The organism is Variovorax paradoxus, from assembly GCF_024734665.1.
Lineage (GTDB): Bacteria > Pseudomonadota > Gammaproteobacteria > Burkholderiales > Burkholderiaceae_C > Variovorax.
On the sequence record NZ_CP102931.1, the window covers coordinates 2000688 to 2054532 of the forward strand.

The 53845-nt window shown below is 64.9% G+C and carries 59 protein-coding genes, 1 tRNA gene and 1 pseudogene (2 of these 61 only partly in view); 32 read left to right on the plus strand and 29 right to left on the minus strand.

Going from position 1 to position 53845, the window contains the following annotated elements; all coding sequences use genetic code 11:
* A protein-coding gene (locus NWF24_RS09310; RefSeq protein ID WP_258353937.1) for a histidine phosphatase family protein crosses the window boundary here: on the plus strand, positions 1-159 show its 3' portion. The gene continues 516 nt to the left of window position 1, outside the view; the window shows 159 of its 675 coding nt (coding positions 517-675); the start codon falls outside the window, past its left edge; it ends in the stop codon at positions 157-159.
* 24 nt (positions 160-183) lie between these two features.
* Here the strand turns inward: NWF24_RS09310 and NWF24_RS09315 are convergent, their stop codons facing one another.
* Positions 184-516: a hypothetical protein gene (locus NWF24_RS09315; RefSeq protein ID WP_258353938.1), complete on the minus strand. Its 333-nt coding sequence runs from the start codon at positions 514-516 to the stop codon at positions 184-186.
* A 43-nt stretch (positions 517-559) separates the two neighbouring features.
* The gene (locus NWF24_RS09320) at positions 560-808 is read right to left on the minus strand and encodes a GlsB/YeaQ/YmgE family stress response membrane protein (RefSeq protein WP_007830716.1); all 249 of its coding nucleotides are present in this window, start codon (positions 806-808) and stop codon (positions 560-562) included.
* A 208-nt stretch (positions 809-1016) separates the two neighbouring features.
* Between NWF24_RS09320 and NWF24_RS09325 the strand changes: the two genes are divergently transcribed.
* The 3 genes from NWF24_RS09325 (at position 1017) to NWF24_RS09335 (ending at position 2439) form a co-directional block, all read left to right on the plus strand.
* Positions 1017-1649 (plus strand): YbhB/YbcL family Raf kinase inhibitor-like protein, encoded by a 633-nt coding sequence (locus tag NWF24_RS09325; RefSeq protein ID WP_258353939.1) that lies wholly within the window; start codon positions 1017-1019, stop codon positions 1647-1649.
* Positions 1650-1727: 78 nt separating this feature from the next.
* Positions 1728-1803 (plus strand) — tRNA-His (locus NWF24_RS09330).
* A 291-nt stretch (positions 1804-2094) separates the two neighbouring features.
* Complete coding sequence (locus tag NWF24_RS09335; RefSeq protein ID WP_258353940.1) at positions 2095-2439, plus strand: H-NS histone family protein; 345 nt, start codon at positions 2095-2097, stop codon at positions 2437-2439.
* 84 nt (positions 2440-2523) lie between these two features.
* On the opposite strand, the gene NWF24_RS09340 is transcribed toward NWF24_RS09335, so the two are convergent.
* Positions 2524-3510, minus strand: a complete 987-nt coding sequence (locus NWF24_RS09340) for an NADPH:quinone oxidoreductase family protein (protein WP_258353941.1) — start codon at positions 3508-3510, stop codon at positions 2524-2526.
* A 128-nt stretch (positions 3511-3638) separates the two neighbouring features.
* On the opposite strand from NWF24_RS09340, the gene surE reads away from it, so the two are divergent.
* Genes surE through rlmD form a run of 5 tightly spaced genes read left to right on the plus strand, consistent with a single transcriptional unit; the run spans position 3639 to position 8614 of the window.
* A complete protein-coding gene (surE, locus tag NWF24_RS09345) occupies positions 3639-4397 on the plus strand; it encodes a 5'/3'-nucleotidase SurE (protein ID WP_258353942.1) in 759 nt (252 codons plus the stop codon).
* Between the two features lies 1 nt (position 4398).
* On the plus strand, positions 4399-5172 hold the full coding sequence (locus NWF24_RS09350) for a protein-L-isoaspartate(D-aspartate) O-methyltransferase (protein ID WP_093177060.1): 774 nt from the start codon (positions 4399-4401) through the stop codon (positions 5170-5172).
* A gap of 11 nt (positions 5173-5183) precedes the next feature.
* Complete coding sequence (locus NWF24_RS09355) at positions 5184-6098, plus strand: peptidoglycan DD-metalloendopeptidase family protein (RefSeq protein ID WP_258353943.1); 915 nt, start codon at positions 5184-5186, stop codon at positions 6096-6098.
* 4 nt (positions 6099-6102) lie between these two features.
* The gene (locus NWF24_RS09360; protein WP_258353944.1) at positions 6103-7149 is read left to right on the plus strand and encodes a sigma-70 family RNA polymerase sigma factor; all 1047 of its coding nucleotides are present in this window, start codon (positions 6103-6105) and stop codon (positions 7147-7149) included.
* 31 nt (positions 7150-7180) lie between these two features.
* Entirely contained in the window at positions 7181-8614 is a 1434-nt protein-coding gene (gene rlmD, locus NWF24_RS09365; protein ID WP_258353945.1) for a 23S rRNA (uracil(1939)-C(5))-methyltransferase RlmD, read from the plus strand.
* Between the two features lie 23 nt (positions 8615-8637).
* Here rlmD and NWF24_RS09370 read toward each other — a convergent pair.
* A pseudogene (locus NWF24_RS09370) lies at positions 8638-9904 on the minus strand (IS3 family transposase).
* 121 nt (positions 9905-10025) lie between these two features.
* Positions 10026-10727, minus strand: coding sequence for a Bax inhibitor-1/YccA family protein (locus NWF24_RS09375; RefSeq protein WP_093077694.1), 702 nt, complete (start codon positions 10725-10727; stop codon positions 10026-10028).
* Between the two features lie 164 nt (positions 10728-10891).
* On the opposite strand from NWF24_RS09375, the gene NWF24_RS09380 reads away from it, so the two are divergent.
* Positions 10892-11299: a GlcG/HbpS family heme-binding protein gene (locus NWF24_RS09380; RefSeq protein WP_019655898.1), complete on the plus strand. Its 408-nt coding sequence runs from the start codon at positions 10892-10894 to the stop codon at positions 11297-11299.
* Positions 11300-11480: 181 nt separating this feature from the next.
* On the opposite strand, the gene hemP is transcribed toward NWF24_RS09380, so the two are convergent.
* From hemP to bfr, 13 genes are all read right to left on the minus strand, one after another.
* Positions 11481-11693 carry a hemin uptake protein HemP gene (gene hemP, locus NWF24_RS09385; protein WP_258353946.1) on the minus strand — a complete coding sequence of 71 codons (213 nt, stop codon included), beginning with the start codon at positions 11691-11693 and terminating at the stop codon, positions 11481-11483.
* A 95-nt stretch (positions 11694-11788) separates the two neighbouring features.
* Positions 11789-12202, minus strand: coding sequence for an ExbD/TolR family protein (locus NWF24_RS09390; RefSeq protein ID WP_007830740.1), 414 nt, complete (start codon positions 12200-12202; stop codon positions 11789-11791).
* Positions 12203-12207: 5 nt separating this feature from the next.
* A complete protein-coding gene (locus tag NWF24_RS09395; RefSeq protein ID WP_093051148.1) occupies positions 12208-12924 on the minus strand; it encodes a MotA/TolQ/ExbB proton channel family protein in 717 nt (238 codons plus the stop codon).
* Between the two features lie 22 nt (positions 12925-12946).
* On the minus strand, positions 12947-13636 hold the full coding sequence (locus NWF24_RS09400; protein WP_426393189.1) for an energy transducer TonB: 690 nt from the start codon (positions 13634-13636) through the stop codon (positions 12947-12949).
* Positions 13637-13749: 113 nt separating this feature from the next.
* A complete protein-coding gene (locus NWF24_RS09405; protein WP_093051142.1) occupies positions 13750-14022 on the minus strand; it encodes a (2Fe-2S)-binding protein in 273 nt (90 codons plus the stop codon).
* A gap of 115 nt (positions 14023-14137) precedes the next feature.
* A complete protein-coding gene (locus NWF24_RS09410) occupies positions 14138-14818 on the minus strand; it encodes a Fe2+-dependent dioxygenase (RefSeq protein ID WP_258353947.1) in 681 nt (226 codons plus the stop codon).
* Between the two features lie 91 nt (positions 14819-14909).
* Positions 14910-17306, minus strand: coding sequence for a catecholate siderophore receptor Fiu (locus NWF24_RS09415; RefSeq protein WP_258353948.1), 2397 nt, complete (start codon positions 17304-17306; stop codon positions 14910-14912).
* Positions 17307-17538: 232 nt separating this feature from the next.
* Positions 17539-18900: a sulfite reductase subunit alpha gene (locus NWF24_RS09420; RefSeq protein WP_258353949.1), complete on the minus strand. Its 1362-nt coding sequence runs from the start codon at positions 18898-18900 to the stop codon at positions 17539-17541.
* A complete protein-coding gene (locus tag NWF24_RS09425; protein WP_258353950.1) occupies positions 18897-19901 on the minus strand; it encodes an FAD:protein FMN transferase in 1005 nt (334 codons plus the stop codon). Before NWF24_RS09425 ends, NWF24_RS09420 begins: the two co-directional genes overlap by 4 nt.
* Before the next feature lie 14 nt (positions 19902-19915).
* Entirely contained in the window at positions 19916-20725 is an 810-nt protein-coding gene (locus NWF24_RS09430) for a DUF4198 domain-containing protein (RefSeq protein WP_258353951.1), read from the minus strand.
* A 52-nt stretch (positions 20726-20777) separates the two neighbouring features.
* Positions 20778-21278 carry a DUF2271 domain-containing protein gene (locus tag NWF24_RS09435; protein WP_371127353.1) on the minus strand — a complete coding sequence of 167 codons (501 nt, stop codon included), beginning with the start codon at positions 21276-21278 and terminating at the stop codon, positions 20778-20780.
* A 72-nt stretch (positions 21279-21350) separates the two neighbouring features.
* On the minus strand, positions 21351-21995 hold the full coding sequence (locus tag NWF24_RS09440) for a PepSY-associated TM helix domain-containing protein (RefSeq protein WP_258353952.1): 645 nt from the start codon (positions 21993-21995) through the stop codon (positions 21351-21353).
* Between the two features lie 126 nt (positions 21996-22121).
* A complete protein-coding gene (gene bfr, locus NWF24_RS09445; RefSeq protein WP_007830763.1) occupies positions 22122-22598 on the minus strand; it encodes a bacterioferritin in 477 nt (158 codons plus the stop codon).
* A 261-nt stretch (positions 22599-22859) separates the two neighbouring features.
* Here bfr and ahpC point away from each other — a divergent pair, with 261 nt between their 5' ends.
* The 7 genes from ahpC (at position 22860) to NWF24_RS09480 (ending at position 31314) form a co-directional block, all read left to right on the plus strand.
* Positions 22860-23423, plus strand: coding sequence for an alkyl hydroperoxide reductase subunit C (gene ahpC / locus NWF24_RS09450; protein WP_258353953.1), 564 nt, complete (start codon positions 22860-22862; stop codon positions 23421-23423).
* 90 nt (positions 23424-23513) lie between these two features.
* Positions 23514-25070 carry an alkyl hydroperoxide reductase subunit F gene (ahpF, locus tag NWF24_RS09455; RefSeq protein ID WP_258353954.1) on the plus strand — a complete coding sequence of 519 codons (1557 nt, stop codon included), beginning with the start codon at positions 23514-23516 and terminating at the stop codon, positions 25068-25070.
* Between the two features lie 148 nt (positions 25071-25218).
* Complete coding sequence (locus tag NWF24_RS09460; RefSeq protein ID WP_258353955.1) at positions 25219-27432, plus strand: TonB-dependent hemoglobin/transferrin/lactoferrin family receptor; 2214 nt, start codon at positions 25219-25221, stop codon at positions 27430-27432.
* 42 nt (positions 27433-27474) lie between these two features.
* Positions 27475-28575, plus strand: a complete 1101-nt coding sequence (locus tag NWF24_RS09465; RefSeq protein WP_258353956.1) for a hemin-degrading factor — start codon at positions 27475-27477, stop codon at positions 28573-28575.
* A complete protein-coding gene (locus NWF24_RS09470; protein ID WP_375338445.1) occupies positions 28572-29474 on the plus strand; it encodes a heme/hemin ABC transporter substrate-binding protein in 903 nt (300 codons plus the stop codon). The genes NWF24_RS09465 and NWF24_RS09470 overlap by 4 nt, the downstream gene beginning before the upstream one ends.
* The gene (locus tag NWF24_RS09475; RefSeq protein WP_258353957.1) at positions 29471-30505 is read left to right on the plus strand and encodes a FecCD family ABC transporter permease; all 1035 of its coding nucleotides are present in this window, start codon (positions 29471-29473) and stop codon (positions 30503-30505) included. The genes NWF24_RS09470 and NWF24_RS09475 overlap by 4 nt, the downstream gene beginning before the upstream one ends.
* A gap of 26 nt (positions 30506-30531) precedes the next feature.
* Positions 30532-31314 carry a heme ABC transporter ATP-binding protein gene (locus NWF24_RS09480; protein ID WP_375338470.1) on the plus strand — a complete coding sequence of 261 codons (783 nt, stop codon included), beginning with the start codon at positions 30532-30534 and terminating at the stop codon, positions 31312-31314.
* A 49-nt stretch (positions 31315-31363) separates the two neighbouring features.
* Here NWF24_RS09480 and ppsR read toward each other — a convergent pair whose 3' ends face one another.
* Positions 31364-32191, minus strand: coding sequence for a posphoenolpyruvate synthetase regulatory kinase/phosphorylase PpsR (gene ppsR / locus NWF24_RS09485; RefSeq protein WP_093051109.1), 828 nt, complete (start codon positions 32189-32191; stop codon positions 31364-31366).
* 177 nt (positions 32192-32368) lie between these two features.
* Here ppsR and ppsA point away from each other — a divergent pair, with 177 nt between their 5' ends.
* From ppsA to dnaB, 7 genes are all read left to right on the plus strand, one after another.
* On the plus strand, positions 32369-34762 hold the full coding sequence (gene ppsA, locus NWF24_RS09490; RefSeq protein ID WP_258353959.1) for a phosphoenolpyruvate synthase: 2394 nt from the start codon (positions 32369-32371) through the stop codon (positions 34760-34762).
* A gap of 123 nt (positions 34763-34885) precedes the next feature.
* Positions 34886-35383: a hypothetical protein gene (locus NWF24_RS09495; protein WP_258353960.1), complete on the plus strand. Its 498-nt coding sequence runs from the start codon at positions 34886-34888 to the stop codon at positions 35381-35383.
* Positions 35384-35499: 116 nt separating this feature from the next.
* Positions 35500-35874, plus strand: a complete 375-nt coding sequence (gene rpsF, locus NWF24_RS09500) for a 30S ribosomal protein S6 (RefSeq protein WP_093051100.1) — start codon at positions 35500-35502, stop codon at positions 35872-35874.
* 4 nt (positions 35875-35878) lie between these two features.
* The gene (gene priB / locus NWF24_RS09505) at positions 35879-36193 is read left to right on the plus strand and encodes a primosomal replication protein N (RefSeq protein WP_258353961.1); all 315 of its coding nucleotides are present in this window, start codon (positions 35879-35881) and stop codon (positions 36191-36193) included.
* A 21-nt stretch (positions 36194-36214) separates the two neighbouring features.
* Positions 36215-36496 carry a 30S ribosomal protein S18 gene (gene rpsR, locus NWF24_RS09510; RefSeq protein ID WP_007830781.1) on the plus strand — a complete coding sequence of 94 codons (282 nt, stop codon included), beginning with the start codon at positions 36215-36217 and terminating at the stop codon, positions 36494-36496.
* Positions 36497-36508: 12 nt separating this feature from the next.
* On the plus strand, positions 36509-36961 hold the full coding sequence (gene rplI / locus NWF24_RS09515; RefSeq protein WP_258353962.1) for a 50S ribosomal protein L9: 453 nt from the start codon (positions 36509-36511) through the stop codon (positions 36959-36961).
* A gap of 169 nt (positions 36962-37130) precedes the next feature.
* Positions 37131-38537: a replicative DNA helicase gene (gene dnaB / locus NWF24_RS09520; RefSeq protein ID WP_093051090.1), complete on the plus strand. Its 1407-nt coding sequence runs from the start codon at positions 37131-37133 to the stop codon at positions 38535-38537.
* A 17-nt stretch (positions 38538-38554) separates the two neighbouring features.
* On the opposite strand, the gene NWF24_RS09525 is transcribed toward dnaB, so the two are convergent.
* The 8 genes from NWF24_RS09525 to NWF24_RS09560 form a co-directional block, all read right to left on the minus strand.
* Entirely contained in the window at positions 38555-39304 is a 750-nt protein-coding gene (locus NWF24_RS09525) for a helix-turn-helix transcriptional regulator (protein WP_258353963.1), read from the minus strand.
* Positions 39304-39771, minus strand: coding sequence for an MGMT family protein (locus tag NWF24_RS09530; RefSeq protein WP_258353964.1), 468 nt, complete (start codon positions 39769-39771; stop codon positions 39304-39306). The genes NWF24_RS09525 and NWF24_RS09530 overlap by 1 nt, the downstream gene beginning before the upstream one ends.
* Complete coding sequence (locus NWF24_RS09535) at positions 39768-40217, minus strand: GyrI-like domain-containing protein (protein WP_258353965.1); 450 nt, start codon at positions 40215-40217, stop codon at positions 39768-39770. Before NWF24_RS09535 ends, NWF24_RS09530 begins: the two co-directional genes overlap by 4 nt.
* Before the next feature lie 15 nt (positions 40218-40232).
* Complete coding sequence (locus NWF24_RS09540) at positions 40233-40682, minus strand: EVE domain-containing protein (RefSeq protein ID WP_258353966.1); 450 nt, start codon at positions 40680-40682, stop codon at positions 40233-40235.
* Between the two features lie 7 nt (positions 40683-40689).
* Complete coding sequence (locus tag NWF24_RS09545; RefSeq protein WP_258353967.1) at positions 40690-41067, minus strand: VOC family protein; 378 nt, start codon at positions 41065-41067, stop codon at positions 40690-40692.
* 153 nt (positions 41068-41220) lie between these two features.
* A complete protein-coding gene (locus NWF24_RS09550) occupies positions 41221-43002 on the minus strand; it encodes a PhoH family protein (RefSeq protein ID WP_258353968.1) in 1782 nt (593 codons plus the stop codon).
* Between the two features lie 211 nt (positions 43003-43213).
* Positions 43214-43690, minus strand: a complete 477-nt coding sequence (locus tag NWF24_RS09555) for a peroxiredoxin (protein ID WP_007830801.1) — start codon at positions 43688-43690, stop codon at positions 43214-43216.
* Between the two features lie 149 nt (positions 43691-43839).
* A complete protein-coding gene (locus tag NWF24_RS09560; protein ID WP_093203314.1) occupies positions 43840-44223 on the minus strand; it encodes an Mth938-like domain-containing protein in 384 nt (127 codons plus the stop codon).
* Positions 44224-44335: 112 nt separating this feature from the next.
* On the opposite strand from NWF24_RS09560, the gene NWF24_RS09565 reads away from it, so the two are divergent.
* Genes NWF24_RS09565 through moaD form a run of 7 tightly spaced genes read left to right on the plus strand, consistent with a single transcriptional unit; the run spans position 44336 to position 51448 of the window.
* On the plus strand, positions 44336-45568 hold the full coding sequence (locus NWF24_RS09565) for a pyridoxal phosphate-dependent aminotransferase (RefSeq protein WP_093051067.1): 1233 nt from the start codon (positions 44336-44338) through the stop codon (positions 45566-45568).
* Positions 45565-46599: a DUF1176 domain-containing protein gene (locus NWF24_RS09570; RefSeq protein ID WP_258353969.1), complete on the plus strand. Its 1035-nt coding sequence runs from the start codon at positions 45565-45567 to the stop codon at positions 46597-46599. Before NWF24_RS09565 ends, NWF24_RS09570 begins: the two co-directional genes overlap by 4 nt.
* Before the next feature lie 14 nt (positions 46600-46613).
* On the plus strand, positions 46614-47936 hold the full coding sequence (locus NWF24_RS09575; RefSeq protein ID WP_093077660.1) for a homoserine dehydrogenase: 1323 nt from the start codon (positions 46614-46616) through the stop codon (positions 47934-47936).
* Positions 47933-49348, plus strand: a complete 1416-nt coding sequence (gene thrC, locus NWF24_RS09580) for a threonine synthase (protein WP_258353970.1) — start codon at positions 47933-47935, stop codon at positions 49346-49348. The genes NWF24_RS09575 and thrC overlap by 4 nt, the downstream gene beginning before the upstream one ends.
* A gap of 18 nt (positions 49349-49366) precedes the next feature.
* A complete protein-coding gene (gene mobB, locus NWF24_RS09585) occupies positions 49367-49912 on the plus strand; it encodes a molybdopterin-guanine dinucleotide biosynthesis protein B (RefSeq protein WP_258353971.1) in 546 nt (181 codons plus the stop codon).
* Complete coding sequence (locus NWF24_RS09590) at positions 49905-51191, plus strand: molybdopterin molybdotransferase MoeA (protein ID WP_258353972.1); 1287 nt, start codon at positions 49905-49907, stop codon at positions 51189-51191. Before mobB ends, NWF24_RS09590 begins: the two co-directional genes overlap by 8 nt.
* 5 nt (positions 51192-51196) lie before the next feature.
* Entirely contained in the window at positions 51197-51448 is a 252-nt protein-coding gene (gene moaD, locus NWF24_RS09595; protein ID WP_258353973.1) for a molybdopterin converting factor subunit 1, read from the plus strand.
* Here the strand turns inward: moaD and dapA are convergent.
* Entirely contained in the window at positions 51435-52331 is an 897-nt protein-coding gene (gene dapA / locus NWF24_RS09600) for a 4-hydroxy-tetrahydrodipicolinate synthase (protein ID WP_258353974.1), read from the minus strand. The genes moaD and dapA overlap by 14 nt on opposite strands.
* A 255-nt stretch (positions 52332-52586) precedes the next feature.
* On the opposite strand from dapA, the gene NWF24_RS09605 reads away from it, so the two are divergent.
* Positions 52587-53147 (plus strand): molybdenum cofactor biosynthesis protein MoaE, encoded by a 561-nt coding sequence (locus tag NWF24_RS09605; protein WP_258353975.1) that lies wholly within the window; start codon positions 52587-52589, stop codon positions 53145-53147.
* Positions 53148-53153: 6 nt separating this feature from the next.
* On the opposite strand, the gene NWF24_RS09610 is transcribed toward NWF24_RS09605, so the two are convergent.
* Positions 53154-53845 carry the 3' portion of a Bug family tripartite tricarboxylate transporter substrate binding protein gene (locus NWF24_RS09610; RefSeq protein WP_093077650.1) on the minus strand. Its footprint extends 304 nt past the window's final position, so 692 of the gene's 996 nt are visible here — the last part of the coding sequence; its start codon lies off the right edge, out of view — the gene reads right to left on this strand; it ends in the stop codon at positions 53154-53156.

Genomic DNA, 53845 nt, shown 5'->3' on the forward strand with positions numbered 1-53845 from the left:
GGCACGAGCGCCGAGACGACGATTGAACTCAACCTGCGCATCCGCAACACGTCGGTGACCGAGTTCGCCTTCACGCCCAAGCGGCACATGCTTGTGACCTACAACACGCTGCCGCACCTGGATGGTCCGGCGTATGAAGACTGGATCACCTACTCCTGAAGGCCGCTCCTCAGGCCTGTCGCATCAGGCCTGCCAGACGCCGTAGCCGGCCTTGCGCAGCGCGATGCCGAGGTCGACCTCCATCAGGCGCGCGTCCTCGTAAGTCATCGGGTTGTAGCGCTCGTAGAGTGCGGGCAGCAAGCGAAGGCCGAACTCCTGCACGAAGCTGTTGGCCTGGATGCCGGCCTTGTGCTTGTCGAAACGGATGTCGGGGTCCAGGCCGGTCATGCCGACATAGACGAAGGGCTTGCCGAGTTGGTAGTCGGGATTGGCGCGCCTGAAGCGGCCGTTGTTCCATACGCGGTCGTCGAGTTCGACCACATAGACATGATGCTTGGCGCGTGGTTTGCGGGGCATCACAGTGGCCGTGCGCGCGGAGCGGCACGGCCCCTTTTTCGCATCAGCTCTTGCGCTTGATCAGGCCGTAGATGATGAGCAGCACGATAGCGCCCAGCACGGAGGCGATGAAGCCAGCGCCCTGGCCGGCGGTGTACCAGCCCAGCGACTGGCCGACGTACGTGACGATCAGCGAGCCTGCGACGCCAATGATGGTGGTGACGATGAAGCCCGCGGAGTCGTCGCCCGGCTTGACGGCCCGTGCCACAAGTCCCACGACGAACCCGATCAGAATAGTCCAGACGATGCTCATGAAGAAATTCCTTTGGTGGTGAAGTGGTGGAGGTGGCCGGAAGCCATGCCCGTCTGCGCGGGCCGCAATCATGATAGCGGAGCGATATGCGTGTCGGTGCCGGCGATGCACATCGAACAGGCGCGCGAGAATTTGTGCCGGACTTCGTGACGTGGAGGCTGCGCCGCGTCCTACAGGACCGCTGCCAGCGCCGCGATACACCGTTCGCATGCTCGAAAAACTGCCCGAAGTCATTGGCCAGGCGCTGCAGGGTGTGCGCGCCGGCTTGGACAACATCGTCTTCAACACTCTCGGTATGCGGGAAGGGATGGCCTCCATTGCGCTCACCAGTGTGGCCTTTGCGGACCATGCGCCGCTGCCGAGGCGTTATACCGCTGATGGCGAAGGCGTCTCGCCGCCGCTTCAGTGGACCGGCTTGCCGGCTGGCGCGGCGTCGTTGCTGCTGATCGTGGAGGACGCCGATTCACCCACGCCGAATCCGCTGGTGCATGCCATCGTGGTGAATCTTGCGGCGGACAGCGGGGCGCTGGCCGAGGCCGCCATTCCCAGTCAGGGCAATGAGGGCGCGGGATTGCACGTTGGGCGCAATTCGACACTGCAGGCAGCTTGGCTGCCGCCCGACCCGCCTCCTGGGCACGGGGTCCATCGGTACGCGTTCCAGTTGTTTGCGCTTGGAAGCGTTCCGGAGCTTTCAGAAACGCCCGGCCGTGACGAAATCGTCGATGCCTTGCGCGAACACGCTAATGCCAGTGGTCTGTTGATCGGCACCCATGAGCGATCCGATGGCTCGATCAGGATCCAGGAAGGCGTGACCCCGGGCGGGCCAATGGCGGCTGGGTGAAAATGTGGCTTTCAAGCCTCTCCGTTGATTGCTGCCGTCAAAACCGCGATTTTTAACGCTACAATCGTAGGCTCTGCGGTGGCTGTAGCTCAGCTGGTAGAGTCCCAGATTGTGATTCTGGTCGTCGTGGGTTCGAGTCCCATCAGCCACCCCAAAAAATATCTCATATCTCCTTTGTGCTATTGCGCAATAGCGCTCAAAGGATCACAGCGCCGGGCTTGCCCCGGCGTTGCCATTTCTGGCCGCCGCAACTTCTTCTTCTGCCTGCGCGCCGCGGACTCTTTTCCCCATCTCACTCGCATATAACGCGTCCAAAGTGGTGCGCTTTACGTTGCGAGTTGTTGCATTAATGCAATGCGCCGCCAATTTTTTCGCGCGGTAAGGTACTTGTGGCAAATGTAAACTGAATTAAAATCCACCCGTTTTCAATTTCAGGAGTCCAACAATGGCTTCGACCCTCGCCGATATCAATTCCCAGATCAAGAAGCATGACGAGCAGATTGCGCAATTGCGCAAGCAGGCCGAAGACCTGCGCAACCAGGAACGCGCAGGCGTGGTTGAAGAGTTGCGCAAGAAGATCGCCGAATACGGTTTGACTGCTTCCGATCTGAAACTTACCGGCCGTGTGGGCGCGGCCAAGCGCAGTGCGGGAACCGCTCCGGCCAAGGCTGCCGCCAAATACCGTGGCCCGACCGGCGAAACCTGGTCTGGTGGCCGTGGCCGCAAGCCGCGTTGGGTGACTGAGGCATTGGCTGCGGGCAAGTCGCTTTCCGATTACGAGATCAAGTAAGTGCCCCTGTTTTCACTGGGCAGGTGCCCAATAAAAAAGCCCGCATGCGCGGGCTTTTTTATTGGGCGTTGAGGGGTGACGCGCTCAGTTCACCATCACCAGTTTTCCTTTAACGCCGCGCGAACCCATGTGGGCGTATGCGGCCTTCAATTCCGCCATCGGCATCGTGCTGTCGATCACTGGCTTGATCTTTCCCTGGCCGTACCAGTGCGCCAATTCCGCCATCATCTGTGCATTGGCCTTGGGCTCGCGCCTGGCGAAATCGCCCCAGAACACGCCGACCAGCGAAGCGCCTTTCAGCAGCGTCAGATTCAATGGCAGCGACGGAATCGGGCCGGACGCAAAACCGACGACCAAATAACGGCCGCGCCAGCCGATGGAGCGAAAGACCGGCTCTGCAAAATCGCCGCCCACCGGGTCGTAAATGACATCCGGCCCTTTGCCGTCGGTGGCGGCCTTGATGGCGTCGCGAAAACCGTTGGGCAGTGCATGCGTCGTGTAGTTGATCGTCGCGTCGGCGCCGATGGAACGGCAAAGTTCGCATTTCTCATCGGTGGAGGCCGCTGCGATCACTTTGGCTCCTGCAGCCTTTGCGATCTGGATGGCCGCCGTGCCCACGCCGCCGGCGGCGCCGAGTACCAGCACGGTTTCGCCGGCCTTGAGTTGCGCGCGGTCCATCAGTGCATGCCACGATGTGGCATAGATCATGATGAAAGCCGCTGCATCGACGTGGCCGAAGCCTTCAGGCAGTGGCATGCACAGCGCGGCTGGCGCCAGCGTGTGAGTGCCGAAGCCGCCAGTGCCCGAAAGGCAGGCCACGTTCTGCCCGACCTTGAGGTGCGTGACACCATCGCCGACCGCCTGGATGACGCCCGCATATTCGGAGCCCGGCACGAAGGGCAGGGGCGGCTTCATCTGGTATTTGTTCTGCACGATCAGCAGATCGGGGAAGTTCAGGCTTGCCGCCTTGATTTCGATCAGCACCTGACCCGGGCCCGGTGTCGGTGTCGGCAGTTCTTTCCAGGTCAGCGCGTCGACGCCGGTGGGGTTTTCGCAAAGCCATGCGTGCATGCTCGAGTCTCCTTCGGGTAGGTAATGTTCGGCCAATGAATGCGGGCGATGATAGGTGGCGCGGTGGGGTGGGCTTGTCCCTGCTGCGACGCACCCGACGCCTACAATCTGAGCGCATCCAGGACACCATGAAGATACTAATTTCCAACGACGATGGCTTTCAGGCGCCGGGCATCGTCGCGCTGTACGACGCACTCAAGGACATCGCCGAGGTCGAGGTGGTTGCACCCGAGCACAACAACAGCGCCAAGTCGAACGCGCTGACCCTGGCGGCACCGCTGTACGTGCGCGAGGCACACAACGGTTTTCGCTATGTGACCGGCACTCCGGCCGACTGCGTGCACATCGCGCTCAAGGGCCTGCTCGACTATCGGCCCGACCTGGTGGTCTCCGGTATCAACAACGGCGCCAACATGGGCGACGACACCATCTATTCAGGCACGGTCGGCGCGGCGATGGAGGCTTATCTGTTCGGCATTCCGGCCATTGCCTTCTCGCAGATCGAAAAAGGCTGGGCGCACGTAGATGCAGCCGCCCAGGTGGCGCGCCGGCTGGTGCTGCAGATCGAGCGCGAACGCATGCTCGAAGGCGGTGCCTTCCTGCTCAACGTGAACGTGCCGAACCTGCCTTTCGACGAATTGAGGCCCGTCAAGGTCTGCCGGCTCGGCCGTCGCCATGCGGCAGAGAAGGTGATCACGCAGGACAGTCCGCGCGGCGAAACCATGTACTGGATCGCCGGCGCGGGCGGTGCCAAGGACAGCGGTGAAGGCACCGACTTCCATGCCACTGCAGCCGGCCACATCGCGCTGACACCACTGCAGATCGACCTGACCGACCACGCCAACCTCGGCCAATGGCGCGAGACGGTGGCCCGTCTCGGCAACTGACATGGCCACACAGCGGCCCAGTTTCCCCGTTCGCCTGACACCTACTGCTTCAGCCGCCACGCGTGGGCGCATGCCCGCCGTGCCGGCCAAGCCCTTGGTGCACTCCACGCCCTCGATGGCGTCCGATGCCGTGCGCGCGCGCATGGTGCAGAGGCTTGCGGCACAAGGTATTTCCGATCCGCGCGTTCTGCGCGCGATGGGCGCCGTGGAGCGGCATCGTTTCGTCGACAGCGCACTGGTCAACCAGGCCTACGAGGACACGAGCCTGCCGATCGGGTTGGGGCAGACCATATCAAAGCCCAACGTTGTGGCCCGCATGATCGAGCTGCTGATGGGCGCACCCGCACTGGCAGGAAAGCCGCAGGACAAGCTGGGCCGCGTGCTCGAGATCGGCACTGGTTGCGGTTACCAGGCGGCCGTGCTGAATCATGTGGCTACCGAGGTCTACAGCATCGAGCGCCTGCGTGGCCTGCACGAGCGAGCGCGCGCCAACCTGCGGCACTTCCGGCTGGCCACGGTGCACCTGATGCTGGGCGACGGGATGATCGGCTATGCCAAGGGCGCGCCCTATGCCGGCATCATTGCTGCGGCAGGCGGCGAGGCGGTGCCCGAGGCCTGGATTGCGCAGCTCGCGGTGGGCGGCCGCATCGTGGCGCCAACCCAATCAGCGAGTGGTGGTCAAGCCCTTGTCGTCATCGACAAGACCTCGCGGGGACTGGAGCGGCTCATTCTTGAGGCGGTTCACTTTGTCCCCCTAAAATCAGGTATCGCTTGAAGGAATAACAAATGCAGGGTTTTGGCAATCGGAGTTGGTTCGCTGGCGTCACGTTGGCCTTTGTGCTCGTGATCGCGGGCTGTTCCACACCGCGTGGGCCGGCACCGGTCGAAGACCGCGGCACCATGACGCGCGCGCCAGGCGCAACAGTGCCCGGCGGCCCGCCCATCACCACAGATGCCAACGGCAAGCCACTCGCCGGCATCGAAAACTATGGCAAGCCTGGCTACTACGCCGTGCGCCCGGGCGACACGATCCGCCGCATCGGCAATGAAACCGGCCAGCGTTGGCAGGACATCGTTCGCTGGAACAACATCGATAACCCGGACCTGATCGAAGTCGGCCAGGTGCTGCGCGTGATTCCGCCAGTTGGCTCGGGAACGGCTGTTGCGGCCGCGCCTGCGACACCGCCTGCCACCTCTTCCGAAGGTGCGGTCACGAAGCCTGTGACGCCGCAGCCTGCGGTGGTGCCTACGACGCCTGCCAGCGGTGCGAGCAAACCGCCGGCCCCGGTTACGGCTTCACCGGCCAGTCCTGGCAGTGGCAACTCGGGTGATGAAGACCTCGGCTGGATCTGGCCCGCCAGCGGTTCGCTGATCGCAGGTTTCGACGAAGCCAAGAACAAGGGCTACGACATCAGCGGCAAGGCGGGCGACCCCGTGCTGGCCGCCGCCGACGGTCGTGTGGTCTATGCAGGTGCGGGTCTGCGTGGCTACGGCAACCTGATCATCCTGAAGCACAACAACACCTACCTCACGGCGTATGCGCACAACCAGACGCTGCTCGTGAAGGAAGACCAGTCGGTTCAGAAGGGCCAGAAAATCGCCGAGATGGGCAACAGCGATGCTGATCGCGTGAAGCTGCATTTCGAGATCCGCCGTCAAGGCAAGCCCGTCGATCCCTCGCGCTACCTGCCCGGCCGGTGATGCCATGGCTGCCTCCCGCCCCCGCCGCACGCTGTTGCCAGTGCGCGGGTCGGCGGGCAGGGGCAGCAGCCCGTCTTCCAGCAACGGTCAGCGCGAGTTCGCGAGCGAGAGCGCTGGTCCGCCGGAAGAAGGCGTAGATCCGTCGTCGACAGACACCGCGCTGCCCAATGGCGTCGCGGGCGAACTGATTGGCGGGGAGGGCGCTGATGCGCTGACCATCTACCTGCGCCAGGTCCGGCGCACCGAGCTCTTCACGCCCGCACAGGAATACCAGACCGCATGCGCCGCGCGGGCCGGCGACTTCGCGGCACGGCAATCGATGATCGAGCACAACCTGCGGCTCGTGGTCAACATCGCCAAGAGCTACCTGGGTCGGGGCGTGCCGCTGTCCGACCTCATCGAGGAGGGCAATCTTGGCCTGATGCATGCCATCACCAAGTTCGAGCCCGAACGCGGCTTTCGCTTTTCCACGTATGCGACCTGGTGGATCCGCCAGTCCGTCGAGCGCGCCGTCATGACGCAGGCGCGTGCGATCCGGTTGCCGGTGCACGTGGTGCGCGAGCTGCAGCAGGTTCTGAGGGCTCGCCGCACGCTCGAAGGCGACGCCGAATTCCTTGCGCATCGGCCCGACGGTGTGCGCGTGGAAGACATTGCCGCGCTGCTGGGCCGCGAGGTGCAGGCGGTGGCTGACCTGCTGGCCCTGTCCGAAGCCCCGCGTTCGCTGGATGCGGGCGATTCCCGCGGAGACGAGGGCTTCACGCTGGCCGATACCGTGGCTTCTGAAGACGAGCAGAGTAGTCCGACTGGCGTGGCGCACACGCACGAGGTGGAACGCCTGCTCGACCAATGGGTGCACGCCCTCGATGCACGCGAACGCGAGGTGCTGGAAGGGCGCTATGGCCTGCACGACCGCGAGCCCGAAACACTGGAGGTGCTGAGCGTGCGCCTTGGCCTCACACGTGAGCGTGTGCGGCAGATCCAGAACGAGGCGCTCGCCAAGATGCGCCGCCAATTGGCCCGTTCGGGTGTGGGGCGCGACGCGCTGTTCTAGAGACCCCCGTCCACGCTGAGACAATCGGGGGATGACGGAATCCATCGAAGAAAAGAAAGTCCCCACGAATCCCGGCGAAGAATGGCTGCAGGTCGAGTCTCTCGACCTCGATGCGCAGGGCGTGGCGCACAAGGCCGACGGCATGGTCGTGTTCATCGAAGGCGCATTGCCTTTCGAGGAAGTGCAGTTCAATGTCCATCGCCGCAAGAACAACTGGGAGCAGGGCACGGTCACAACCATCCGCCGCGAATCGTCGCAGCGGGTGCGCCCGGGCTGCCCGCATTTCGGCCTGCACACGGGCGCTTGCGGCGGCTGCAAGATGCAGCACCTGGACGCGGCCGCCCAGGTGGCCGTGAAGCAGCGCGCACTGGAAGACAACCTGTGGCACCTCGGCAAGGTCAAGCCCGAAAACCTGCTGCGGCCGCTCGAAGGGCCGGCCTGGCACTACCGCTACCGCGCGCGCCTCTCGGTGCGCCACGTGGTCAAGAAGGGCACGGTGCTGATCGGTTTTCACGAGCGCAAGAGCCGCTACCTGGCCGACATGCAGGTGTGCCCGGTGCTGCCGAAGCAGGTCAGCGAGATGCTGATGCCGCTGCGCGCGTTGATCGGTTCGATGGACGCGCGCGAGACATGCCCGCAGATCGAGCTGGCCTGCGGCGACGCACCTGATTCCACGCGGCTCGGCACGATCGCCCTGGTGCTGCGTCACCTCGAGCCGCTCTCGCGTGCGGACATTGACCGGTTGAGGGCTTTTGCCGCGAATAACGAAGGCGTTCAGTGGTGGCTGCAGGCCAAGGGGCCGGAAACCGTGAAGTTGCTGGAAGAGGGCGGCACGCCGCTGGCCTATCGGCTGCCTGAATTTGGCGTCACGATGCCGTTCAAGCCCACCGATTTCACGCAGGTCAATCCGCACATCAATCGGGCGCTGGTGGGCAAGGCACTGCGCCTGCTCGATGTGCAACAGCACGAGCGCGTGATCGACTGGTTCTGCGGCCTCGGCAACTTCACCCTGCCGCTGGCGAGCAAGGCGCGCGAGGTGCTGGGCATCGAGGGCAGCGACACGCTGGTGGCGCGCGCCACCGACAACTTCAAGCGAAATCAGCCCGCAACGCCGGCCCGCCGTGCGTTGTCATCTGCAACCTTCGTGGCGCGCAATCTGTTCGACATGACGCCGGAGATGCTGGTGGCCGATGGCAGCGCTGACAAGTGGCTGGTCGATCCACCGCGCGAAGGCGCATTCGCGTTGGCCAAGGCCATGGCCGATCTCCACCAGCAGCCCGAGTTGCGCACCGATGGCTGGACGCCGCCCAAGCGCATCGTGTACGTGAGCTGCAATCCGTCGACGCTCGCGCGTGACGCCGGCTTGCTGGTGCATCAGGCGGGCTACCGCTGCACCTTCGCGGGGGTGGTCAACATGTTCCCGCACACCGCGCACGTCGAGTCGATCGCGGTCTTCGAACTGTGACCCGTCCTGCCATAGGTTGACACCTATGAAGGACTCACAACCGGCGTGATCCAGCCGGCCAGAGACGCCCGATGAACCTCATCGGGCGTTTTCAATTTTAGGGACTGGTGCGGTCTCTCCTGGTTGTAGATCTGCACGGCCTGCTGGACCATCCGGCTGGCTTGGGCCAGATCGGCCGGTGCAGCAGGAACTCCATCTTCAAGATCCCGTTGACTCGCTCGGCCAGCGCGTTCTGGTAGCAGTCGTAGCCATCGGTCATCGAGCAGGCGATGCCGTGGCGCCGATGAATCTCCTGATAGTCGTTGGAGCAGTACTGGATGCCCCTGTCTGAGTGATGCACAAGCATTTGCCGCGTCTGCCGGCCCTTGAGCGCTACCTTCAGCGCCCGGCTGACCTGCTCGGTGTGCAGGCTGTGGTGCACGTGATGGCCCACGATCTTGCGCGACCACGCATCCGTGACCAGGCTGAGATAGACGAACCCTTGGTCGGTGGGCAAGTACGTGATGTCTGCCACCCATACCTGTTCGCTGGCAGTCGCTCGAACCTGATGCGGCCCCTCCTTGAGCAAGTTGGGATGGCGTCGGAATCGATGATGGCTGTCGGTGGTCTTGTGATACGCCCGCTTGGGCGCCACCAGCATGCGAGCCTCGCGCAGCACGTCCAGTAGCGCATCGCGCCCCAGGCTCGCGCCGGCGTGCTGCAGCGGCTGCTTGAGCAGATGGTGCAGCTTGCGCGCGCCCAACCGGGGCTGGCGCAGGCGAACGCCGCGAACGAGCTCGATCACGGTGTCGGCACGCGCACAGCGTTGCTGCTGATGCTGCAACTGCTGGTAGTAGGCCTGGCGGCTGACGCCCCAATGGCGGCAAGCCCTCACCACGCTCAGCCCCGGGAGGAGCTTTTGCGAGAGGACTTGCCCGAAGGCTTTTTTACGATGCGCACCCCGTAGTCCTTCTTCAGGACATCGATCACCGCCTCGAACAGTTGGGCCTTCTCGTTGGCTTCGCGAAGTTGGACTTCCAGGGCCTTGATCTTCTGTTCGGGAGTCAGCGGTGCAGCAGGTGCAGATGAGAGCTTCTTGATCGGTACTGGCATGGCAAGCCCAGATGATGCCGAACTCCAGTTCTGGCGGCCATGCTTGCGCAGCCACACCAGCACGGTCGAGCGGCCCTGGATGCCGTAGCGCTCCTGGGCCTGTTTGTACGTGAGTTCGCCTTTTTCTACCTGCTCGACCACCGACAGCTTAAAAGCCAGCGTGTAGTCCCGCTGCGTGCGTTTGACGCTTGATTCCATTGACTTGCCTTTTCTTGAGGGAAAAGGTGTCAACCCAGGTCAGGACGGGTCACTGGAATGAAAAAGGGCCCCTCGGGGCCCTTTGTTCTGGCGAGCGCGACTCGCTCGCTCTTTCATTCGTTCAGTCGCGCTCGCCGCCGAAGATGCCCAGCAGCGCCAGCAGGCTCTGGAACACGTTGAACAGGTCGAGGTACAGCGCGAGCGTGGCGCTGATGTAGTTGGTTTCGCCGCCGTCCATGATCTGCTTCAGGTCATAGAGCATATAGGCCGAGAAGATGCCGATGGCAGCCACCGAAATGACCAGCATGCCTGTGGTCGAGCCGACGAACACGTTGATGATGGCGCCGAACATCAGCACCAGTGCACCGACGAACAGGAACTTGCCCATGCCCGACAGGTCGCGCTTGATGACCGTGGCCAGCGAGGCCATCACGAGGAACACGCCGGCGGTGCCGCCGAAGGCCGTCATGATGAGTTCCGAGCCATTCTTGAAGCCGAGCACCATCGCGATCAGCCGCGACAGCATCAGGCCCATGAAGAAGGTGAAGGCCAGCAGCACCGGCACGCCGGCGGCGGAGTTCTTGGTTTTCTCGATGGCGAACATGAAGCCGAAGGCGCCTCCGAGGAAGACGATGAGGCCCAGGCCACCGGTGAGCGAGCGGGTGATGCCGGTGCTCACGCCGACCCAGGCGCCCAGCACGGTGGGCAGCATGCTCAGTGCGAGCAGCCAGTAGGTGTTGCGCAGCACGCGCTGGCGTTCAGCCTGCGCCAGCGGCTGGCCGTAGCCTGTTGAAGTATCTAGGGTGGTAACGCGGTCGTTCATGGCCGGAGCTCCTGTGATTGCTGCAATGACGCAGTTGGGCGCATTCTAGGGGGCTGCAAGAGGGGGTGTCGCAAAGACCGTATGCGGGGTGTTCTCAAGCCCTGAAGACACCCCTGGCAGCATGGCCGTTATGCTGTCGGATTTTCACGCAAACTGAGCTCATCATGAAGACCAAATCTTTCCTCGAACTCGCCGATGTCAAGGCCATTGCCGCAGCGGCTGAAGCCGAGGCCCTCAAGAACAACTGGGCGGTGACCATAGCGATCTCGGACGACGCCGGCAACCTGCTCTGGCTGCAGCGTCTGGACGGCGCCGCGGCGCTGTCTTCGCACATTGCTCCTGCCAAGGCACACACGGCAGCCATGGGCCGGCGCGAAAGCAAGGTCTATGAAGACATCATCAACGGCGGCCGCACGGCGTTCCTGACGGCGCCCGAAGTGCAGGGCCTGCTCGAAGGCGGCGTGCCGATCGTCAAGGATGGCCATGTGATCGGCGCGGTCGGCGTGAGCGGCGTGAAGTCGAATGAAGATGCGCAGATTGCCAAGGCTGGTATTGCTGCTCTCGGCCTCTGAGTTTTCTTCCGCAAAAAGCAAAACGCCGACTTCGAGGTCGGCGTTTTCTTTTGGGCTGCTTCAGCGTGAAAAAAAGCTTGGCTAGTCGGCGAACCGTTGGCTAGCAAAAAACGACCCTTCGGAGATGAATCTCCTTGAGTCGCCCCACGATGAAACTTGCGCGAAGGGCGGGCTGGATGACTTATTTGGTCAGGATCAGCTTGCCGAGTTTGGTGGCTTGAAGCCGATAGAGAGAACCGTTGTGCATGATGCCCACGGTCTTGCTTCCTTTCAGAAGTTCCGTGCTTTCAACCATCGGCACCGGACGCGCTGCCTGGATGGACGCATGGCCGCCACCCGACTGGTCGAGCGAAGGATGGTTCAGGACAGAAAAGGCATTCGGTGTGGCTGGCATCTGGAGTTCCCTTATCGAAGCGATGGGTGAATGATAATGATTCGCAATAAAAAGTCAATCGTCGCGATCAACTTTTTTTAGCTTGCGATTTCAGATCACTTCGCTTCAGGCTCCGTGATGAAGCCGATCTTGCGCACGCCGGCTTCACGGGCTTCCGACATCGCCTTGGCCACGCGCTCGTAGCGCACGGCCTTGTCGCCGCGGATGTGCAACTCGGGCTGCGGTTCCTTGGCGGCTTCGGCGGCGAGGCGGTTGGGCAGTTCGCTGTCGTCGATCTTCTGCTCGTTCCAGTAATAGGAGCCGTCGGCCGTGACGCTGAACAGGATGTTCTGCGGTTTGGGCTGCTCTGGCTCGCTGGAAGCGCGCGGCAGGTCGATGTTGACCGCGTGCTTCATCACCGGCACCGTGATGATGAAGATGATGAGGAGCACCAGCATGACGTCGACCAGCGGCGTCATGTTGATCTCGTTCATCACCTCATCGGGTTCATCTTGTGTACCGAAAGCCATGATGCTCAGCCCTTCTTGAGCGGGACCACGACGGCATCGCCGCTGCCGCTCTGGACGCGGGCGCCGGTCACGAAGTAGGCGTGGAGGTCGTGGGCGAAGGCATTGAGCTTGGTCAGCACGAACTTGTTGCCGCGCACCAGTGCGTTGTAGCCCAGCACTGCGGGAATGGCCACGGCCAAGCCGAGCGCCGTCATGATCAGCGCTTCACCGATCGGGCCGGCCACCTTGTCGATGGTCGCCTGGCCGGCCGAGCTGATGCTCATGAGCGCGTGATAAATGCCCCAGACAGTGCCGAACAGGCCGATGAACGGCGCGGTGGAGCCGACCGAAGCCAGGATCGCGAGGCCGGTCTGCAGGCGGGCGGTGAAGGCGTCAATGCCGTTGCGCAGCGCGCGCGTGATCCAGTCGCTCACGTCGAGCGCATCGTGCAGGTGAGCCTTGGTGTTGCGGTGGTGAGCAGCCGCCTCGCGACCTTCGAGAGCCAGCGCGCGGAACGGGTTGCTGTCGTCCTTGCCCAGTTTGTTCAGTGCGGTGGCGAAGTCTTCGCTGTGCCAGAAGTCCTGCGAATGCTTGGCGAGGCGCTTGTAGCGGACGACATCGAGTGCCTTGACGATGATCACGATCCACGACGCGAGCGACATGCCGACCAGCAGCACCGCCACGGCCTTGGTGACGAAATCGCCCTGATTCCAGACGTTCATCAAGCCAAATTGGGAATCCATACGAAGTTGCTCCAGAGAAAAATTAGTTCAGGACGTAGTTGACGGGGGCGTCATAAGACATGGCCTGCACCACGCCGTTGACCTTGCCGGGCACAAACCGGCATTTCATGATGTATTCCACGGCCGCCTCGTCGAGGCGATCGAAGCCGCTGGATTTCTTGACCTCGGCACTCTTGGGCAGGCCGTCGACACCGACGAGCACCCGCACGATCACCTTGCCCTGTTCGCCGAGCCGTTTGCTCATGGCGGGATAGGTGGCTTTCGGATTCTGAAGATAGTCGGCGTTGCTCGATGGCAGCTGCACGGCCGGCGGAGCCGGGGGCGCAGGTGGCGGCGCGGGCGGCGCCGGCGGAGCGGGAGGTGCCGGCGGCGTTGCCGGTGGTGGTGGTTCTGTTACGCCGACGGGCGCCATGGGCGCCGGTGTGGGCTTCGGCTCGCGGATGGCCTGGGGCCGCGGCGGGGGCGGCGCCTTGGTCACCTTGGGTTGGGGCGGTGGTGGTGGCGGCGGAGGTGGGTCAGCCTTCGGCTTCGGTGGCTCGACGAATTGGCTCAGTATCTCGACGGGAATCACCACTTCGGCGGCGCGGCGCAGCAGCCCGCTTTGAAGCGCCCAGAGCGCAGCCGCGTGAAACAGGATGACACCGCCGGCAATGACGACATTGCGCGAAAGGCCGAGGACGGAGGGGGGGGGAGCAAAGCGGTCAGACACGATCAACCATTCGAATGCGGGCACCGCGAAAGGTGCCCCGATTGCAGCAAAACCGCTACGAAGACGCCACGCGCGCTACTTGCGAAAGATCCACCAGACCGAACCTGCGACCAGAATCAGGCTGCCGCCGAGTGCCGAGACGAGTTCCATGCCTTGCTTTCCTTGATGGAGTTGGCAAGCTGGATCGCTCTCGGACCCGAATCGCAATTCAGCGCGGCGACCGGATGCGAAGCGCTGCACTGCGCGACGATATCGCGCGCACAACCTTCACATTGACCACACTGGGTGGCCACGCCAAGTTCGAATTGCACTTCGTCAAAAGTCATGCCGGCCCGCACATGGCGTGCGATTTCTCGGTCGGAGACTCGGCGGCAGACGCAAACGATCATGGCTGTGAAAGCGGCAGTTGGCTGGCTGTTGGATGTGGTCGATTATAAATAAGAATCCATCGCATTTGCAATAACTATGTGTTACTGATTCATGCAACATCTTGTGCCCCCGGAATCAGACCTCCGACCAGAGCCGCAGCAGGTTGTGATAGTGCCCGGTCAGCGCCACCGTTTCCTCGCATTCACCGAGGCGCGCGCGCAGTTTCTGGATGTTCTGGTCGAGCTCGAACAGCATGCTGCGCTGCTGGTCGTTGCGCACCATGCTCTGCAGCCAGAAAAACGAGCAGATCCGCGCTCCCCGGGTCACCGGGTGGACGCGATGCAGGCTGCTGGCAGGGTAAAGAATGAGGTCGCCGGCCGGCAGCTTCACTTCATGTGAGCCGTAGGTGTCGATCACCTCCAGTTCGCCGCCGTCGTAGTCTTCGGGATCGCACAGGAAGAGGGTGCACGACAGGTCGGTGCGCAGTTGCTGGCCGCTGCCGGGCAGGGCACGCACCGCACCGTCGACATGAACGCCGTAGTGCTCGCCCCCCTCGTAGCGGTTGAACAGCGGCGGCACGAAGCGCGACGGAAGCGCGGCCGAAAAAAACAACGCGTGCCGGGCCAGCGCAGCCAGCACGATGTTGCCCAACTCCCGGCCGACGGCCGACTGTTCCGGCAATTGGCGGTTGCGCTTGACCTGCGCGCCTTGTGCGCCGACCGTCTCGCGCCCATCGGTCCATTGCGTAGCGTCGAGCGCGGCGCGCATTTCGCGCACCTGGTCAGGGCTCAGCACTTCGGGCACATGCAGCATCATTTTCAGGAACTCCGCAATGAGAAAAGCCCCGGCGCGGGCCGGGGCTCGAGTGTCGCACCGCACCGGGTGAGCCCGGTGCGCGCAAGGACCGTCAGAACGCGAAGTTCGCGGTGATCTTGGCCGAGCGAGGCGTGCCCGGCGTGTAGCGGTAGCCGCTCTTGTTGATGGCTGCCACGTAGTCCTTGTCGAACAGGTTGTACAGGTTCAGCTGGATGTCGATGTTCTTGTTGATGCGATAGGACGCCATCGCATCGAACACCCAGTACGAATCGACATACGCTGGCGTTCCCACCGCGCCGTCGGTGCCGCGCTGCAACTTGCCGTTGTAGCGGGCGCCGCCACCGACGGTCAGGCCGAACGGGAACTGGTAGGTGGTCCAGAGCGTGAAGGCCTTCTTCGGCGTGTAGGCGAGGGCGGTCGAGCCATCGGCCAGCACCGAGGGGCCGCTCGCCACGCGGGTGTTCATGGTGGTGAAGCCCGAGCTCACGCCCCAGTTGTCGGTCAGCGCACCCGACACACCCAGCTCGACGCCCTGCACGCGCTTCTTGCCGGTCTGGAAGTACTGCTGCGAGACCGTGTCCTGCACGACTTCGTTGCTCACGTCGGTGCGGTACAGCGCCGCCGTCAGGGCCACGCGCTTGTTCATCACGTCCCACTTGGTGCCGACCTCGTAGGTCTTGGCCTTCTGCGGCAGGAAGTCGGTGCGCCCGGCGCTGTTGCCGGTGCCGCTGGCGGCCAGCTGGAAGTTGGCGCCGCCCGGCGGCTGTGCGGCGGTGCCGTAGGCCGCGTAGATGCTGCTGTTCTCGGTCGGCTTGTAGACCAGGCCGATCTTGCCGGAGAGCAGGTTGTCCGACAGCTTCAGGTTGGTCGGCGTGATCGTCGAGGTCTGCGGGCCGTTGCCGGTGCGTGCCAGCGTCAGCGCGGTGGCGTTGTACGTGGTCGAGTAGTGGTCGTAGCGCAGGCCGGCGGTCAGCTGCCATTGCTCGTTGAACTTGAGCGTGTCGAAGGCGTAGAGGCCGATGGTGTCGGTGCTGCCGTCCGAGCCGGTGCCGTTGGCAATGCGGTTGTAGCCGCTCACGTACGGGTTCGGGTTGTACAGGTTGGCGGCCGGCCACGAACCGGCCGCAGCCAGCGTGGTGCCTACGCTGGGGTAGCCCGCAGCGTAGTAGTTGTTGGCGCGCTGCGTCTCACGGATGAATTCGAGGCCGCCGTTGAACGAGTGGCTGATGCTGCCTGTGTTGAACTTGGCCGACACGCTCGTCTGGTTGGTGAAGATCGTGTTTTCCTGGTCCTTGTTGGTGGGCAGGTTGCGCGTGACGGTCCAGCTGGCGGGAATCGTGGGGATCACCGTGTTGAGGAAGCCCGCGTTCGCGGCCGGCAGTTGGCCGACACCGGTTGCCGACGCCGTCAGGCCGCCGCCCATGAACGACGTCAGCATGTAGTCCTGCGAAGTCTTGCCGTAGCGCGTGGTGTTGCGGATGGTGATGTCGGGCGTCAGGTCGTGCTCGATGCGCGCGGTGAACATGTCGGCCGTCACGTTGTCGAAGTCCGAGCTGGTGCCGTAGAAGTTGCTCGAATCCACGCGCGCGGCGGCGTTCAGGTAGGTGCGGCGCGCCAGGCCGCGCGTGATCGCGGTGGCGTCGGGCGTGCTGTAGCCCGGCAGGCCGATGGTGGGCACGCCGCCATCGGGAATGTTGTTCTGCTTGACGTGCAGGTAGTCGAGGAAGATGCGCGTCGGGCTGTTCAGGCCAAGGGCCAGCGACGGGGCGATCGCCGTGCGCTTGTTCTTGACGAAATCGCGTCCGGCCACGCCGCCGTCTTCGGTGACTGCATTCAGGCGAAACGCCGCGCCGATGCCGTTGGCGCTGCTGAGCGACTTGTTCCAGTCGACGCTGCCGCGCTTGAAGTCGGCGCTGCCGAAGCTCATCGAGCCCAGGAAGCTGTCTTCGAGCTTGGGCTTCTTGGTGACGAGGTTGATGTAGCCGGTGGGCGAGGTGCGGCCCACGTCGGTGCCCGACGGGCCCTTCACGACCTCGATCTGTTCGATGTTGAACACGTCGCGCGACACCGAGCCCAGGTCGCGGATGCCGTCGACGAAGATCGCGCTCGAGCTGTCGAAGCCGCGCATGAAGACGGCGTCGCCCGTGTTGGTGTTGCCGTTTTCCCCGAGGAAGAATGTGCCCACGCCGGGCGTGTTGCGCAGCGCCTCGGTCAGCGTGGTCGCGCCCTGGTCGCGAATGATCTGTTCCTTGATGACCTGGATGGTCTGGGGCGTGTTCACCAGAGGAGCCGTGAACTTGGGGTTCGACGAGTTGTCGGTCTTGTAGTCGGCGGCGGTGGAGTCCTGCACCCGGACTTCAGGCAGCGCGCCACCCGATTGGGCGAGAGCGACCGGGGCTGCAAGGGCCATCAGCGTGGCGGCGGCAGCGCCTGAGAGGTGTGGAACGGCGCGCGCAACAGTGTGTTTGCGGCTCTTGATGTAGGCCATGAAGTTCTTCTCCGAAAAGGGCGGGCGGCAGGACTCGACTGGCGATGTCCTGGCGGCCTGCGTTTTCTGGAGAAGCGAGGGCGGACTGGCTGGGTGAGTCGATTTACAAAGCGTTTGTAAATCGCTGCGAATGATATTGTTTCTCAATACGGAAGTGCGCGGCCAACTTCGTATTAATTAAAAAGTTCTTCTGATTTGTTGCTGTCACGCAACTGCCCCGAAGCGCAGAGCGTCAGTAGACGTCGCGGCGATAACGTCCACTGGCCGTCAGTTCGCTCACCATCGTTTCGCCTGCAACCTGCCGTAGCGCGGCGTCCACGCCCGACGCCATGCCCTGCAAGCTTCCGCAGACATAAATTGCCGCGCCGTCGTCCAGCCACCGCAGCAAGGTGTCGGCCGACTGCAGCAGCCGGTGCTGGACATAGAAGCGCTCCGCCTGATCGCGCGAGAACACCATGTCGAGCCGCTGCAGCACGCCGTTGGCCTGCCAGGTTTCGATTTCTTCGCGATACAGGAAGTCGTGAGCGGCCTGGCGCTCGCCGAAAACCAGCCAGTTGTCGTGTCTGCCCGCGGCGGCACGGGTCCGCAGGTGCGCGCGCAGGCCAGCCAGGCCGGTGCCATTGCCGATGAGGATCAGCGGCCGTGCTTCGTTGCCATCCAGGCGGAACCCTCGATGAGGCCGCAGTCGCAAGGCCACCGTGTCGCCGATGCTGAGTGTGGACGTGAGCAGCCCCGACGCCGCGCCAAGCGTCCCATCGGGATGCTGCTCCTGCCGGACGAGCAATTGCAGTTCGCCGTCGGCGTGTACGGACGCGATCGAATAGTCGCGCGGGCGTGCCGGATCGCTCGCCACCGCCACCTGCACCAGGTCGCCTGAAACCCAATGCGGCAATGCGCCAGCCTGCGGCACCAGTCCGAGGTGGAAAACTGGCGCGCCCGCGCTGCCTTGATTGAGTCGCTCGCGCGCAATGAGCCGCCACTGCGTGAAGCTGGTAGTCGTCGCGCTGTCGTCGGCCGCCGGCGCATCGCCCCATTGCGCCTGCCATGCGGCTAGCGCGGCGGGGTTGCTGTTGTCGACCTCGATGCGATCGAACTCGCGCTTGGCGCCCGTCGCAAGCAGCCATTCGTCGAGTGCGCGGCCGAAGCCGCAGAAGTTGGCGTACTGGCGGTCGCCCAACGCCAGCACGGCGTAACGCAGCGACGGCAACTTGGGTGGCGAATTCATCACGCGCTCGGCGAACACGCTGGCGCTATCGGGCGCGTCGCCTTCGCCGTAGGTGCTGGCGATGAAGAGCGCACGCCGCGCGGCGGCCAGCGTCGGGGCATCGAGCGTGTTCAGCTCCATCACGCGTGCCGGCATGCCTGCGGCACTCAGCTGCCGCGCGGTCTGCCAGGCGATGGCTTCGGCCTGTCCGGTCTGGCTGGCGAACAGCACGAGGACTGGGGGCTCGTTGCCGCTCCCCGAGAGCGCCACGGCGTCGCGTGCGGCAGCGGCTTGACGCCTGCGCTCGCGCACGTAGATCGACGCGCAAAGCGCCGCGTACGTCAGCACGGTGGAACCCGCACCCAATGCGCGCCAGCCGAAGTCGTTCATGCCCCGGCCGGTGCGGGCCAGGCGCGCGTGGCCTTTGCCGCAGGCGATGCGTCGCCATGGCTCACGAACAGCGCGGCAACGTCATGCCGCTGCGCAAAGTCGAATCCTTCGTCCGGGCCCAGCACCGTCAGCACGGTGGCCAGTGCGTCGGCCTGCATGCACTCCGCGTGCAGCACAGTGACGCTGGCCAGTGCATGCGCGACCGGTTCGCCCGTGCGCGGATCGATGGTGTGCGACCAGCGGCGCCCCTTGTCCGAGCGCTGGTGCCATCGGTCGCCCGACGTGGCGATGGCCATGTCGGCAAGCGCAACGCGCCGCGCCTTGGTCGGGTCGCCGTCGACGAGCACCTGCCAAGGCTGCCCACCGGGACGTTGCCCGATGCCTCGCAGTTCTCCGCCGACTTCAAAGAGAAGGTCGGCAAGGCCAAGTGCGCGCAGCGCCTCGACGCCATGGTCGACCGCGAAGCCCTTGGCAATGCCCGAAAGATCGAGCGCGAAGCCGCCCGGTTGCAGCAGCGAGCCATCGGCTGCATCGAAGGCCAGCCGCGGCCAGCCGACGCACGCACGCGCACCGGCCAGGGCCGTCGCAGCAGGCAGTCCGTTTTCTTTCGCTCCGGGGCCAAAGCCCCAACAAGCGACGAGTGGACCGACGGTCGGATCGATCGCGCCACCGCTGGCCGTTGCCCATCGCGCAGCACAGCGCATCACCTCAGCGAACTCCGTGGGTAACACGTGCCGCGACCCGGCCGGCGCCCGGTTGAAGCGGCTGATGTCCGAGTCCGGCTCCCAATGGCTCATCTGCGCGATCACGCGGCCAAGCGCCGACTCGACGGCCGCGCGCACCTGCGCCAGCGGCAGCATCCGCGGATTGTCGAAGCGCAGCGACCAGGTGGTGCCCATGGTCTGTCCGCCCGACTGCTGCAGGGTCGCGGGATCGGCGGGGCGCGGTACGGCTGCGTTGGCGTAGCCGCCAGCGCGCCAGGTGCTGAACGAAATGCCCAAGGTGGCTTGCTGTGTCAGGGCATCACTTCAAGGGTCGCCGCGTAGCTCAGGCGGCGTTCCTTGGCTTGCGGCACCGTGGTCTTGTTGTCCTTGGTGCTGGCGTCGAGCCAGTACATGCCGGCGGCCGGCCAGGTCACGCTGAACTGGCCCTTGTCGTCGGTCTTGAGCTTGATTTCTTCGAGCTTGTCGCGGTACTGGGTGTTGCCTGCCGTCACCGTCACTTCGAGGCCCTTGGCGGGCTGGCCGTCGAGGTTCAGCGTGAAGGTGGCCTTCTCGCCCTTGACCAGGTCGGTCGGGCTGCCGGTGGCGATCAGCTCCAGCCCCTGGCCGGTCGGCTTGAGCACCGAAGGCTTGCCGACCGTCACGAAGGTCTCGATGCGGCCGGACGACTGGGTGACCGTCACGTCCTGCGCATCGGCCGGGATTTCCTTGCCGATGGTCTCGGCCGTGCCGCGCGCGCGCTTGGTCTGGCCCGTGACCTTGTCCTTCCAGCTCGCGAAGGCGCCGGCATTGATCACGGCGATGCGATAGGTGCCCGATTGCGCCACGTTCACGTCGAACACGTTGCGCAGCTTGAGCTTGGCTTCGGTCTCGGGCTTGATGGTGCTGCCATCGGGCGCGGTGATCTGCAGGCCGTCGAGCCGCAGCGGTGCGTGATTGGCAACGAACAAGTCGTTCGACACCGCGGCATCGACGGTCACGGTGTCGGCCTTGGAGAACACGGTGGACGAGGGCAGCAGCCAGGCGTTGTGCGCCTGGGCGAGCGAAGCGGCGGCCGACAGGGCGATGGCGAGGGAGGCAGCGCGCAGGTTGAAATGGGTCATGGCAGTTCCTTGATGTGACGGGCTGGCGGTGAAAGGGGCTGTGCGGCGCAGGTCAGGGCTTGAGTTCGAGCTTGATTTCGCCGAGCTCTTCCTTGCCCGTTGCGGTCGGCTGTGCCGCTGCCGTCGGGGGCCACTGGAAGGGAATGCTCACGACCTCGCGGCCACCGACTTCGCGCGCGGCTTCCACCACGAGCTTGTAGGCGCCCGGTGCGAGCTTGGGCATGGGCGCCGTGCCTTCGGTGAAGCTCAGCTGGTGCTTGCCGGCGGGCTTGGTGGCGCCCGTCACGCCGTCGACCGGTACCGCGAGTTCGCGGCCGCCGCGGCGCCACCACTGGCGCATGTCCTTCAACCATTTCGTGCCTTCGCCCTCGGGGTTGTTGGTCTTGGTGCGCACGTCGTACCAGACCGCCAGCGTGCCGGCGACGGTGTTGTCGGCGCGCTCGATCCAGGTCGCCACGTAGGGGCGGTGGTACTCGGAGACGTTCAGCCGGGGGATCTCGATGTTGACGGCCAGCCCCGACGCGAAGGCCGGAGCTGCGAACAGCGCCGACATGGCCAGCGGTGCGAGTGAATAGCGAACGTGCACGGGAAACCTCTTTTCCTGGATCGACGATTGATGAATGAATCAGTGAATGAACAGCAGCGCGAGCAGCACCGGCACGACGAGCCCCATGCCCACCATCGGCCAGGTGAACGGCCGGTTGCCCGCATGCATCTTGAGAATGAACAGGCCGGTGATCGAGAAGACCAGCGCGGCGCCCGCGAAGATGTCTATGAACCAGCTCCACGCAGCGCCGGTGTTGCGGCCTTTGTGGAGATCGTTGAAGTAGGAGAGCCAGCCGCGGTCGGTGCGCTCGTATTCGATCTCGCCGTCGGCCAGGCTCAGGCGCAGCCAGGCATCGCCGCCGGGGCGGGGGAGCGAGAGATAGATTTCGTCGTCCGACCACTCGGCCTCGCGGCCGGCGGTGGCGACGTCCCAGTGCTTCTGCACCCAGGTCTGGAGTTCAGGGGGCAGGGGCGCTTTCCCTTTGCTGGCCTTGGCGGCGGGCAACTGCTTTTCGAGCTGCGCGCGAAGGGCTTCGTCGACCGAGCCGTTCAGCTTCGTGACGGCCGGCTTGGCCTCGATCTGCCCCGCGTGGTTGAGCGTGAAGCCCGTGACGCTGAACAGGATCATGCCGATGAGGCAGATGGCCGAACTCACCCAATGCCATTCGTGCAGGGTCTTGAGCCAATAGGCACGGCGGCGGTTGTCGGGGCGGGTGGCAGTCATCGAAGGCGCGGATTTTATCCGTGCAAATGAGAATGACTGTTATTCGTGCGGAGTTAAGTTACGTAAAGCAATAAAAAACGGGACCGAAGTCCCGTTGATTAGCTGGTGCGGTGCGAGAGCCTCGCCTTATTCGAGCTCGCCCATCTGCGATTGCAGGTAGTTCTGCACCCCGACCTTGTCGATCAGGTCGATCTGGGTTTCGAGGAAGTCGATGTGCTCTTCCGTGTCGTCCAGGATCTCTTGCAGCAGATCGCGCGAAACGTAGTCGCGCACCGATTCGCAATGCGCGATGCCGTCCTTGATGGTGGCTTGTGCGCCGGTTTCCGCGCCGAGGTCGCAGCGCAGCAGTTCGGGCACGTCTTCGCCGATGTTCAGCTTGCCCAGGTCCTGCAGGTTGGGCAGGCCGTCGAGCATGAAGATGCGGTCCATCAGCTTGTCGGCGTGCTTCATTTCGCCGATCGATTCCTCGTATTCCTTCTTGGCCAGCTTGTCCAGACCCCAATGCTTGAGCATGCGGTAGTGGAGGAAGTATTGGTTGATTGCAGTGAGCTCGTTCTTGAGCTGCGCCTGCAGATGTTCGATGACCTTGGGGTCGCCCTTCATGGTTTTTTCCTTGTTCTGAAAGCGGTGATTGTCAGAGGGGCGCGGTGGCACTTGCAAGCAATCCCATGCTGCGCCGGTCTGCATGCGTGTGATGGTGATACACGTTCGTATTGATGTATCGCCAAACGCGTTTCGCGGTCATCGTAAACATAGCAAGTCCCAATACTTTTAATAGATACTGACTATCAAATGTATTGAATTGGTAGTTATACTCATGGCTCGCACTTATCTTTGTCCAACCGCAGCATCTAAGGAATTTCAATGTCCCTGATCAACACCCAAGTCCAGCCCTTCAAGACCCAGGCCTACCTCAACGGCAAGTTCATCGATGTGTCCGACGAGACGCTTAAGGGCAAGTGGTCCGTGCTGATCTTCATGCCGGCGGCGTTCACCTTCAACTGCCCGACCGAAGTCGAAGACGCGGCCGACAACTACCCCGAGTTCCAGAAGCTGGGTGCCGAGGTCTACATCGTGACCACCGACACGCACTTCTCGCACAAGGTCTGGCACGACACGTCGCCGGCCGTCGGCAAGGCCAAGTTCCCCCTCGTGGGCGACCCGACCCACACGCTGACCAACGCTTTCGGCGTGCACATCCCCGAAGAAGGCCTGGCGCTGCGCGGCACCTTCGTGATCAACCCCGACGGCATCATCAAGACCGCCGAAGTGCACTCCAACGAAATCGCCCGCGACGTCAAGGAAACCCTGCGCAAGCTCAAGGCAGCGGTCTACACCGCCGCCCACCCGAACGAAGTCTGCCCGGCCAAGTGGAATGAAGGCGACAAGACCATCGCCCCGTCGTTCGACCTCGTCGGCAAGATCTAAGCGCCCCTGCGCGAAAGCCCGGGCGCTCACGAGGCCCCGGGCTTTTTTGCCCCCAGTTGATAGTTTTCAGTTATCGAAAGAGAGTCCCTCATGCTCGACGCAAGCACCAAAGCCCAATTGAAGAGTTACCTCGAACGCGCCACGCAGCCGATCGAGATCGTCGCCTCGCTCGACGACAGCAAGGCCTCGGGCGAAATGCTGTCGCTGCTGAAGGACGTTGCCGAGTCGTCCCCGCTGGTCAAGCTGACCGAAAGCCGCGACGACAACCATCGCAAGCCCTCGTTCTCGGTCAACCGCCCGAGCGAAAACCACGGCCCGCGTTTTGCCGGCCTGCCGATGGGCCATGAATTCACCTCGCTGATCCTTGCATTGCTGCAGATCGGCGGCTATCCCCCGAAGGTCGAGCAGGCCGTGCTCGACCAGATCAAGGCGCTCGACGGCGACTTCGAGTTCGAGATCTACGTCTCGCTCACCTGCCACAACTGCCCCGACGTGGTCCAGGCGCTGAACCTGATGGCGGTGCAGAACCCGCGCATCCGCACCACCATGATCGAAGGCGGCACCTTCCAGGAAGAGGTGAAGGAACGCCAGATCATGGCCGTGCCGACCGTGTTCCTCAACGGCACCGAGTTCGGCCAGGGCCGCATGAGCCTGGAGGAAATCCTCGCCAAGATCGACACCAGCGGCGTCGAGCGCGAAGCGAAGAAGATCGCCGCCAAAGACCCGTTCGACGTGCTGATCGTCGGCGGCGGCCCTGCCGGCGCGGCAGCTGCGGTGTACGCAGCGCGCAAGGGCATCCGCACCGGCGTTGCCTCCGAGCGTTTCGGCGGCCAGGTGCTCGACACCCTGGGCATCGAGAACTTCATCTCGATCAAGGAAACCGAAGGACCGAAGTTCGCCCACGCGCTCGAAGAGCATGTGCGCGACTACGAGGTCGACATCATGAATCTGCAGCGCGCAAAGGCCCTGGTGCCCGGCAGCGACCTCATCGAGGTGCAGCTCGAAAGCGGCGCGTCGCTCAAGAGCAAGTCGGTCATCATTTCGACCGGCGCACGCTGGCGCAACATCAACGTGCCCGGCGAGCACGAGTTCAAGAACAAGGGCGTGGCCTACTGCCCGCACTGCGACGGTCCGCTGTTCAAGGGCAAGCGCGTCGCTGTGATCGGTGGCGGCAACTCGGGCGTCGAAGCGGCGATCGACCTGGCCGGCATCGTGGGCCACGTCACGCTGATCGAATTCGACACGCAACTGCGCGCCGACGCCGTGCTGCAGCGCAAGCTCAGGAGCCTGAAGAACGTTGACGTGTTCACCAACGCACAGACCACCGAGATCACCGGCGACCAGAAGGTCAACGGCCTGGTCTACAAGGACCGCGCCACGGGCGAGCTGAAGAAGGTCGAGCTCGAAGGCGTGTTCATCCAGATCGGCCTCGTGCCGAACACTGACTGGCTCAAGGGCACGGTCGAGCTGTCGAAGCACGGCGAAATCATCGTCGACGCGCGCGGCCAGACCTCTGTGCCGGGCGTGTTCGCGGCGGGTGATGCCACCACGGTGCCGTTCAAGCAGATCATCATCGCGGCCGGCGACGGCGCGAAGGCGGCGCTCGGTGCGTTCGACCATCTGATCCGCACATCGGCCCCTGCATGAGTAAGCCTTAAGTTGTTTCAATGAGAATTATTCTTATACAATAAAAAGCTCGGGCGACAGCCCTTCATTGCCAGCCAGGTCGTTCGCGCAGTCTTCTGCGCCCGAAGGTCCAGCAAGCAGTTCTTTAACTGTTTCTGGACCTTTTTTCGTGGCCTCCAAACTCAACCGACGTCCCTCCCATCGCCTCGCTCTCCTGCCGTGCCTGATCGCCTCCGGGCTCGGTCTTTCGGCACCCTCGTGGGCCCAGCGTGTCGCGGCGCTCAATGAAGTGGTGGTGAGCGGTTCGCGCTCAGAGCAGGCAAGGGACGATCTTCCGGTGAGCACCGAGGTCATCAACCGCGACGACATCGAATCGAAGCAGATCACCGACATCCGCGACGCGGTGCGCGACCTGCCCAACGTGTCCGTCAAGCGCGCCCCCGCGCGCTTCGGCCTCGCGCAGGGCAACACCGGCCGCGACAGCAATGCAGGCTTCAACATCCGCGGCCTCGACGGCAACCGCGTGCTGCTGCTGACGGACGGCATCCGCACGCCGCGCAGCTACGTCTTCAGCGCCAATGCGTTCGGGCGCGACTACTTCGACATCGGCCTCGTCGAGCGCATCGAGATCATCAAGGGCCCGGCCTCCGCGCTCTACGGCTCCGACGGCCTGGCAGGCCTGGTGAACTTCATCACGCGCGATCCGTCGTCCTATCTGCGCGACGGCAAGAGCTTCGGCGGCAGCGCCAGCATCGGCTACAGCGGCGACGACAACGGCACGCACGGCGGCGTCACCCTCGCGGGCAAGGCCAACGACACGCTGCAGTGGCTCATCTCAGCCAACATGGGCCGCTCCAGCGCGCTGGAGAACATGGGCGCCAACAACGCTGCCAACGTCGACCGCACCACGCCCAACCCCGAGCGTGACCGCAACAAGGCGCTGCTTGCCAAGGTCATCCTCACGCCCAATGCCGACCAGCGCCACGGCTTCACCCTCGAGCACATCGAGAAGACCAGCCGCTACGACCTGCTCTCGGGCGTCGCCAAGCCGCCGTATGCGTCCACTTCGGTAATCGGCCTCAACGCCAAGAACGATCTGCAGCGCGACCGCTTCACCTACGACGGCCGCCTGCGCCTGAACTCCCTCATGGCCGACAGCCTGCTCGCCGTGGTGAGCTACCAGAAGGCGAAGTCGCGCGAGTTCATCTACGAAGACCGCTTCACCGCCGCCGACCGCACACGCGACGTCACCTACGACGAAAGCACATGGCAGTTCGGCCTGCAGGCCGACAAGACCGTGCGCACGGGCGACTGGGCACAGAAGATCACCTACGGCTTCGACTACACGCGCACCAACGTCGAGAACCTGCAGACCGGCCTGGTGCCTCCGGCCGGCGAGACCTATCCGCTCAAGCGCTTCCCCGACACGCGCGAGACCTCGTCCGCGTTCTACGTGCAGGACGAGTTCATCCACGACCGCTGGAGCATCACGCCGGGCATCCGCTTCGACCGCTTCTCACTCGACGCGAAGCAGGCGGGCTTTGGCGCGCAGGCCGTGTCGCTCTCGGGCTCGGCCGTATCGCCCAAGCTCGGCGTGCTGTTCCGCGCAACGCCGCAATGGAGCGTGTACGGCAACTACGCCTCTGGCTTCAAGGCGCCCAACGCGTTCCAGGTCAACAACTTCTTCGAGAACGTGATCTCGGGCTACAGGACGATTCCCAACCCGAATCTCAAGCCCGAGAAGAGCCAGAACATCGAACTCGGCGTGCGCGGACGCACCGGCGTGCTGAGCTTCGACGTGGCCGCGTTCACCGGCGACTACAAGGACCTGATCGAGAACGACCGCCAGGTCGGTGGCGTGTTCGGCTCGCGTACCAATCCGGCGACCTTCCAGTCGGTCAATATCGGGCGCGCACGCATCAGCGGCTTCGAGATCAAGGGCGAGCTCGACTTCACCGACAACGGCAACGGCTTCTCCGTGCCTTTTGCCTACGGCCAGACGCGCGGACGCGACCGCACCAACAACCGCCCGCTCAACTCGATCGACCCGAGCAAGGCCAGCGTCGGCGTCAAGTACCAGGCGCCGGTGTGGAGCGTGCGCCTCGACGCCGTGAATCACGCGCGCAAGAAGTGGTCGGACATCGACAGCACCGAGGTCACGACCGGCACCCAGTTCCGGGCGCCCGCTGCCACCACCTTCGACCTGAGCGCACAGTGGCGCATCCGCAAGGACTTGCGCCTGAACGCGGCAATCGTCAATCTCACCAACAAGCGCTACTGGATGTGGAGCGACGTGCGCGGGCTGACCTCGACCTCGACGATCCGCGACGCCTATACCCAGCCGGGCCGCAGCTTCAACGTGTCGCTCGTGGCGGACTTCTGACCCCAGCGAGCCGCCGATTTCACGACAAGACAAGGAAACCCGATGAACGCCGAAGACATCCGAGACCGATTCGCCGCATTGCGCGCCAGGGGCATGCGCCACAAGGACGCCGCCGCAGCCATGGACCTGTCCGAAGGCGCGGCCGTGGCCGCACACACGGGCACGCACGACAAGGCCCTGCACGCCACGCGCCTGCGCGGCCCATGGGTCGAACTGCTGCAGGCGCTGGAGCTGTGCGGCCCCGTGCTTGCGCTCACGCGCAATGAGACCACGGTGCACGAGAAGACCGGCGTCTATGAAAAGGTGTCGGGCAGCGACGCGATGGGGATCGCACTGGGCGAGGCCATCGACCTGCGGCTGTTCTTCAGCCGTTGGCATGCGGGCTTCGCGGTGAGCGAGGCAGCGGCCAACCCGGGTGTGTCGCCTTCGCTGAGCCTGCAGTTCTTCAATGCGCAGGGCGTGGCCGTGCACAAGATCTTCGTGCGCGACGCCACCGATCGTGATGCCTTCCAGTCGGTCATCGACAGCTTCACTGCGCCGGACGAGCCCGTGGTGTTCGCCGCGCCCGAAGACAAAGCTGTACCACGCGAGGACAGCGCCATCGACACCGGTGGCCTCGCCGAAGCCTGGCGCGGCATGCAGGACACGCACGAGTTCTTCGGCCTGCTGAACAAGTTCGGCGTGGAGCGCCAGCAGAGCTTTCGCCTGACCGAAGGCGAGTTCACTCAGCGCGCTGAACTGAGCGCCATCAGCGACCTGCTGAACGAAGCCGCGTTCGACGGCACGCCGATCATGGTGTTCGTGGGCAGCCCGGGCTGCATCCAGATCCACTCCGGCCCGGTGGTGCGCATCGAGCCGATGGAAATGAAGGGCCACGGCGAGAACGCAACGCCGATGCGCTGGCTCAACGTGCTCGACCCGGGCTTCAACCTGCACATGCGCGAAGACCGCATCGCCAGCGTCTGGATCGTCGAGAAGCCGACCAGCGACGGCGTCGTGACATCGGTCGAAGCCTTCGACCAGCAGGGCGAGTTGATGGCGATGTTCTTCGGCGCGCGCAAGCCCGGCATGCCGGAGCGCGAGGAGTGGCGGCGCATCGTGCGCGAGCTGCCGCGTCTTCAATCCACGACCGAAGCTCCATGACCGCCTTTCACGAAATGAACGCCCGCTTTCCGCTGCATCGCCGCGACGTGCTGCGCCTGCTCGGCGCCTCGTCGCTGGGCACCGCCGCGCTGCCCCTGTTCGCACAGGAGGCGAAGCTGCCCAAGCTCGTGACCGTCAGCGGCGCGATCACCGAAGTCGTCTACCTGCTGGGCGCGGAAGTGCAGCTCGTCGGCACCGACACCACCAGCCTGTATCCCGCCGCCGCGCGCGCGACGCCAAAGGTCGGCTACATGCGCCAGCTGTCGGCCGAGGGCCTGCTGTCGCTGAAGCCTGACGCGATCATCGCCACCAACGAGTCGGGTCCCGCCGTGGTGCTCGACCAGGTTCGCGGTGCGGGCGTCAAGGTCGAGATCATCGAGGCCGACCACAGCTGGGGCGAGGTGCAGCGCAAGGTGCAGGCCGTCGGCCGCGCCGCCGCGCGCGAGGCGCAGGCGCGCGAGCTGCAGGCGAAGCTCGATGCCGAATGGAACCAGGTGCAACAGCGCGTGGCCGCAGCCTCGAAGGGGCGCAAGCCGCGCGTGCTGTTCGTGCTGTCGCACAGCGCCAGCCCGCAGGTTTCGGGCGAGAAGACCGCCGCGCATTCGGTGATCGGCTTTGCGGGGGGCGCCAACGTGCTCGGCGGCTTCCAGGGCTACAGGCCGATGACCGCCGAAGCCATGGCCAGCGCCGCGCCCGACATCATTCTCACGAGCACGCAAAGCATCGAAGCCCACGGCGGCGTCGACAAGTTCTGGCAGCGGCCCGAGCTTGCGCTCACGCCGGCGTTCAAGAAGCGCAGCCTGATCACGCAGGACGCCTTGCTGCTGCTGGGCTTCGGCCCGCGCATGCCCGCGGCCATCGCCGAACTGCACGAAAAATTCCTGGCTGCCACCGCATGAGCCAGCGCTTCTCGGCACAGGCCGTGCTGGGCGGCAGTGCGCTGCTGCTCGTCGCCGCCTTCGTGGTGGGGGCCGTTTCGGGGGCGTATGCCATCAGCCTGCCGCAACTCTGGGGCGTGCTGACCTCGCTAGGGCAAGGGGCCGACAAATCGCCCGAGCACCTGGTGTTTCTCAACATCCGCCTGCCGCGCCTCGTGCTCGGCGTGGCGGCGGGCGCGGGGCTCGGCATGGCGGGCACGCTGATGCAGGGGCTGTTCCGCAATCCGCTGGCCGACCCTGGGCTTGTTGGCATCAGCAGTGGAGCGGCGCTGGCGGCGGGTGTCACGATCATCCTCGGCGCATGGCTGTGGCCCGTGCTGCCGCGCACGCTTGGCAGCTGGACGCTGGTGCTCATGGCGTTCGGCGGCGGGCTGTCGGTGACCTTGCTGATCTACGGCCTGTCGCGCAGCGAAGGCGGCACGCGCATGGCGCTGATGCTGCTGGCGGGCATCGCGGTCAACGCGCTGGCGGGTGCGGGGCTCGGTTTTCTCAGCGTGATGGCGACCGACGAGCAACTGCGCAGCCTGCAGTTCTGGCTGCTGGGCAGCCTGGGTGGGGCGCGCTGGAGTGCCGTGTTGCTGGTCGGCGTGGCGGTGCTGCTGTCGTGCGTGGCGGCGCGGTCGCTGGCGGCGCCGTTGAACGCCATTGCGCTGGGCGAGGCGCAGGCGGCGCTGCTTGGCGTGGACGTCGAACGCATCAAGCGGCGCGCGATTGTCGTCACGGCCGTGGCCGTGGGGGCGGTGACGGCGACGACCGGGATCATCGGCTTCATCGGCCTGATCGCGCCGCACTGGGTGCGCATGGTGGCGGGGCCTGATCACCGCGTGGTGTTGCCGGCGTCGGCGCTGCTGGGAGCGGCGCTGGTGCTGGCTGCCGACACGGTGGCACGCACGGTGATGGCGCCGGCCGAGCTACCGCTGGGCGTGCTCACCGCGTTCATCGGCGTGCCGATGTTCCTGTGGATGCTGCGGCACTTCAAGGGGCGCATATGACTGCGGCGACGTTGCCACGCGATCCGATGGCGCTGTGCTGCGCCAGTGTCGAGGTCCGCGTTGGGGCGAAGACGCTGCTCGCCGACGCTTCGGTCCACCTGGCGCCGGGCCGGGTGACGGCCATCCTCGGACCCAACGGCGCTGGCAAGTCGACGCTGCTCTCGGTGCTGGCCGGCCAGCGGGCGCCGACACGGGGCAGGGTGACGCTCGATGGCCGTCCGCTCGAAGACCACGGCATGCCGGCACTGGCGCTGCGCCGGGCGCTGATGCCGCAGGAGAGCGCGGTCGCCTTCGATTTCACCGCGCAGGAGATCGTGGCGCTGGGCCGCTACCCGCACCGCCGCTCGCCGGGCCGCGACGAAGATGAGATCGTCGACGAGGCGATGGGGCTGACCGATGTATCGGCGCTGGCGCCGCGCATCCTCAACACCCTGTCGGGCGGCGAGAAGGCGCGGGCCCACATGGCGCGGGCGTTGGCCCAGCTGTGGCATCCGCGGCCCGACGGCGCGAGCCGCTGGCTGCTGCTCGACGAGCCCACCGCGGCGCTGGACCTCGCGCACCAGCATTCCGCGATGCGCCTGCTGCGCGCCTGGGCCGCGCGCGGCGTGGGCGTGGTGGCCGTGCTGCACGACCTGAACCTGGCGCGGCGCTATGCCGACGAGGTGGTGGTGCTGGGCGGCGCTTCGGGCGGGCTGATGCAGGGAGCGGCAGCCGAAGTGCTCCAGCCGGGGCTGATCGAGGCGGTCTGGGGCACGCCGTGCCAGCCTGTGACAAGCGCGGACGGCACGGTCCAGTACCTTTTCGGGTAGCTTTTGTCGCTGATGTCGCTGCTTGCTATCCAAAAGATAGCAATCAGCCTCAGTAGACCAGTCGCTCGGGCCGCAGCTCCTGCAGGATCGTGGTCGCGATTTCCTCGATCGACTTGGTGGTCGTCGACAGCCAGCGGATGCCGGCGCGCCGCATCATCGCCTCGGCTTCGCTCACCTCGTGGCGGCAGTTCTCCAGGCTGGCGTAGCGCGAATTCGGCCGGCGCTCGTTGCGGATTTCGCTGAGCCGCTCAGGCTGGATGGTCAGGCCGAAGATCTTCTTGCGATGCGGAATCAGGGCCGGCGGCAGCTGCCGGCGGTCGAAATCTTCCGGAATCAGCGGGTAGTTGGCCGCCTTCAGGCCGTGCTGCATTGCCAGGTAGAGCGAGGTTGGCGTCTTGCCGCTGCGGCTCACGCCCACCAGGATCACGTCGGCGCCTTCCAGGTCACGGTTGCTCTGGCCGTCGTCGTGCTGCAGGCTGAAGTCGATCGCGGCGATGCGGTCGTTGTATTCCTTGCTCTTGCTGACGTCGCTGAAACGGCCGATCCGGTGGTTCGACTTCACGGCCAACTCGATTTCGAGTGGCCGCACGAAGGTGCCGAACATGTCCAGCAACATGCCCTTGCAGCCGGTTTCGATCACTTCCAGCACGTCCATGTTGGCCAGCGTGGTGAAGACGATGGGGCGCACGCCCTCGAGTTCAGCCGTGTGGTTGATCTGCCGTACCGCCTGGTGGGCCTTGTCGACCGTGTCGGTAAAAGGTAGTCGGACATGGCGCGGTTTCATCTCGAACTGGGCGAGAACGGCGTTACCGAAGGTTTCGGCGGTGATGCCCGTACCGTCGGAAATGAAGAAAACAGTGCGTGAATGCGTGGTCATGCGGCCTTGTCCTGCGGCGCGGGCAACCTTGCCACGCCTACAATCCGGGCCATTATCGGGAATCCGCTTCCCAGCCCCAATTCTTTCCATGCACACCGCGCCCGCACCCAAAGCAACGACAACGATCGTGCCGCGCCGTCTGCATGCGGCACTGGTTTCAACTTCTGGAGCTTCCCCATGTCTGCACTTTTCGACGCGACCGCCCTGGTCGTACCGTTTGAAAACCTGAGAATGACCGACGTCGAGGCGGTTGGCGGCAAGAACGCCAGCCTCGGCGAAATGATCTCGCAGCTGCCGCAGGGCGTGCGGGTGCCCACCGGTTTCGCGACCACGGCGCACGCATTCCGCCAGTTCCTGGCCCACGACGGCCTGGCCGACAAGATCAGCAAGCGGCTTGCCGCGCTGGACACCGAGGACGTGCGCGCACTGGCCACCGCCGGCGCCGAGATCCGCGCCATGGTCGAGGCCCAGCCGTTCCCGGCCGACCTGCAGAAGGCCATTGGCGAGGCCTTTGCCACGCTGAGCTCGGGCAACCCCGCCGCCTCGTTCGCCGTGCGCTCGTCGGCCACCGCTGAAGACCTGCCCGACGCTTCCTTCGCGGGCCAGCAGGAAACCTTCCTGAACGTGGTCGGCATTGACGACGTGCTGCACAAGATGAAGGAGGTGTTTGCCTCCCTCTACAACGACCGCGCCATCAGCTACCGCGTGCACAAGGGCTTCGAGCACGACGTGGTCGCGCTGTCGGCCGGCGTGCAGCGAATGGTGCGCTCCGACCTCGGCGCCGCCGGCGTGATGTTCACCATCGACACCGAATCGGGCTTCGAGGACGTGGTGTTCATCACCTCCAGCTACGGCCTGGGCGAAACGGTGGTGCAGGGCGCCGTGAACCCCGACGAGTTCTACGTGCACAAGCCGACGCTGCGCGCCGGCAAGAAGGCCGTCATCCGCCGCAACCTGGGTTCCAAGCTGATCCAGATGGAGTTCGCCACGCCTGAAGAAAAAAAGGCGACCGGCAAGCTGGTGAAGACCACCGACGTCAAGGCCGAGCAGCGCAACCGCTATTCGCTGAGCGACGCCGACGTCGAGCAGCTGGCCAGGTACGCGCTGGTCATCGAAGAGCACTATGGCCGCCCGATGGACATCGAGTGGGGCAAGGACGGCACCGACGGCCATCTCTACATCCTGCAGGCGCGTCCCGAAACCGTGAAGAGCCAGCAGCAGGGCAAGGCCGAGCAGCGCTACAAGCTGCTGGGCAAAGGTGCCGTGCTGGCCGAGGGCCGTGCCATCGGCCAGAAGATCGGCACCGGCCCCGTGCGGCTGGTGCACAACATCAGCGAGATGGACAAGGTCCAGGCCGGCGACGTGCTCGTCACCGACATGACCGACCCCAACTGGGAACCCGTGATGAAGCGCGCTGCCGCCATCGTCACCAACCGCGGCGGGCGCACCTGCCACGCGGCCATCATCGCGCGCGAACTGGGCATTCCGGCCGTGGTCGGCTGCGGCGACGCCACCGACCTGCTGAAAGACGGCACGCTGGTCACGGTGAGCTGCGCCGAGGGCGACACCGGCTTCATCTACGACGGCCTGCTCGAAACCGAAGTGACCGAAGTGCAGCGCGGCGTGATGCCCGAAATCGACATCCAGCTGATGATGAACGTGGGCAACCCCCAGCTCGCCTTCGACTTCGCGCAGCTGCCGAACCACGGCGTGGGCCTCGCGCGGCTCGAGTTCATCATCAACAACAACATCGGCGTGCACCCGAAGGCGATCCTCGACTATCCGAACGTCGATAACGACCTGAAGAAGGCTGTCGAGTCGGTGGCCCGCGGCCACGCCTCGCCGCGCGCCTTCTACGTCGACAAGGTTGCCGAAGGCATCGCGACCATCGCGGCGGCCTTCTGGCCCAAGAAGGTTATCGTGCGCCTCTCGGACTTCAAGTCGAACGAGTACCGCAAACTGATCGGCGGCAGCCGCTACGAGCCGGAAGAAGAAAACCCGATGCTGGGCTTCCGTGGCGCCGCGCGCTACCTGAGCGCCGATTTCGGCGAGGCCTTTGCCATGGAGTGCGAAGCGCTGAAGCGCGTGCGCAACGACATGGGCCTGACCAACGTGCAGATCATGGTGCCCTTCGTGCGCACCCTGGGCCAGGCCGAGCGCGTGACCACGCTGCTGGGCGAACACGGCCTGAAGCGCGGTGAGAACGACCTCAAGCTGATCATGATGTGCGAGGTGCCGAGCAACGCCATCCTGCCCGAGGCGTTCCTGAAGTTCTTCGACGGCTTCTCGATCGGCTCGAACGACCTGACCCAGCTCACGCTGGGCCTGGACCGCGACTCGGGCCTCGAGCTGCTGGCAGCCGACTTCGACGAACGCGATCCGGCCATCAAGGCGCTGCTGAGCCGCGTCATCAAGGCCTGCAAGGCCGAGGGCAAGTACGTGGGCATCTGCGGCCAGGGCCCCAGCGACCACCCGGACTTCGCGCTGTGGCTGGCGGAGGAGGGGATCGAATCGATTTCCCTGAACCCCGACAGCGTGATCGACACCTGGCAGCAGCTCGCCAAGCGCTGAAGCCCGGACTGCGGAAATCCCCATGGGGGGATTCCCGCGACGGTGGGGTGTTATTGAAACGAATTGCGTAATTGATGCCAGACTTGTGAGATTCACGGGCGCATCCCGGAAGGGAAGACCACCATGATTCTTGTCAAGACGCAAACGGGCCATCAGGTTCTCAAGGACCGCTCGGTCCCTCTGTCGCCGCGCCAGCGCTCGGCCTTCATCCTGTTCGACGGCAAGCGCTCGGTCGACGAGGTGCTGGCCAACGGCATGGGCATTGCCCGCGAAGACATCGATCAGATGGTGGCGCTGGGGCTGCTCGAGCCGGCGGAGGGCAGTGCAGCATCGCCGGCCGCCGGAGGCGCATCCGCTGAGGCAGTGGCGAAAACGGTCGCGCCGGCTGCACCCGCTGCTCCCGCTGTGGGCTCCTCCGGGCGCAGCAAGCAGCAGCGCTACAAGGACGCCTATCCCATCGCCACGCAGCTCACCGGCAGCCTGGGCCTGATGGGCTTCCGGCTCAACCTGCAGGTCGAGGGCACGACGAGCTATGAAGACCTCCTGGCGCTGGCGCCCAAGATCCGCGCCGCGGTGGGCCCGGAGAAGGCCGCCGCCCTGGACAAGGCCCTCAACGACTGAGGTGGCTTGCCGAAGTGCGCTCTACAGGGCTATAATCGCTGGCTTTGCCTTGCCACACTGCGCCCGACGCTGCAGGTGGCTTTTCCTCTTCCTCGGAAGAATCCACAAGGAGTGCCATGCGTCACTACGAAATCATTTTGCTGATCCACCCGGATCAGAGCGAACAAGTTCCGGCCATGCTGGAGCGCTACAAGGGCCTGATCACGGCCGGCGGCGGCAAGATCCACCGCGTTGAAGACTGGGGCCGTCGTCAGCTGGCTTACCAGATCAACAAGCTCAACAAGGCCCACTACCTGTGCGTCAACATCGAAGCTGAGCAAACCGTGATGGGCGAACTCGAACACGCGTTCAAGTTCAACGACGCCGTGCTGCGCCACCTGACCGTTCAGAAGAAGAAGGCCGAAACCGGTCCTTCGTCGATGATGAAGACGGTCGAGCGCGAAGAGGCTCGCAAGGCCCAGCAGGCCGAATACGCCGCCAACAACAACTGATGGCGTGACTGCTGCCGCTGCGGCAACCGGGGTCAACCAGCTTCTGCTGACCGCCTCCGTTGCCGAACTCGGAGCATTGCGATTCACGCCAGCCGGCTTGCCAGCCATAGACCTGAAGCTCGAACACGAGTCGACGCTCCAGGAGGCAGGTAAACCCAGGCAGGTGAAGACGGCCCTCAAGGCCGTTGCCTTCGGCGCCATCGCCGAACGGCTCGCAAGGCAGTCGATGGGAAGTCTCTGGCGTTTTCAGGGCTTTCTCGCGACACCGGGCAACGGCAAGCATCCGGTCCTGCACATCCAGGATTTTCAGCAAGATTAATTTTCGACAAGAGGTCCCCAAATGGCCACGTTCAAGAAATTCAACAAAGACAAGCGCCCGAAGCGCAACACCCAGTCGCTGCTGTTCAAGCGCAAGCGCTTCTGCCGCTTCACCGTCGCTGGCGTCGAGGAAATCGACTACAAGGACATCGACACGCTGCGTGACTTCATCAGCGAAAACGGCAAGATCATCCCCGCCCGCCTGACCGGCACGCGCGCGATCTACCAACGCCAGCTGAACACCGCTATCAAGCGCGCGCGCTTCCTGGCCATGGTGCCGTACAGCGACCAGCACCGCGTCTAAGGAGTCGACACCATGCAAATCATTCTTCTGGACAAGGTTGTCAACGTCGGTGCCCTGGGCGACATCGTCAAGGTCAAGGACGGCTACGCACGCAACTTCCTGATTCCGACGGGCCGCGCCCGCCGCGCTACCGCCGCCAACAAGGCCGAATTCGAAGCCAAGCGCGCTGAACTCGAAAAGGCTGCGGCCGCCAAGCTGGCCGAATCGCAAGCTCAAGGCGAAAAGCTCGGTGGCACGACCATCAAGCTGACGCAAAAGGCTGGCGTTGACGGCCGTCTGTTCGGCTCGGTCACCAACGGCGACATCGCCGAAGAACTGGGCAAGCAAGGCTACAAGGTTGCCAAGTCGCAAGTGCGCCTGCCCAACGGCCCGATCAAGGTCGTTGGCGACAGCACCGTGAGCGTGGCCCTGCACACCGACGTGGTGGTCGACATCACCGTGACGGTCTACGGCGAAACCGCCTGATCGTCCACAGCGCCTGTGCGCTGCAGCAAAAGCCGCCTTCGGGCGGCTTTTCTTTTTCTGCGCCCGAGTTTTCCAGTCGATTGCACTGGAAGATCACCGTTTATTCACAACCTTGTCCACACGCGCATCGGCGCGCGCGGCTTAGCATGCAGGGTTGCAAGGGAAGTCCATGTCCGCCGTTTTCTCCTATGCCGACAATGATCCGTCGGCCGATCGCCAGGTTGCTCAACTGCGCATTCCGCCTCATTCCATCGAGGCCGAATCCAGTGTGCTCGGCGGCCTGCTGCTCGACAACGGCGCCTGGGACCGCATGGGCGACCTGCTGGTTGACGGCGACTTCTACCGCCACGAACACAAGCTGATCTACGCCGCCATCGGTGGGCTGATCAACGCCAGCAAGCCGGCCGACGTGATCACCGTCTACGAGCAGCTGCAGAATCTCGGCAAGGCCGACGACATCGGCGGGCTGGTGTACCTGAATTCGCTCGCGCAGTACGTGCCCAGCGCGAGCAACATCCGCCGCTACGCCGAGATCGTGCGCGAGCGCTCGATCCTGCGCAAACTGGTTTCCGCCAGCGACGAGATCGCGACCAACGCCTTCAATCCGCAGGGCAAGGCGGTCGACAAGATCCTCGACGAAGCCGAGCAGAAGATCTTCAACATCGGCGAAGAAGGCACGCGGATGAAGCAGGGCTTCCAGAGCATGGATGCCCTGGTGGTCGAACTGCTCGACCGCGTGACGGAAATGGCCGAGAACCCGAACGACATCACGGGCGTGCGCACCGGCTTCAACGACTTCGACAAGATGACCTCGGGCCTGCAGCCGGGCGACATGATCGTGCTGGCTGCGCGTCCCTCAATGGGGAAGACCTCGCTCGCGATCAACATCGCCGAGCACGTGGCGCTCGAAGAAGGTCTGCCGGTGGCGGTGTTCTCGATGGAAATGGGCGCCGCGCAGTTGGCAGTGCGTATCGTGGGTTCCATCGGCCGTATCGACCAGGGCCACCTGCGCACTGGCAAGCTCAGCGACGAAGAGTGGCCGCGCCTGACCGAGGCCATCGAGAAGCTGCGCACCGTGTCGCTGCACATCGACGAAACGCCTGGCCTCTCGACCAGCGAACTGCGCGCCAACGCGCGCCGCCTCGCGCGCCAGTACGGGCGCCTGGGCCTGATCGTGGTCGACTACCTGCAGCTGATGTCGACCAGCACTTCGGGCGACGAGAACCGCGCCACCGCCGTGGGCGAAATCTCGCGCGGCCTGAAGATGCTGGCCAAGGAACTGAAGTGCCCGGTGATCGCGCTGTCGCAGCTCAGCCGCGGCGTTGAAAGCCGCACCGACAAGCGCCCCATGATGAGCGACTTGCGCGAATCCGGCGCCATCGAGCAGGACGCGGACATCATCATGTTCATCTACCGCGACGACTACTACAACAAGGAGTCGAAGGAGCCGGGCGTGGCCGAGGTGATCATCAGCAAGCACCGGAACGGCCCGACCGGTACCATCAAGCTGGCCTTCCTGAAGCCGATCACCAAGTTCGAGAACCTGGTGGGCTACAGCCACAACGACGAGTACTGAGCCGGCGCGGAAGGTCGTCAGCTGGAGCCGTTGCCGGACCAGGGCGGCGAGTCCGATGGCTTCTGCGGCACCACCTTGCCCTGCGCCGTCTCGGCCTTCATCTGTCGAAGCATGTCTGCCAGCGTCTTGCCCGGCTCGTCGCGGAAGCGCTCGGGCAGCACCTCGATCGTGTCCATGCGATCCAGGCGAAAGCCCCGGAAGTCATTGCGCAGTTCGCACCAGGTCGAGAGCGTCCAGACCTTGCCCCAATAGAAGCAGCCGAGCGGCCGCACCGTGCGTTCGCTGGCGTCGCCCGATACGTCGTGGTACTGCAGCAGCAGCTTGTTGTGCGACTGCACCGCTTCGCGCAGCGTCTGCAGCCGCGTGCGCAGGGTTTTGTCCAGGCCCATCGCGGGGGCGTAGAGCGCCAGAGCTTCGGCCGAGACGCGCGCCGCCGGCGGCAGCACCGACAGAATCTTGCCCAGCCCGGTCTCGATGTCGCGTGCCAGCGCTGGATCGACCCAGCTCTGTGCGAGCCGCGCTGCGGCCACCAGGGCCGAGGCCTCGTCCTGCGTGAACATCAGCGGTGGCAGCTCGAAGCCGGCGCCCAGTCGATAACCCACGCCCGCCTCGCCCTCGATGGGCACGCCTTGATGCTGCAAGTCGGCCACGTCGCGGTACACCGTGCGCTCCGACACTTCGAGGCGCTGCGCCAGGAACGCGGCCGTGGTCAGCCGACGCCCGCGGATGAGCTGCACGAGTTGGAACAGGCGGTCTGCGCGGCGCATCAGCGTGTTCCGGTGAGCTTCTTCGCGAAGTCTTCGACGAAGTAGCGCTTGCCGCGCTGCACAACCGTGTGGCCTTCGCCTTCGAGCTTCGACATCTGCGCCTCGATGCCACCGGGGTACTTGGGGTTGAGCTCGCCGCCGACCTTGAGGGTGCGCCAGTAGGGCGTTCGCTCTTCCGTCCTTGCTGCCTCCTCGGCCGCATGCGCGACCATGTGCGCGAAGATCGCCGTGGTCACTGTGCAGCCGATGGTCGCCTGGTGGCGCAGCGCGATGTCTTCGCCGATACCCATCACCGTTGCGAGTCGGCCTTCTGGAATGCTGCGCATCGCGGCTTCCACCTCCCGCGGCGACGGCGTGGCGATGGTCCCTTCGCCGCGCCGAGGGCGCATGGCGGCGGGAATCTCCTTGACGTTCGGCAGGTGAGGGTAGCTGGCCAACCTGTCGCGCCAGCTCTTCTTGGGGCTCATGAAACTCCGATGTGGATCGCCACCTTGTCCGGCCCTTCGTAGGCTTCGAAATCGCTGCGGTAGCGGCGCGCGACTTCCGGGTGTGCCTCGAAATACTGCCAGATGCGCTGCCATGTGGCGATGACCATCTGCGGCATCTCTCCCTGGCCGGTGAATACAAGGTAGTCGCCAGCCTCGACGGCCAGACTGTCTTGGCCACCCGAGACGGCGACACCCGCCGTCACGTCGAAGGCGCCGTGGGCGTCGGACTCGTAGGCCGAGTAGACGCTGAAGATGCGGATGTCGCCGGTGCGGTCCGGCGTCGATGCGTAAGTCTCTTCGCCGAAGAAGCGGCCCCACAGCTTGCCGATGCGGGCGGTCGCGGGGTCGTTCTCTTCGTGGTTGGTGGTGCGGATGGTGAGGCCCGCGACGTGAAAGGCATCCTGGTGTTGGCGGGTAGGTTCCATAGGGGGGGCTTCTCCTCAAAGCGACAGTGTTTTCAGATCGGCCTTCATGGCCTGGGCGATCAGCTTCATGTCGGCGTCGGTGACGTCGAACATGCCAAAGCGAAACTTGTAGCCCCATTGCTTGGGGTTCTCGATGAAGGCCAGGCGCTCGATCAACGGTGCGATCGGCGCCTCGTGCCCGGCTGCATAGGCCACGTCGCGCCGCCAGGGCACGAAGCCGTTGCCCATGTCGAATTCATACGGCTCGCCGGGTTGTACGACGCCGATCGACACGAAGCTCTGCAGCCTGTCCGTGCCCCCGAACACCGTGGACGGCGAATAGTAGGCGACGCGGTCGCCCGCCGAGAGCCGCTTGAGCGGCGAATGCTTGCCGTGGCCGACCTGCATGAAGCCGAGCGGCCGATGATCGCGGCCGAGCCGTGCGTGCTCGGCGCTGGCTACGGCGATCCAGTTGCGTTGCGTCATGACGGGATCAATCCAGCGCGTGCAGGCCGACTTCGTTGCCTTCGGTATCGCGCATGTGGGCGATGAAGCCCATGCCGGGAGGCAGCGCGGACTTGGGCGCCACGATCTGTCCGCCTGCGGCCTCGACCCGCGCAAGCACGGCGTCGATGCCAGGGTTGCAGTCGAGGTAGATGCGAATGCCCGTGCCGGCGCGCGCGCTGGCGTTGGCTCCGGCCTGCAGGGCACCGCCCGTGGCGGGATCGTCGTAGGGGAACACGGCCAGCGTCTCGCCGCCGAAGTTCTCGCGGCGCAGCTTGCGGGCCAGCACAGTCTCATAGAAGGCCTGGGCGCGGTCCATGTCGGCGACCGGGATCTCGAACCAGCTGATGGCGTTCTGTTTTTGCATTTTGGGGCTCTCTTTCGTATCGGTTGAAGGAGCCCTGATGGTGCGAGCCGCCTACTGACAACGTCTTGTCAGTAGCCTGTCACCGCAGGCGAAAAAAAGCCCGCGATGCTCCGGGGAGCATGCGCGGGCTTGTGTCGGCCTGTGCCGCTGGTTTTAGAGCACGTCGCTGGCGAAATCCGCCAGCCGCGAGCGTTCGCCGCGCGCCAGCGTGATGTGCCCGCCGTGCGGCCAGCCCTTGAACTTGTCGACCGCGAAGGTCAGGCCCGAGGAGCCTTCCGTCAGGTACGGCGTGTCGATCTGCGCGAGATTGCCCATGCAGATGATCTTCGTGCCGGGGCCGGCGCGGGTGATCAGCGTCTTCATCTGCTTGGGCGTCAGGTTCTGCGCCTCGTCGATGATCACGTACTTGTTGAGGAAGGTGCGTCCGCGCATGAAGTTCATGCTCTTGACCTTGATGCGGCTGCGGATCAGCTCGTTGGTGGCCGCGCGGCCCCACTCGCCGGCACCGCCGCCGTCGCCCTTGGCCAGGAACTCGAGGTTGTCATCGAGCGCGCCCATCCAGGGGCCCATCTTTTCCTCTTCCGTGCCGGGCAGGAAGCCGATGTCTTCGCCGACGCTCACGGTGGCGCGGGTCATGATGATCTCGGTGTAGCGGCGGTCGTCGAGCACCTGCGTGAGGCCGGAAGCCAGCGCCATCAGGGTCTTGCCGGTGCCGGCGGTGCCGGTCAGCGTGACGAAGTCGATCTCGGGGTCCATCAGCAGGTTCATCGCGAAGTTCTGCTCGCGGTTGCGCGTGTTTACGCCCCAGACCGCGTTCTTGCCCGAGCTGTAGTCCTTGAGCGTCTTGAGCACCGCGGTCTTGTCGCGGATTTCGGTGACGCGGGCGTACATGCTCGGCTCGCCGGGCGCCTCGAAGTACACGAACTGGTTGATGTACAGGTTGGGCACCAGCGGACCGCTGATTCGGTAGAAGGTATTGCTGCCGCTCTGCCAGCTTTCGACCGTCTTGCTCTGGCGGGTCCAGAAGTCGGGCGGCAGTGCGAGCGAACCGGCGTAGAGCAGGTCGCCGTCTTCCAGCGTCTTGTCGTTCTGGTAGTCGTCGGCGGCAAGGCCCAGCGCGCGCGCCTTGACGCGCATGTTGATGTCCTTCGACACCAGCACCACTTCCTGCTTCGGTTTGCCCGGCCGGTCCTTGGCGTACTCGTCGCGCAGCGCGTGCACCACGCCGAGGATCTGGTTGTCAGCCTTGCCCTGGGGCAGGCTGATCGGCAGTGAGTAGTCGAGCGGGGCGGTCTGGAAGAACAGCCGGCCGCCGGCTTCGCGGTGGCCGGTGGTGTCGAGCTTCAGGCCCTTGTCGATGTCGGCGTCCTGGGCGCCGGCCAGCGCATCGAGCGTGCGGCTGGTCTGGCGGCCGTTGCGCGCGACTTCGGTGGTGCCTTTCTTGTGGCCGTCGAGTTCTTCCAGCACGATCATCGGCAGGAAGATGTCGTGCTCCTCGAAGCGGAACAGGCACATGGGGTCGTGCAGCAGCACGTTCGTGTCGAGCACGAACAGCTTGGCCGGTCCATTGGACTTGTTGCGCTTGGGTCGCGTCGGCGCTTGCGGCGCTGGAGCGGGAGCTGGTGTGACTTCGACGACCGGCGCCTTCCTCGTCTCGACCTGCACCATGGCCTCCGGCTGCGGTGCGTTCACGGGCACGGGGGCCGACGCTGGTTTGGACCTGCCCCGGCGCGTCGGGCGCACGGTGGCGCCGCCGGCGCCTTCAGTGCCGAGGCTGTCGAACAATTCCAGCGGCTGCGGGCTGTGCACCGTGGCTTCGTCAGCGCGCGAATCGCCGGAACGGCGCGAGCCCCTGTGCGAGGACCGGGCGGGCGCATCGAGTGCGTCCGGCGAGAGCAATGCAGCGCGTTTCGTGGGGGCGGGGGGCAGTGGCATGTGTCAGATCGCTCGCAGAAAGTGGGAACCAGAAAACGAAAAAGCCGCCTGAAGACCAAGGCGGCTTTGTTCGGGGGATGCGGTCGTGGAGCTCAACGGCATGAAACCATTATGCACACCGCAGATGACGCGCCGGAGGCTCTTTACGCGCTGCGTTGGGCATTCCCCACGCCAGAGCGGAAAAGTGCACGGCCGGCTCGCCGGGCGGCGGTCAGGCAGCCTTCTTGAGCGCCTTGACGGCCTTGAGCACGTCGTCGACATGGCCCGGAACCTTGAGCCCGCGCCATTCGGCCTTCAGGATGCCGTCGGCGCCGATCAGGAAGGTGCTGCGCTCGATGCCCTTGACTTTCTTGCCGTACATGATCTTGTTCTTGACCACGCCGAACATGTGGCACATCTTTTCTTCCGTGTCGGCGATGAGCTCGAAGGGCAGTTCGAGCTTGGCCTTGAATTCGTCGTGCGACTTCATGTTGTCGCGGGACACGCCGAACACCGTGGCGCCGGCCTTTTCGAAGTCCTTGTAGCGGTCGCGAAACTGCATGGCTTCGGTGGTGCAACCCGGAGTGTTATCTTTCGGGTAAAAATACATGACCAGCACGTGGCCGAGATGCGAGGTATTCGAGACCTTGAGGCCGCCCGTGGCGTTGGCGTCGAATTCAGGAATGGGTTTGTTGACAACGATCGCCATGAAACTTGTTTTCTCCGTTAGATTCCGTTCCCGAGCCCTCTCGTCCCGTTTCGGACGGGACTTGCTCAAGGAATGGAGGATTGGTCGTTGCTAACTTTGGGGTAGCGGGCCTGTTCGCAACCCGGTATTTTACCCCGAAAATACCTCTCTCAGCCACCCGCCGGGCTCTCGACCAGCAGGGCGGCAATCACGTGCCGGCCTTCTCCGGCCAGGATGTTGTAGGTTCGGCAGGCTGCCGCGGTGTCCATGGTCTCGACGCCGGTGCGCTGCGCCATCAGGGGCTTCAGCCATGCGGGCTGGGGAAAGCGGATGCGGTTTCCGCTGCCGAAAATGATCAATTCCGCACCCAGGGCCGCCAATTGCGCGAAATGTTCGGCGCCGAGCTGGTCGAAGCTCGAACAATTCCATTCGAAGCGCTCGCCGCGCGAGCCAACCACTACGCTGCCTTCGACTTTTTCGTTGTTGATTGCCACCCAGCCGGGGCCGTGTGCGGTGAGGGACTGAGCGTCGGATTTGTCGGGCTGGAGCTTCATCTGGGCACTGGGAACTGTGGTCAAATTATAGGTTTTCCCTAGTGCCACGGGGCTCGCAAGGGCCTTTGACTACTCGTTAAGCAACTCCGCAACCCGCGCCCGGGAGGGCCTTTTGAAGCAGCTCAAGAAATCGGCCAAGCTGGCCAACGTTCTTTATGACATCCGCGGTCCCATCATGGACGCCGCCAAGCAGATGGAAGAAGACGGCCAGAAGATCATCAAGCTCAACATCGGCAATCTGGCCGTGTTCGGCTTCGATGCCCCCGAGGAAATCCAGCAGGACATGATCCGCAACCTGCCCACCTCGGCCGGTTACTCTGACAGCAAGGGCGTCTTCGCCGCGCGCAAGGCGGTGATGCACGAGACGCAGAAGCAGGGCATTGCGGGCGTCACCCTCGACGACATCTATCTCGGCAATGGCGCCAGCGAGCTGATTGCCATGTCCACGAACGCGCTGCTCAACGACGGCGACGAACTGCTGCTGCCGGCCCCTGATTACCCGCTGTGGACTGCTTCCACGAGCCTGTCGGGCGGCACGCCGGTGCACTACCTGTGCGACGAGGCCAACGGCTGGATGCCCAACCTCGACGACATCCGCGCCAAGATCACGCCCCGCACCAAGGGCATCGTGGTCATCAACCCGAACAACCCGACCGGCGCGCTGTACTCGAACGACCTGCTCAAGAGCATCGTGGCCATCGCGCGCGAGCATGGTCTCGTGATCTTCGCCGACGAGGTCTACGACAAGGTGCTGTACGACGGCGTCAAGCACACCGCCATTGCCAGCCTGTCGACCGACGTGCTCACGCTCACCTTCAATTCGCTGTCCAAGAGCTACCGTTCGTGCGGCTATCGCGCCGGCTGGCTCGTGGTGTCGGGCGACAAGCGCAGCGCACAGGACTACATCGAGGGCCTGAACATGCTCTCGAACATGCGTTTGTGCGCCAACGTGCCGGGCCAGTGGGCGATCCAGACGGCGCTCGGCGGCTACCAGAGCATCAACGACCTCGTGTGCGAGGGCGGCCGCCTGCGCCGCCAGCGCGACCTGGCCTACGAGCTCATCACCGCCATTCCGGGCGTGAGCTGCGTCAAGCCGAGCGCCGCGCTCTACATGTTCCCCAAGCTCGACCCGGAGGTCTATCCGATCGAGGACGACCGCCAGTTCTTCCTCGAGCTGCTGAAGGAAACCCGCGTGATGCTGGTGCAGGGTACCGGCTTCAACTGGGCCACGCCGGACCACTTTCGCATCGTGTTCCTGCCCCACGAAGACGACCTGCGCGAGGCCATCAACCGCATCGCGAAGTTCCTGGAGCAGTACCGTTTGCGCCGCAAGTCGCGCTCATGAAATCTGCCTGCATCGCTGCTGTGGCGTTGTCGCTCGCCGCGTTGTCCGCCGGAGCTGCCGACAAGGAGTCCGTCTCGTTCTCGCACAACGACTGGGAGCTGGCCTGCGACAACACGCGCACCTGCCGCGCCGCCGGTTACCAGCCGGAAAGCGGGGCGAGCGAGCCGGTGTCGATGCTCATCACCCGCAAGGCCGGGCCCGGCACGGCAATAGACATCCAGCTGCAGATCGGCGATGACGACGGCGTCAAGGGCCCGCTGCGCTTCAAGGTCGGCAAGGCCACCGTCTCGGGCCTGGCTGCGGGCACCGCCAGCTTCGACGACAGCCAGGTCCGCACCGTCCTGCCCGAACTGCTCAAGGGCGACGACGCCACGGTGACCGCCAACGGCGGCAAGAAGTGGACCCTTTCGCTCGCCGGCCTCAACGCCGTGCTGCTGAAGATGGACGAGGCCCAGGGCCGCGTCGGCACGCCGGGCGCGCTGGTGCGCCGCGGCAACAAGCCCGAGTCTTCGGTGCTGCCGCCGGTGCCGGCCCCTGTCGTGAACGTGGTCGTGCCGCCGAAGGCGCACCCCGGCGACGACGCGCTGGCCGCGCGCATCTTCCCGTCCCTGAAACTGGACAGCGCCAAGGAAGACTGCAACAACCGAGACGACATCAACGCCAAGTCGCTGACCGTCTCGCGCCTGACCGACCGGAAGGTGCTGCTGTCGCTGGGCTGTGGCATGGGCGCCTACAACTATTCCAGCCTGCTCTGGATCGCCAACGACAAGCCGCCCTTCGCGCCGGTGTCCATCGAGGCGAATGGCGACTTCGACGAGAAGGAAGGCAGCGTCACCTCTGCCATGAAAGGCCGAGGCATCGGCGACTGCTGGTCGAGCGAGACCTGGCATTTCAACGGCAAGGACTTCGTGCGCACCGGCTCCACAGGCGACGGCATGTGCCGCGGCTTTGCCGGCGGCGCCTGGACCTTGCCCCGCTACGTCAGCCGCGTCGTGACTTCCACGCCGTCAGCCACCCCATCCAAACCATGAACGCGACTCTCCCAATGAAACCCATCCAAGTAGGCCTGCTCGGCGCAGGCACGGTCGGCAGCGGCACCTTCAAGGTGCTCCAGCGCAACCAGGAAGAAATCAAGCGCCGCGCCGGCCGCGGCATCGAGATCACCATGGTGGCCGACCTCGACACCGCCCGCGCCCGCGAAGTGGTCGGCGAAGGCGTCAAGGTGGTCAGCGACGCGCGCGAAGTCATCGCCAACCCCGACATCGACATCGTCATCGAGCTCATCGGTGGCTATGGCATTGCCAAGCAACTGGTGCTCGAGGCCATCGCGGCCGGCAAGCACGTGGTCACGGCCAACAAGGCGTTGCTTGCGGTGCACGGCACCGAGATCTTCGCGGCCGCGCACGCCAAGGGCGTGATGGTGGCTTTCGAGGCCGCGGTGGCCGGTGGCATCCCGATCATCAAGGCGCTGCGCGAAGGCCTCACGGCCAACAGCATCCAGTGGCTGGCCGGCATCATCAACGGCACCACCAACTTCATCCTGTCCGAGATGCGCGACAAGGGCCTGGACTTCGCGACCGTGCTCAAGGAAGCGCAACGCCTGGGCTATGCCGAAGCCGACCCGACCTTCGACATCGAAGGCGTCGACGCCGGTCACAAGGTCACGCTGATGAGCGCCATTGCTTTCGGCATTCCGGTGCAGTTCGACAAGGCCCACATCGAGGGCATCACCAAGCTCGCCGCGCAGGACATCAAGTACGCCGAACAGCTGGGCTACCGCATCAAGCTGCTGGGCGTCACCAAGCGCACCGCCAAGGGCATCGAGCTGCGCGTGCACCCGTCGCTGGTGCCGTCGAAGCGCCTGCTGGCCAACGTCGAAGGCGCGATGAACGCGGTGGTGGTGCACGGCGACGCCGTCGGCACCACGCTCTACTACGGCAAGGGCGCCGGCAGCGAGCCCACGGCCAGCGCCGTGATCGCCGACCTGGTCGACATCACCCGCCTGCACACGGCCGACGCAGCGCACCGCGTGCCGCACCTGGCCTTCCACCCCGACGCGATGAGCGACCTGAAGGTGCTGCCGATGTCGGAAGTCGTCACCAGCTACTACCTGCGCCTGCGCGTGGCCGACCAGGCCGGCGTGCTCGCCAAGGTGACGGGTCTGCTGGCCACCGCCGGCATCAGCATCGACGCCGTGTTGCAGCGCGAAGCCGACGAAGTAGGCGGCGAGGGCTCCACGCAGACCGACCTCATCATCCTCACGCACGATGCGCGCGAAGGTACCGTCAACGACGTCATTGCCGAGCTGCAGGCGCTGCCGACCGTGCTCGAGCCCATCGTGCGCATCCGCAAGGAAGAGTTGAAGTGAACTACCTGAGCACCCGCGGCCACCCTGACCGCAAGCGCTTCTGCGAAATCCTCCTCGAAGGCCTCGCGCCCGACGGCGGCCTCTACCTGCCCGAAACGTACCCGCAGGTCGACACCGCCACGCTCGCCAAATGGCGCGCGCTGCCGTATGCCGAGCTGGCCTTCGAGATCCTCTCGCTCTACATCGACGACATTCTGCCGGCCGACCTGAAGGCGATCTGCGCGAAGACCTACACGGCCGAAGTTTTCGGCACCGACGAAATCGTGCCGCTGCGCGAGCTCGAAGACGGCGTGTACCTCGAAGCCCTGTCCAACGGCCCCACGCTGGCCTTCAAGGACATGGCGATGCAGCTGCTGGGTAACCTGTTCGAGTACGAACTGGCCCGTCGCGGCTCCGAGCTCAACATCCTCGGCGCCACCAGCGGCGACACGGGCAGCGCGGCCGAATACGCCATGCGCGGCAAGAAGGGCGTGCGCGTCTTCATGACCTCGCCCGACGGCCGCATGAGCCCGTTCCAGCAGGCGCAGATGTTCAGCCTGCAGGACGCCAACATCCACAACATTGCCATCACCGGTGTGTTCGACGACTGCCAGGACATCGTCAAGGCCGTGTCGAACGATCTGGGTTTCAAGCGCAAGTACCGCATCGGCACGGTCAATTCGATCAACTGGGCGCGCCTGCTGGCGCAGGTCGTCTACTACTTCGCCGGCTACTTCCAGGCCACGGCGAGCAACGACAAGCCCGTGAGCTTCACCGTGCCCTCGGGCAACTTCGGCAACGTCTGCGCGGGCCACGTGGCGCGCATGATGGGCCTGCCGATCCAGACGCTGGTGGTCGCCACCAACGAGAACGACGTGCTCGACGAGTTCTTCCGCACCGGCGTGTACCGCGTGCGCGCGGCCGTCGACACGCACGAGACCTCCAGCCCGTCGATGGACATCAGCAAGGCCAGCAACTTCGAGCGCTTCGTGTTCGACCTGGTCGGACGCGACTCCGCCAGGCTGCGCCAGCTGTTCGTGGACGACCTGGGCCTGCAGGGCAGCTTCGACCTGAGCGCCGACCCGGCGTTCAAGCAGGCTGCCGGGCGCTTCGGCTTTCGCAGTGGCCGCAGCACGCACGCCGACCGCCTGGCCACCATCCGCGACACCGAGAAGCGCTTTGCCACGCTGATCGATCCGCATACGGCCGACGGCCTCAAGGCCGCGCGCGAGCAGATCACGCCCGGCGTGCCGATGGTGGTGCTCGAAACCGCGCTGCCGATCAAGTTCGCCGCCACGCTGGTCGAGGCACTGGGCGAAGAGCCTGCGCGGCCGAAGAAGTTCGAAGGCATCGAGGCGCTGCCCAAGCGCGTCGTCAAGCTGCCGGCCGACGCGGAAGCCGTCAAGGCCTACATCGCCGAGAACTGTGACTGATCGCGCCCGGGCTCCCGCATGAAGGTCGTCGGTTTCGCCGGCTATTCGGGCGCGGGCAAGACCACGCTGCTCGAGCGCCTGATTCCGGCGCTCAAGCGGCTTGGCCAGCGCGTGTCGGTGGTCAAGCATGCGCATCACAAGTTCGACATCGACCATCCGGGCAAGGACACCTACCGCCATCGCGAGGCCGGCGCCTTCGAGGTGGTCGTGGCATCCGACAAGCGGCTCGCCGTGATGCGCGAGTTCGAAGTTCCCGTCGAGCTCAGCGTGCACCAGTTGCTGGTGGAGGTGCACCCGGCCGCCGACTGGGTGCTGGTCGAGGGCTTCCGGCACAGCGACGTGCTCAAGATCGAGGTCTGGCGCGAGCCGGAAGCGGGCGAGCCTTCGCGGCCCGTGCTGTACACCAACGATCCTTTCGTCACCGCCGTGGCCACCGACGCACCGGCCAGCCTGCCGTCGCCCACCGAACGGCCACTGTTCGACCTCAACGACGCCGAGGCCATTGCGAAGTGGTTGATCGACAGCGGCGACCGCTTCGAATACAACCCCGAGCACCATGGCTGATTCACCCGTTCCTTTTTTCGCTTCTTCGTCGCGTCCGCCACTGATGCCGTTGGACGAGGCCATTGCGGTCCTGCTCGCGAAGGCAACGCCGAAGCTGCCCACCGAAAGCGTCGGCACCTTCGACGCCGACGGCCGCGTGCTGGCGCAAGACCTCGTCTCCGGTCTCACGGTGCCACCGCGCGACAACAGTGCGATGGACGGCTATGCCGTGCGCGTGGCCGACTGCGCCGCACCTGGCGCCGAGCTGACAGTGGCGCAGCGCATTCCCGCAGGCACCGTCGGCACGGCGCTCGCGGCCGGCACCGCGGCGCGCATCTTCACGGGCGCGCAGATTCCGGAAGGAGCCGATGCGGTCGTGATGCAGGAAGACACCACGGCCACGCCACAGGAAGGCAGCCTGGGCTCGGTGCGTATCGCCATCGTTCCGGCGGCCGGGCAGTGGATTCGGCGCGCGGGCGAAGACGTGGCTGCAGGCGACGTCGTGCTGAAGCAGGGCGAGCGCCTCACGCCCGCCGCGCTCGGCCTCGCGGCCAGCATCGGCTTTCACAAGCTGCAGGTGGCCCGCAAGCCGCGCGTGGCCATGCTCTCCACCGGCGACGAGCTGGTGATGCCCGGCGAGGTTGCGCCCGACGCGATGAAGCCCGGCGCCATCTACAACTCGAACCGCTTCTTCATGCGGGCCTTGCTGCATCGCCTGGGCTGCGAGGTGGACGACCTGGGCATCGTGCCCGACGACCGCGAAGCCACCATCGCCGCGTTGCGCAACGCGGCCGAGGCCAGCGACCTGATCATCACGACCGGCGGTGTTTCCGTCGGCGAGGAAGACCACATCCGCGCGGCGCTGCAATCGCTTGGCGAGCTGCAGCTCTGGTCGCTGTCGATGAAGCCCGGCAAGCCTTTTGCCTACGGCTCCATTGCGCGCAGCAACGGGCAGGGTGCATGCCATGTGACGGGGCTGCCCGGCAATCCGGTGTCGAGCTTCCTCACCTTCCTGATGCTGGTGCGGCCCTTCCTGCTGACGCTGCAGGGCGGCACGCGCGTCGCGCCGGAAGCGGTGAAGATGCGCGCCGATTTCGACTGGCTGCGTGCCGACAAGCGCCGCGAGTTCCTGCGCGCGCGGCGCAATGCGGCCGGCGGCCTCGACCTGTTCGGCAACCAGAGTTCGGGCGTGCTCACGTCGATGGTCTGGGGCGACGGCTTGGTCGACAACCCGTCGGGCCAGACGATCAAGTCGGGCGACACCGTCAACTTCATTCCGTTCGCATCGCTGCTGGGCTGAATCGCATGAAGGTCCAGGTCCGTTATTTCGCCTCGGTGCGCGAGGCACTTTCCAGCAGCGGCGAAACCGTCGACACGCGAGCCGAAACGCTGTCGGCCCTGCGCGACGAACTCATCGCCCGGGGCGGCGCCTACGCCACCGCGCTTGCGCGCGGCAAGGCGGTGCGCATGGCGCTCGATCAGGCCATGAGCGACGAGGCCGCCACCTTGAGCGAAGGCTGCGAAGTCGCTTTCTTTCCTCCCGTCACGGGCGGTTGAGCCGGGCGTCCAGCGCCACGAGGCGCTCGCGCAGGTCGTCGGATGCGCGGGTCATCGGCGAGCGCAGCTCGTCGCGCATTTCGCCCATGTGCGCCAGTAATGCCTTCAGCGGGCCCGGGTTCGGTTCGGCGAACAGCATCTCCACCAACGGCTGCAGCGCCTGCCATTCGGCGCGCGCCTCGCCCAGCCGGTTCTCCGACAGCAGCCGCGCCAGCCGCACGAAGCGGCGCGTCTGCACGTTTCCGCTGGCCGCGATGGCGCCCACGCCGCCTTCGGCCATGGTGCCGAAGATCTGGTGGTCTTCGCCTGTCAGCACCTGCAGCCGGCCGTCGGCGATCACCGCGCGCGTCTTGGCCATGTCGCCGCCGCAGTCCTTGATGCCGCGAATGCGCGGATGCTCGGCCAGCGCCAGCAGCGTGTCGCGGGCGATGGTGACGCCCGTGCGGTAGGGGATGTCATAGACCAGCACCGGCACCGTGCTCGCATCGGCGATCGTGCGGAACCATTCGAGCAGGCCGGCCTGCGAGGGGCGGATGTAGTTTGGCGCGGACACCAGCAGGCCCGCCAGCGGGCGTTCCGAGAGCTTGCGCGCCCAGGCCGTGGCCTTGCCCAGGTGGTAGCCGGAAATGCCCATCACGACCGGCAGCCCGCAGGCCGTTTCCAGCACGGTGTCGAGCACGGCCAGTTGCTCGGTTTCGTCGAGCGCGGCGGCCTCGCCCGTGGAGCCGCAGGGCACGAAGCCCGTCACGCCGTCGTCGGCGAGCCGCCGGGTCAGCGTGGCGAGGGCGGCATGGTCCACCGTGTCGTCGCGGAACGGGGTGACGAGGGCCACCCAGAAGCCGGAGAAATCAGGGATGGTGGAGCTTGGTTGTTGTTGAGGCACGCGGGTTTCCTTTCAGGAATCGACCGATGGAAAGAACCACCGTCCGATGCGCGCACAACCCAAGAGGGGCCAAAGCCTTTTGCAGGTTCCGTCGCTCATCCGACGACGGAACCTCGGCTCCGGTCAGACGAGCTTTGGTTTTTTGGCTTTGTTGCTGCCTTGGCGCGCGCGGCGGCCTTCGGGGTGCGAGGGCACCGGGAAGAGCGTGGCGGGACAAGGCATTGCGACAGTCTATCGCGATGCCACAATTCGGACATGAGCGTTGCGCGTGTTTCGATCCAGACGGCCGATTTCGACCTTTCGCAGGAGGTCGCCGCGTTGCGCGACGGCGACAAACGCGTGGGCGCCGTCTGCAGCTTTGTGGGCACCGTGCGCGACAGAAATAGTGCCCCCACGCTCGGCACTGGCGTGTCCTCGCTGCCCCCCGAGGGGGCGCTTTCGCCTTGGGGCGGCCCGGCGGCGAAAGACGACGGCGGCACCATCACCTCGATGGAGCTGGAGCACTACCCCGGCATGACCGAAAAGGCCATCGAAGCCATGATCGACGAGGCGCACAAGCGCTTCGACATCCTCGGCGCGCGCGTGATCCATCGCGTGGGGCTGCTGCAGCCGCTGGACCAGATCATGATGGTGGCGGTGGTGTCGGCGCACCGCGGCCAGAGCTTCGAGGCCTGCGAGTTTCTGATGGACTACCTCAAGACCCAGGCGCCGTTCTGGAAGAAAGAGCAGACGCCCGAAGGCGCCCGCTGGGTCGATGCACGCGTGGCCGACGACGCGGCGCTGGCGCGCTGGGGCATCAGCGCCCCGAACGCCTGAAGACGCTCAGAGGGGCTTGAAGCCGCTCGCCTGGATGATCCGCTCCCAGGTCTGCGTATACGTGCGCACGCGGCCCGCGAACTGGCCTTGCGGCTCGTAGCCCACCGTCAGCCCCATCGTCGTGAGCTTCTGCTTCACGTCAGGCATTGCCAGCACCTTCTGCAGCGCATCGCCGTACTTGTCGATGATCGGCTGCGGCGTGCCCACCGGCGCGAAGATGCCGTAGTAGGGCAGGTCTTCCAGGTTCGAGAAGCCCAGCTCGGTGAAGGTCGGCACGTTCGGAATCACGGCCTGGCGCTTGGCGCCGATGGAGGCCACGATGCGCACCTTGCCCGCCTTGTGGTTTTCGATGAAGTCAGGCACCGAGGCGATGCCTGCGGTGATCTGGTTGCCCAGCATGTCGGCCGTCATCGGCGCGCTGCCGCGGTAGGGCGCGGGTTGCACGTCGATCTTGTACTTGTCCGAGATCATCTTCACCAGGAACTCGGGGATCGACGCCGGCGCCGGGATGCCGATGGTTTCCTTGCCGCCTTTCTGCGTGCGGACCCACTTCACGTACTCGTCAATGCTCTTGGCCGGCGTGCCGCCCGACACCGCCAGCACGTTGGCGAAGGTGGCGAAGCCGGCCACGGGGACGAAGTCGGTGGCGGGGTTGAAGCCCGGGTTCTTCACCACCTGCGGCAGGATCGAGATGGTGT

What these genes read in the sequence shown, in the direction of transcription:
- NWF24_RS09315 (WP_258353938.1), bottom strand. Translation starts at nt 516, where the DNA reads ATGCCCCGCAAACCACGCGCCAAGCATCATGTCTATGTGGTCGAACTC.
- NWF24_RS09320 (WP_007830716.1), bottom strand. Translation starts at nt 808, where the DNA reads ATGAGCATCGTCTGGACTATTCTGATCGGGTTCGTCGTGGGACTTGTG.
- NWF24_RS09325 (WP_258353939.1), top strand. Translation starts at nt 1,017, where the DNA reads ATGCTCGAAAAACTGCCCGAAGTCATTGGCCAGGCGCTGCAGGGTGTG.
- NWF24_RS09335 (WP_258353940.1), top strand. Translation starts at nt 2,095, where the DNA reads ATGGCTTCGACCCTCGCCGATATCAATTCCCAGATCAAGAAGCATGAC.
- NWF24_RS09340 (WP_258353941.1), bottom strand. Translation starts at nt 3,510, where the DNA reads ATGCACGCATGGCTTTGCGAAAACCCCACCGGCGTCGACGCGCTGACC.
- surE (WP_258353942.1), top strand. Translation starts at nt 3,639, where the DNA reads ATGAAGATACTAATTTCCAACGACGATGGCTTTCAGGCGCCGGGCATC.
- NWF24_RS09350 (WP_093177060.1), top strand. Translation starts at nt 4,399, where the DNA reads ATGGCCACACAGCGGCCCAGTTTCCCCGTTCGCCTGACACCTACTGCT.
- NWF24_RS09355 (WP_258353943.1), top strand. Translation starts at nt 5,184, where the DNA reads ATGCAGGGTTTTGGCAATCGGAGTTGGTTCGCTGGCGTCACGTTGGCC.
- NWF24_RS09360 (WP_258353944.1), top strand. Translation starts at nt 6,103, where the DNA reads ATGGCTGCCTCCCGCCCCCGCCGCACGCTGTTGCCAGTGCGCGGGTCG.
- rlmD (WP_258353945.1), top strand. Translation starts at nt 7,181, where the DNA reads ATGACGGAATCCATCGAAGAAAAGAAAGTCCCCACGAATCCCGGCGAA.
- NWF24_RS09375 (WP_093077694.1), bottom strand. Translation starts at nt 10,727, where the DNA reads ATGAACGACCGCGTTACCACCCTAGATACTTCAACAGGCTACGGCCAG.
- NWF24_RS09380 (WP_019655898.1), top strand. Translation starts at nt 10,892, where the DNA reads ATGAAGACCAAATCTTTCCTCGAACTCGCCGATGTCAAGGCCATTGCC.
- hemP (WP_258353946.1), bottom strand. Translation starts at nt 11,693, where the DNA reads ATGCCAGCCACACCGAATGCCTTTTCTGTCCTGAACCATCCTTCGCTC.
- NWF24_RS09390 (WP_007830740.1), bottom strand. Translation starts at nt 12,202, where the DNA reads ATGGCTTTCGGTACACAAGATGAACCCGATGAGGTGATGAACGAGATC.
- NWF24_RS09395 (WP_093051148.1), bottom strand. Translation starts at nt 12,924, where the DNA reads ATGGATTCCCAATTTGGCTTGATGAACGTCTGGAATCAGGGCGATTTC.
- NWF24_RS09405 (WP_093051142.1), bottom strand. Translation starts at nt 14,022, where the DNA reads ATGATCGTTTGCGTCTGCCGCCGAGTCTCCGACCGAGAAATCGCACGC.
- NWF24_RS09410 (WP_258353947.1), bottom strand. Translation starts at nt 14,818, where the DNA reads ATGATGCTGCATGTGCCCGAAGTGCTGAGCCCTGACCAGGTGCGCGAA.
- NWF24_RS09415 (WP_258353948.1), bottom strand. Translation starts at nt 17,306, where the DNA reads ATGGCCTACATCAAGAGCCGCAAACACACTGTTGCGCGCGCCGTTCCA.
- NWF24_RS09420 (WP_258353949.1), bottom strand. Translation starts at nt 18,900, where the DNA reads ATGAACGACTTCGGCTGGCGCGCATTGGGTGCGGGTTCCACCGTGCTG.
- NWF24_RS09430 (WP_258353951.1), bottom strand. Translation starts at nt 20,725, where the DNA reads ATGACCCATTTCAACCTGCGCGCTGCCTCCCTCGCCATCGCCCTGTCG.
- NWF24_RS09435 (WP_371127353.1), bottom strand. Translation starts at nt 21,278, where the DNA reads ATGTCGGCGCTGTTCGCAGCTCCGGCCTTCGCGTCGGGGCTGGCCGTC.
- NWF24_RS09440 (WP_258353952.1), bottom strand. Translation starts at nt 21,995, where the DNA reads ATGACTGCCACCCGCCCCGACAACCGCCGCCGTGCCTATTGGCTCAAG.
- bfr (WP_007830763.1), bottom strand. Translation starts at nt 22,598, where the DNA reads ATGAAGGGCGACCCCAAGGTCATCGAACATCTGCAGGCGCAGCTCAAG.
- ahpC (WP_258353953.1), top strand. Translation starts at nt 22,860, where the DNA reads ATGTCCCTGATCAACACCCAAGTCCAGCCCTTCAAGACCCAGGCCTAC.
- ahpF (WP_258353954.1), top strand. Translation starts at nt 23,514, where the DNA reads ATGCTCGACGCAAGCACCAAAGCCCAATTGAAGAGTTACCTCGAACGC.
- NWF24_RS09465 (WP_258353956.1), top strand. Translation starts at nt 27,475, where the DNA reads ATGAACGCCGAAGACATCCGAGACCGATTCGCCGCATTGCGCGCCAGG.
- NWF24_RS09470 (WP_375338445.1), top strand. Translation starts at nt 28,572, where the DNA reads ATGACCGCCTTTCACGAAATGAACGCCCGCTTTCCGCTGCATCGCCGC.
- NWF24_RS09475 (WP_258353957.1), top strand. Translation starts at nt 29,471, where the DNA reads ATGAGCCAGCGCTTCTCGGCACAGGCCGTGCTGGGCGGCAGTGCGCTG.
- NWF24_RS09480 (WP_375338470.1), top strand. Translation starts at nt 30,532, where the DNA reads ATGGCGCTGTGCTGCGCCAGTGTCGAGGTCCGCGTTGGGGCGAAGACG.
- ppsR (WP_093051109.1), bottom strand. Translation starts at nt 32,191, where the DNA reads ATGACCACGCATTCACGCACTGTTTTCTTCATTTCCGACGGTACGGGC.
- ppsA (WP_258353959.1), top strand. Translation starts at nt 32,369, where the DNA reads ATGTCTGCACTTTTCGACGCGACCGCCCTGGTCGTACCGTTTGAAAAC.
- NWF24_RS09495 (WP_258353960.1), top strand. Translation starts at nt 34,886, where the DNA reads ATGATTCTTGTCAAGACGCAAACGGGCCATCAGGTTCTCAAGGACCGC.
- rpsF (WP_093051100.1), top strand. Translation starts at nt 35,500, where the DNA reads ATGCGTCACTACGAAATCATTTTGCTGATCCACCCGGATCAGAGCGAA.
- rpsR (WP_007830781.1), top strand. Translation starts at nt 36,215, where the DNA reads ATGGCCACGTTCAAGAAATTCAACAAAGACAAGCGCCCGAAGCGCAAC.
- rplI (WP_258353962.1), top strand. Translation starts at nt 36,509, where the DNA reads ATGCAAATCATTCTTCTGGACAAGGTTGTCAACGTCGGTGCCCTGGGC.
- dnaB (WP_093051090.1), top strand. Translation starts at nt 37,131, where the DNA reads ATGTCCGCCGTTTTCTCCTATGCCGACAATGATCCGTCGGCCGATCGC.
- NWF24_RS09525 (WP_258353963.1), bottom strand. Translation starts at nt 39,304, where the DNA reads ATGCGCCGCGCAGACCGCCTGTTCCAACTCGTGCAGCTCATCCGCGGG.
- NWF24_RS09530 (WP_258353964.1), bottom strand. Translation starts at nt 39,771, where the DNA reads ATGAGCCCCAAGAAGAGCTGGCGCGACAGGTTGGCCAGCTACCCTCAC.
- NWF24_RS09535 (WP_258353965.1), bottom strand. Translation starts at nt 40,217, where the DNA reads ATGGAACCTACCCGCCAACACCAGGATGCCTTTCACGTCGCGGGCCTC.
- NWF24_RS09540 (WP_258353966.1), bottom strand. Translation starts at nt 40,682, where the DNA reads ATGACGCAACGCAACTGGATCGCCGTAGCCAGCGCCGAGCACGCACGG.
- NWF24_RS09545 (WP_258353967.1), bottom strand. Translation starts at nt 41,067, where the DNA reads ATGCAAAAACAGAACGCCATCAGCTGGTTCGAGATCCCGGTCGCCGAC.
- NWF24_RS09550 (WP_258353968.1), bottom strand. Translation starts at nt 43,002, where the DNA reads ATGCCACTGCCCCCCGCCCCCACGAAACGCGCTGCATTGCTCTCGCCG.
- NWF24_RS09555 (WP_007830801.1), bottom strand. Translation starts at nt 43,690, where the DNA reads ATGGCGATCGTTGTCAACAAACCCATTCCTGAATTCGACGCCAACGCC.
- NWF24_RS09560 (WP_093203314.1), bottom strand. Translation starts at nt 44,223, where the DNA reads ATGAAGCTCCAGCCCGACAAATCCGACGCTCAGTCCCTCACCGCACAC.
- NWF24_RS09570 (WP_258353969.1), top strand. Translation starts at nt 45,565, where the DNA reads ATGAAATCTGCCTGCATCGCTGCTGTGGCGTTGTCGCTCGCCGCGTTG.
- NWF24_RS09575 (WP_093077660.1), top strand. Translation starts at nt 46,614, where the DNA reads ATGAAACCCATCCAAGTAGGCCTGCTCGGCGCAGGCACGGTCGGCAGC.
- mobB (WP_258353971.1), top strand. Translation starts at nt 49,367, where the DNA reads ATGAAGGTCGTCGGTTTCGCCGGCTATTCGGGCGCGGGCAAGACCACG.
- NWF24_RS09590 (WP_258353972.1), top strand. Translation starts at nt 49,905, where the DNA reads ATGGCTGATTCACCCGTTCCTTTTTTCGCTTCTTCGTCGCGTCCGCCA.
- moaD (WP_258353973.1), top strand. Translation starts at nt 51,197, where the DNA reads ATGAAGGTCCAGGTCCGTTATTTCGCCTCGGTGCGCGAGGCACTTTCC.
- NWF24_RS09605 (WP_258353975.1), top strand. Translation starts at nt 52,587, where the DNA reads ATGAGCGTTGCGCGTGTTTCGATCCAGACGGCCGATTTCGACCTTTCG.